Annotated in this window: 49 protein-coding genes (1 of these 49 only partly in view); 28 read left to right on the plus strand and 21 right to left on the minus strand. The window is 67.3% G+C overall.

Features of this window, described 5'->3' with window-relative positions; translation table 11 throughout:
* Positions 1-129: 129 nt before the first annotated feature.
* Both AC11WY_RS09025 and AC11WY_RS09030 read right to left on the minus strand, forming a co-directional pair.
* Positions 130-531: a hypothetical protein gene (locus AC11WY_RS09025; protein WP_482924624.1), complete on the minus strand. Its 402-nt coding sequence runs from the start codon at positions 529-531 to the stop codon at positions 130-132.
* A gap of 97 nt (positions 532-628) precedes the next feature.
* On the minus strand, positions 629-1,552 hold the full coding sequence (locus AC11WY_RS09030; RefSeq protein ID WP_482924727.1) for a dihydrodipicolinate synthase family protein: 924 nt from the start codon (positions 1,550-1,552) through the stop codon (positions 629-631).
* Positions 1,553-1,776: 224 nt separating this feature from the next.
* Between AC11WY_RS09030 and AC11WY_RS09035 the strand changes: the two genes are divergently transcribed.
* Entirely contained in the window at positions 1,777-2,820 is a 1,044-nt protein-coding gene (locus AC11WY_RS09035) for a DUF475 domain-containing protein (protein ID WP_482924626.1), read from the plus strand.
* Between the two features lie 21 nt (positions 2,821-2,841).
* Here AC11WY_RS09035 and gabT read toward each other — a convergent pair whose 3' ends face one another.
* The 3 genes from gabT to aroQ form a co-directional block, all read right to left on the minus strand.
* Positions 2,842-4,119: a 4-aminobutyrate--2-oxoglutarate transaminase gene (gene gabT / locus AC11WY_RS09040; protein WP_482924628.1), complete on the minus strand. Its 1,278-nt coding sequence runs from the start codon at positions 4,117-4,119 to the stop codon at positions 2,842-2,844.
* Between the two features lie 144 nt (positions 4,120-4,263).
* Positions 4,264-5,034 carry an aldolase/citrate lyase family protein gene (locus tag AC11WY_RS09045; RefSeq protein ID WP_482924629.1) on the minus strand — a complete coding sequence of 257 codons (771 nt, stop codon included), beginning with the start codon at positions 5,032-5,034 and terminating at the stop codon, positions 4,264-4,266.
* Positions 5,035-5,078: 44 nt separating this feature from the next.
* On the minus strand, positions 5,079-5,522 hold the full coding sequence (aroQ, locus tag AC11WY_RS09050) for a type II 3-dehydroquinate dehydratase (protein WP_482924631.1): 444 nt from the start codon (positions 5,520-5,522) through the stop codon (positions 5,079-5,081).
* Positions 5,523-5,895: 373 nt separating this feature from the next.
* On the opposite strand from aroQ, the gene AC11WY_RS09055 reads away from it, so the two are divergent.
* The 7 genes from AC11WY_RS09055 to AC11WY_RS09085 all read left to right on the plus strand — a co-directional run bounded on the left by AC11WY_RS09055 (position 5,896) and on the right by AC11WY_RS09085 (position 18,745).
* Positions 5,896-8,289, plus strand: a complete 2,394-nt coding sequence (locus AC11WY_RS09055; protein WP_482924633.1) for a glycogen/starch/alpha-glucan phosphorylase — start codon at positions 5,896-5,898, stop codon at positions 8,287-8,289.
* A 14-nt stretch (positions 8,290-8,303) separates the two neighbouring features.
* Complete coding sequence (gene glgB, locus AC11WY_RS09060) at positions 8,304-10,505, plus strand: 1,4-alpha-glucan branching protein GlgB (RefSeq protein ID WP_482924634.1); 2,202 nt, start codon at positions 8,304-8,306, stop codon at positions 10,503-10,505.
* Between the two features lie 22 nt (positions 10,506-10,527).
* Positions 10,528-11,802, plus strand: coding sequence for a glucose-1-phosphate adenylyltransferase (glgC, locus tag AC11WY_RS09065; protein WP_482924636.1), 1,275 nt, complete (start codon positions 10,528-10,530; stop codon positions 11,800-11,802).
* A 59-nt stretch (positions 11,803-11,861) separates the two neighbouring features.
* Positions 11,862-13,325, plus strand: coding sequence for a glycogen synthase GlgA (gene glgA, locus AC11WY_RS09070; protein ID WP_482924637.1), 1,464 nt, complete (start codon positions 11,862-11,864; stop codon positions 13,323-13,325).
* Positions 13,322-15,445, plus strand: coding sequence for a glycogen debranching protein GlgX (gene glgX, locus AC11WY_RS09075; protein WP_482924639.1), 2,124 nt, complete (start codon positions 13,322-13,324; stop codon positions 15,443-15,445). Before glgA ends, glgX begins: the two co-directional genes overlap by 4 nt.
* Positions 15,446-15,463: 18 nt before the next feature.
* Entirely contained in the window at positions 15,464-17,092 is a 1,629-nt protein-coding gene (locus AC11WY_RS09080; protein WP_482924640.1) for an alpha-D-glucose phosphate-specific phosphoglucomutase, read from the plus strand.
* A 96-nt stretch (positions 17,093-17,188) separates the two neighbouring features.
* Entirely contained in the window at positions 17,189-18,745 is a 1,557-nt protein-coding gene (locus AC11WY_RS09085; protein WP_482924642.1) for a trimethylamine methyltransferase family protein, read from the plus strand.
* Positions 18,746-18,894: 149 nt separating this feature from the next.
* Here the strand turns inward: AC11WY_RS09085 and AC11WY_RS09090 are convergent, their stop codons facing one another.
* From AC11WY_RS09090 to AC11WY_RS09100, 3 genes are read right to left on the minus strand one after another with little or no spacing between them, the layout of a single operon-like run.
* Positions 18,895-21,099 carry a PAS-domain containing protein gene (locus AC11WY_RS09090; protein ID WP_482924644.1) on the minus strand — a complete coding sequence of 735 codons (2,205 nt, stop codon included), beginning with the start codon at positions 21,097-21,099 and terminating at the stop codon, positions 18,895-18,897.
* A complete protein-coding gene (locus AC11WY_RS09095) occupies positions 21,096-22,256 on the minus strand; it encodes an FIST N-terminal domain-containing protein (RefSeq protein WP_482924645.1) in 1,161 nt (386 codons plus the stop codon). The genes AC11WY_RS09090 and AC11WY_RS09095 overlap by 4 nt, the downstream gene beginning before the upstream one ends.
* A gap of 40 nt (positions 22,257-22,296) precedes the next feature.
* Positions 22,297-22,992: a response regulator transcription factor gene (locus tag AC11WY_RS09100; protein WP_482924729.1), complete on the minus strand. Its 696-nt coding sequence runs from the start codon at positions 22,990-22,992 to the stop codon at positions 22,297-22,299.
* Positions 22,993-23,147: 155 nt separating this feature from the next.
* Between AC11WY_RS09100 and AC11WY_RS09105 the strand changes: the two genes are divergently transcribed.
* The 5 genes from AC11WY_RS09105 to AC11WY_RS09125 all read left to right on the plus strand — a co-directional run bounded on the left by AC11WY_RS09105 (position 23,148) and on the right by AC11WY_RS09125 (position 27,857).
* The gene (locus AC11WY_RS09105; protein WP_482924647.1) at positions 23,148-23,669 is read left to right on the plus strand and encodes an SRPBCC family protein; all 522 of its coding nucleotides are present in this window, start codon (positions 23,148-23,150) and stop codon (positions 23,667-23,669) included.
* 27 nt (positions 23,670-23,696) lie between these two features.
* Complete coding sequence (locus AC11WY_RS09110; protein WP_482924649.1) at positions 23,697-24,182, plus strand: (2Fe-2S)-binding protein; 486 nt, start codon at positions 23,697-23,699, stop codon at positions 24,180-24,182.
* 57 nt (positions 24,183-24,239) lie between these two features.
* Positions 24,240-26,612, plus strand: a complete 2,373-nt coding sequence (locus AC11WY_RS09115) for a xanthine dehydrogenase family protein molybdopterin-binding subunit (RefSeq protein WP_482924650.1) — start codon at positions 24,240-24,242, stop codon at positions 26,610-26,612.
* Positions 26,613-26,624: 12 nt separating this feature from the next.
* On the plus strand, positions 26,625-27,410 hold the full coding sequence (locus tag AC11WY_RS09120) for an FAD binding domain-containing protein (RefSeq protein ID WP_482924652.1): 786 nt from the start codon (positions 26,625-26,627) through the stop codon (positions 27,408-27,410).
* A gap of 189 nt (positions 27,411-27,599) precedes the next feature.
* On the plus strand, positions 27,600-27,857 hold the full coding sequence (locus AC11WY_RS09125) for a 3-ketoacyl-ACP reductase (protein WP_482924653.1): 258 nt from the start codon (positions 27,600-27,602) through the stop codon (positions 27,855-27,857).
* Positions 27,858-27,884: 27 nt separating this feature from the next.
* Here AC11WY_RS09125 and AC11WY_RS09130 read toward each other — a convergent pair whose 3' ends face one another.
* The 4 genes from AC11WY_RS09130 to AC11WY_RS09145 form a co-directional block, all read right to left on the minus strand.
* A complete protein-coding gene (locus tag AC11WY_RS09130; protein ID WP_482924655.1) occupies positions 27,885-28,325 on the minus strand; it encodes a DUF2147 domain-containing protein in 441 nt (146 codons plus the stop codon).
* 143 nt (positions 28,326-28,468) lie between these two features.
* On the minus strand, positions 28,469-29,437 hold the full coding sequence (locus tag AC11WY_RS09135; protein WP_482924656.1) for a glucokinase: 969 nt from the start codon (positions 29,435-29,437) through the stop codon (positions 28,469-28,471).
* Positions 29,438-29,477: 40 nt separating this feature from the next.
* The gene (locus AC11WY_RS09140; protein WP_482924658.1) at positions 29,478-30,800 is read right to left on the minus strand and encodes a GH1 family beta-glucosidase; all 1,323 of its coding nucleotides are present in this window, start codon (positions 30,798-30,800) and stop codon (positions 29,478-29,480) included.
* Between the two features lie 2 nt (positions 30,801-30,802).
* Positions 30,803-31,834: a LacI family DNA-binding transcriptional regulator gene (locus AC11WY_RS09145; RefSeq protein ID WP_482924659.1), complete on the minus strand. Its 1,032-nt coding sequence runs from the start codon at positions 31,832-31,834 to the stop codon at positions 30,803-30,805.
* Between the two features lie 258 nt (positions 31,835-32,092).
* Here AC11WY_RS09145 and AC11WY_RS09150 point away from each other — a divergent pair, with 258 nt between their 5' ends.
* From AC11WY_RS09150 to AC11WY_RS09175, 6 genes are all read left to right on the plus strand, one after another.
* Positions 32,093-33,454: an ABC transporter substrate-binding protein gene (locus AC11WY_RS09150; protein ID WP_482924661.1), complete on the plus strand. Its 1,362-nt coding sequence runs from the start codon at positions 32,093-32,095 to the stop codon at positions 33,452-33,454.
* Between the two features lie 124 nt (positions 33,455-33,578).
* A complete protein-coding gene (locus AC11WY_RS09155) occupies positions 33,579-34,589 on the plus strand; it encodes a carbohydrate ABC transporter permease (RefSeq protein ID WP_482924663.1) in 1,011 nt (336 codons plus the stop codon).
* Between the two features lies 1 nt (position 34,590).
* Positions 34,591-35,808 (plus strand): carbohydrate ABC transporter permease, encoded by a 1,218-nt coding sequence (locus tag AC11WY_RS09160; RefSeq protein WP_482924664.1) that lies wholly within the window; start codon positions 34,591-34,593, stop codon positions 35,806-35,808.
* A 4-nt stretch (positions 35,809-35,812) separates the two neighbouring features.
* Entirely contained in the window at positions 35,813-37,441 is a 1,629-nt protein-coding gene (locus AC11WY_RS09165) for an alpha-amylase family glycosyl hydrolase (protein ID WP_482924666.1), read from the plus strand.
* A 15-nt stretch (positions 37,442-37,456) separates the two neighbouring features.
* The gene (locus AC11WY_RS09170; protein ID WP_482924668.1) at positions 37,457-38,545 is read left to right on the plus strand and encodes an ABC transporter ATP-binding protein; all 1,089 of its coding nucleotides are present in this window, start codon (positions 37,457-37,459) and stop codon (positions 38,543-38,545) included.
* A gap of 151 nt (positions 38,546-38,696) precedes the next feature.
* Complete coding sequence (locus AC11WY_RS09175; protein ID WP_482924669.1) at positions 38,697-38,840, plus strand: hypothetical protein; 144 nt, start codon at positions 38,697-38,699, stop codon at positions 38,838-38,840.
* Between the two features lie 105 nt (positions 38,841-38,945).
* On the opposite strand, the gene speB is transcribed toward AC11WY_RS09175, so the two are convergent.
* Positions 38,946-39,905 (minus strand): agmatinase, encoded by a 960-nt coding sequence (speB, locus tag AC11WY_RS09180; protein WP_482924671.1) that lies wholly within the window; start codon positions 39,903-39,905, stop codon positions 38,946-38,948.
* Positions 39,875-40,849 carry a LysR family transcriptional regulator gene (locus AC11WY_RS09185; protein WP_482924672.1) on the minus strand — a complete coding sequence of 325 codons (975 nt, stop codon included), beginning with the start codon at positions 40,847-40,849 and terminating at the stop codon, positions 39,875-39,877. The genes speB and AC11WY_RS09185 overlap by 31 nt, the downstream gene beginning before the upstream one ends.
* A gap of 82 nt (positions 40,850-40,931) precedes the next feature.
* Between AC11WY_RS09185 and AC11WY_RS09190 the strand changes: the two genes are divergently transcribed.
* The 5 genes from AC11WY_RS09190 (at position 40,932) to AC11WY_RS09210 (ending at position 47,973) form a co-directional block, all read left to right on the plus strand.
* Complete coding sequence (locus tag AC11WY_RS09190) at positions 40,932-41,720, plus strand: phytanoyl-CoA dioxygenase family protein (RefSeq protein WP_482924674.1); 789 nt, start codon at positions 40,932-40,934, stop codon at positions 41,718-41,720.
* 75 nt (positions 41,721-41,795) lie between these two features.
* Positions 41,796-42,773, plus strand: coding sequence for a TDT family transporter (locus AC11WY_RS09195; protein ID WP_482924675.1), 978 nt, complete (start codon positions 41,796-41,798; stop codon positions 42,771-42,773).
* Between the two features lie 78 nt (positions 42,774-42,851).
* Positions 42,852-44,300: an IMP dehydrogenase gene (gene guaB / locus AC11WY_RS09200; RefSeq protein ID WP_482924677.1), complete on the plus strand. Its 1,449-nt coding sequence runs from the start codon at positions 42,852-42,854 to the stop codon at positions 44,298-44,300.
* A 51-nt stretch (positions 44,301-44,351) separates the two neighbouring features.
* A complete protein-coding gene (locus AC11WY_RS09205) occupies positions 44,352-45,530 on the plus strand; it encodes an RsmB/NOP family class I SAM-dependent RNA methyltransferase (protein WP_482924679.1) in 1,179 nt (392 codons plus the stop codon).
* Positions 45,531-45,591: 61 nt separating this feature from the next.
* Positions 45,592-47,973, plus strand: coding sequence for a hybrid sensor histidine kinase/response regulator (locus AC11WY_RS09210; protein ID WP_482924680.1), 2,382 nt, complete (start codon positions 45,592-45,594; stop codon positions 47,971-47,973).
* A gap of 212 nt (positions 47,974-48,185) precedes the next feature.
* Here AC11WY_RS09210 and AC11WY_RS09215 read toward each other — a convergent pair whose 3' ends face one another.
* The 4 genes from AC11WY_RS09215 to AC11WY_RS09230 form a co-directional block, all read right to left on the minus strand.
* Positions 48,186-49,370: a vWA domain-containing protein gene (locus AC11WY_RS09215; RefSeq protein ID WP_482924682.1), complete on the minus strand. Its 1,185-nt coding sequence runs from the start codon at positions 49,368-49,370 to the stop codon at positions 48,186-48,188.
* Between the two features lie 5 nt (positions 49,371-49,375).
* Positions 49,376-49,540: an apolipoprotein acyltransferase gene (locus AC11WY_RS09220; protein ID WP_482924683.1), complete on the minus strand. Its 165-nt coding sequence runs from the start codon at positions 49,538-49,540 to the stop codon at positions 49,376-49,378.
* Between the two features lie 794 nt (positions 49,541-50,334).
* Positions 50,335-50,778 (minus strand): GNAT family N-acetyltransferase, encoded by a 444-nt coding sequence (locus tag AC11WY_RS09225; RefSeq protein ID WP_482924685.1) that lies wholly within the window; start codon positions 50,776-50,778, stop codon positions 50,335-50,337.
* A 24-nt stretch (positions 50,779-50,802) separates the two neighbouring features.
* Entirely contained in the window at positions 50,803-51,642 is an 840-nt protein-coding gene (locus AC11WY_RS09230) for an AAA family ATPase (RefSeq protein ID WP_482924686.1), read from the minus strand.
* 179 nt (positions 51,643-51,821) lie between these two features.
* Between AC11WY_RS09230 and dksA the strand changes: the two genes are divergently transcribed.
* Both dksA and AC11WY_RS09240 read left to right on the plus strand, forming a co-directional pair.
* Complete coding sequence (gene dksA, locus AC11WY_RS09235) at positions 51,822-52,244, plus strand: RNA polymerase-binding protein DksA (protein WP_482924688.1); 423 nt, start codon at positions 51,822-51,824, stop codon at positions 52,242-52,244.
* A gap of 87 nt (positions 52,245-52,331) precedes the next feature.
* Positions 52,332-53,498: an FAD-dependent monooxygenase gene (locus AC11WY_RS09240; protein WP_482924690.1), complete on the plus strand. Its 1,167-nt coding sequence runs from the start codon at positions 52,332-52,334 to the stop codon at positions 53,496-53,498.
* Between the two features lie 12 nt (positions 53,499-53,510).
* On the opposite strand, the gene AC11WY_RS09245 is transcribed toward AC11WY_RS09240, so the two are convergent.
* Complete coding sequence (locus AC11WY_RS09245) at positions 53,511-53,969, minus strand: Lrp/AsnC family transcriptional regulator (RefSeq protein WP_482924691.1); 459 nt, start codon at positions 53,967-53,969, stop codon at positions 53,511-53,513.
* A gap of 117 nt (positions 53,970-54,086) precedes the next feature.
* On the opposite strand from AC11WY_RS09245, the gene AC11WY_RS09250 reads away from it, so the two are divergent.
* Positions 54,087-54,293, plus strand: coding sequence for a DUF6356 family protein (locus AC11WY_RS09250; RefSeq protein ID WP_482924693.1), 207 nt, complete (start codon positions 54,087-54,089; stop codon positions 54,291-54,293).
* On the plus strand, positions 54,294-55,088 hold the full coding sequence (locus AC11WY_RS09255; protein WP_482924694.1) for a class II glutamine amidotransferase: 795 nt from the start codon (positions 54,294-54,296) through the stop codon (positions 55,086-55,088). It begins immediately after the preceding gene.
* Positions 55,089-55,230: 142 nt separating this feature from the next.
* Here the strand turns inward: AC11WY_RS09255 and typA are convergent, their stop codons facing one another.
* Complete coding sequence (gene typA, locus AC11WY_RS09260; protein ID WP_482924696.1) at positions 55,231-57,051, minus strand: translational GTPase TypA; 1,821 nt, start codon at positions 57,049-57,051, stop codon at positions 55,231-55,233.
* Between the two features lie 136 nt (positions 57,052-57,187).
* A protein-coding gene (locus AC11WY_RS09265) for an NADP-dependent isocitrate dehydrogenase (protein WP_482924697.1) crosses the window boundary here: on the minus strand, positions 57,188-57,306 show its 3' portion. Its footprint extends 1,096 nt past the window's final position; 119 of the gene's 1,215 nt are visible here — the last part of the coding sequence; its start codon lies beyond the right edge, outside the window; the stop codon is at positions 57,188-57,190.

The following is a 57,306-nucleotide window of genomic DNA, read 5'->3' on the forward strand; positions in this document are numbered from 1 at the left end:
CAAGAGGCGCCCGAACAGCGTCTCCTCCGTGAGATCAACAGAAACCCCCTCCAATCCGAACACCGTCAGCTGAAATCAACGAACGAATGACCGGCAGGCCGTCAGCACCAGATGTGGTGGGTGCCGGACTCAGGGGGATAAGCCTTTAAATTGATTTTTGAAATTGAAGTTCGGAACAGTGGGCAATCTCCCGCTCTCAATTTGTCCATCCAATCCTCCGTTTTTTTCCAAAAAGAGGGAATGCATGATTATGATATATTTGGAGAGGAGCCATATATTGGATGTGGAGACATCAGCGGGGCTTCCGACGGAAAGATTACCATTCCGTGTCCTGATTCCATCGGCGAAATAACCGGAACTGGCATGGTCAGAATGGATTATACCGTGGAGTACGAAACCGTTTTTAGCAGAAAAAGAAAATCCTTTGACGCGTCCTCCATCATGTGGATTTATCAACTCCCAGCCAATCCAGGGGAACTCATCCGCATGAGCGTTATAAGCACAAAGCACCGAGGCGACTTGGATAGACATGACGATTAGCCACCTACGCATCACGCACCCCCTTCCGGGGTTGGTGCGTTTGATACATAACTCCGGATATTTTCACCAATGTGACGGTGGGCAGGGGTCAGAGCCCGAGGCTGCCGAGGCGTGCCTGCTGCCGCCGGATCAGGGTTTCCACTTCGGCCTGCGCCTGTGCAGGCAGGGGGGCACCGGGCGCGCGCAGGGTGGCGTGGGCGATGGCGCCGCGGCGGGCGAGGGTGAACTTGCGCACGGCGAGGCCACGGCCGGGCTGCGCCTCGTAGCGGATGAGCGGCAGGTAGGCGTCGAAGATGTCGCGCGCGCGTTCGGCGTCGCCCGCGCGGTGGGCGGCGACGACGCCCGCCATCATCTCGGGGTAAGCGAAGCCGGTCATCGCACCGTCGGCGCCGCGCGCCAGTTCCTCGGGCAGGAACTGGCCGCCGTTGCCGCAGAGGATCGAGAGGCGGCGCGCCCCCTGCGCCTCGGCGGCGCGCAGCGCGGTGATCTTGTCGAGACCGGGCCAGTCCTCGTGTTTCAGCATCACGCAGGTCGGGCAGTCGGCGGCGATGCGCAGGATCACCCCGGCCGGGATGCTGACCCCGGTGACCAGCGGGAAATCCTGCAGGACGAAGGGGATCGGGCCAAGCGCGCGGGCGACGGCGGTGAAATGGGCGGCGATCTCGTCGTCGTGTTTCAGCCCGGCGGCGGGCTGCACCATGACCCCTGCGGCGCCCGCCGCCATCACCGCCTGCGCCAGTTCGGCCATCGGGGCGAGACCGGAGGCCGGAACGCCGACCACCACCGGCACCCGCCCGGCCGAGGCGGCGAGCACCCGGCGCACTACCGTCAGGCTTTCGGCCGCGGTCAGCTTCGGCGCCTCGCCCATCACGCCCAGCAGCGTGAGGCCGGTCGCGCCGCGGTCGAGGTAGAAGGCGGTCATCCGGTCGATGCTGTCCAGATCGAGCGCGCCATCGGGCAGGAAGGGGGTCACCGCGATGGTGAAGACCCCGGCGGCGGTTTGATCGAGCATGGCGCAGTCCTTCTGGCGGTGGTGGCTGGCGGTGGCGGCGCGATCCTGACCGAGCGGGGCGGCGCGGGCAAGGCCCGGCGCGCGTTGTGGGATCCGCGCCACAGGCGGCGCCGACCTGGGCCGACGAACCGCGGCACCGTCTTGCGGCAGCCCACGGGCGTTCCTATGTCGACCCGCAGGGGCATGGTCACCATCCGGGGCCGCAGACCCCGCCGAAGGGGTTCGTGCGCACAACGCTGAGATATTTCCGTTCGGCGCTGGCCGTGACGGTGGCGGGTCTGGTCGCCGCCTTCTGGCTTGGCTGGGCGGAGTCGGGCGATCTTGGCGACGCGCTGAACTACCTGCTGATCGGGGCCGCCTTGGCCGCGCTGGAGATCTCGCTGTCGTTCGACAATGCGATCGTGAACGCTGCGACGCTGAACACGATGACGCCGGTCTGGCGGCACCGGTTCCTGACCTGGGGGATGCTGATCGCGGTGTTCGGCATGCGGCTGGTGTTCCCGCTGGCGATCGTGGCGGTGGCGGCGCATCTGGGGCCGCTCGATGCGCTGCGGCTGGCGCTGTTCCAGCCTGCGGCCTATGCCCATATCCTCGATCAGGCCCATCTGGCCATCGCGGCCTTCGGCGGCACCTTCCTGATGATGGTGGCGCTGCATTACTTCATCGACGAGCGCAAGGAAGTGGACTGGATCATTCGGCTGGAATGCCGGATGCGCGCCTGCGCCTCGCTGGAGGGGCTGGAGACGGCGTTCGTGCTGATCGTGATCCTGGGTTTCGCGCTGATGCTGCCCGAGGACCGGGTCGACGGCTACATGATTGCCGCGATCGCCGGGATGCTGACCTTTGCGGCCGTGCGCGCACTGGGCCGCGCGCTGGACGGGCCGCGGGGGGCCGCGCGCATGGTGGCGGCGGGCGGGCTGGGCGCCTTCCTCTACCTTGAGGTGCTGGACGCGAGCTTTTCCTTCGACGGGGTGGTGGGCGCCTTCGCGATGACCAGCGACCTTTTCCTGATCGCCATCGGTCTGGGCATCGGTGCGATGTATGTGCGCTCGATGACGCTGATGTTCGTCGAGCGCGGAACGCTGGCGCAGTTCCGCTATCTGGAACATGGCGCGTTCTATTCGGTGCTGTTCCTCTCGGTCGTGATGTTCCTGGAAACCCAGATCGAGGTGTCCGAGATCGCGACCGGCGGCGTCGGTGTCGCGGTGATCCTGGCCGCGCTGCGCTCGTCGGTGCGCCACAATCGCCAGGGTGAGGAGCAGGCCTGATCCGGCCTGCTCCACTTGGGTTCAGACCGCCTTCAGCGCCAGTTCCAGCTTGTCGAGGCCCTCGTGCAGTTGCGCCTCGGGGATCGTCAGCGGGGCCAGCAGGCGAATGGTGTTGGCGTAATAGCCGCAGGACAGCAGGATCAGCCCGGCCTCCAATGCTGCCGCCGTCACCGCCTTGGTGGCGTCCGGGTCGGGTTCATTGCCGCCGCGTTCCTTCACCAGCTCGAACGCGACCATCGCGCCGAGGCCGCGCACGTCACCGATGGGGCGAAGCGAGTTCGACTGCTTGAAGCCGTTGATCCGCTTCACCATGATCTCGCCCATCCAGTTGGCGCGGTCGCAGAGCTTTTCCTCCTCGATCACGTCCAGCACCGCCAGCGCCGCCGCGCACGAGATCGGGCTGCCGGCATAGGTGCCGCCAAGCCCGCCGGGTTCGACCGAATCCATGATGTGGCTTTTGCCGATGACGCCCGAGATCGGGAAGCCGCCGCCCAGCGCCTTGGCCACCGGGATCAGATCAGGTTCGATGCCGAAATGCTCGGTGGCGAAGACCTTGCCGGTGCGGGCAAAGCCGGTCTGCACCTCGTCCGAGACCAGACAGATGCCGTGCTGGTCGCAGAGTTCGCGCAGGCGGCGCATGAAGGTGATCGGGGTCTGGTAGAACCCGCCTTCGCCCTGCACGGGCTCGATCACGATGGCCGCGATGTCGGTCGGCGCGATGTCGGCCTTCATGATGTGGTAAAGCGAGTGCAGCGCCTCTTCCTCGGTGGTGCCGTGGATCGGGATCGGGAAGGGGCAGTGGAAGATGCCGACGGCGGGCGGTGTGCCCGGTGTGCGGTAGGGCACCGCCTTGCCGGTCATCGCGACGGTCAGTTGGGTGCGGCCGTGGAAGGCGCCGGTGAAGGTGATCACACCCTGCCGCTTGGTGTAGGCGCGGGCGATCTTCACCGCGTTTTCCGTGGCTTCGGCGCCGGTGGTGAAGAAGATCGTCTTGGCGTCGGCAATCGGCGCCAGCGCGTTCAGGCGTTCAGCCAGTTCGACGTAATTGCCGTAGCCGGTCACCTGCCAGGCGACGTGGGCGAATTTCTCAAGCTGGGCGGCGGCGGCGGCGATCACCTTGGGGTGGCGGTGGCCGGTGTTCGTCACCGCGATGCCCGAGCCGAAGTCGATGTAGCGGTTGCCCTCGATATCCCAGATCTCGGCGTTCTCGGCGCGGTCAAGGAAGATCGGCGCGCCGGTGACGACACCGCGCGGGATGGCCTTCTGACGACGGGCAAGAAGTTCGGCATTGGTGGACATCTGAATTTCCTTCATGGGCCGATCTCGCCACGAAAGCGGCTGCGGCCAGGCGCAGGGCGCCGCCGCGATCGGGGTGTGCGATGCGCGCGACACTAACCGGGCGCCCCGCCGGGCGCAACATCGCCGCCGGGGCCGGGTGTCGCGTCAGATCAGCGCCTTGAATTCGGCGGCGATCCGCCGCGCATGGCGCACCAGGATCGCCGCGTCGATATCAACCGCGGTGAACACGCTGCCATTCGCCATGCAGCGGCGCACGAAGGCGGGATCGAGCGACAGGATGCCCGCGGGCTTGCCCGCCTTGCGGATGCGGCGGATCGCGCCCTCGATCGCGACCACCACGTCGTGGTGCCCGCTGTCGCCGGGGTGACCCATCGTCGCGGCAAGGTCGGCCGGGCCGATGAAGATGCCGTCAACCCCGTCAACCGCGGCAATCTCCTCGATATTGGCCAGCGTCGCCGCGGTTTCGCATTGCACGATCAGGCAGATTTCCCGGTTGGCGGTCTGGGTGTAGTCGGCGATCTGGCCATAGCGCGTGGCCCGCGACAGGCCCGACACGCCGCGCATGCCCTGCGGCGGGTAGCGCACCGCCGCCACCGCCGCGCGCGCCTCCTCCGCCGTCTGGACGTAAGGCACGATCAGCGACTGCGCGCCCGCATCGAGGATGCGCTTGATCAGCACCGGGTCGTTCGACGCCGGGCGCACGACGGCATGCGAGGGGTAGGGCGCCGCCGCCTGCAACTGCGCGAAGACCGAGATCGGATCGCCGATCGAATGTTCGGTGTCGAACAGCAGCCAGTCATAGCCGCAGGTCGCCAGCGCCTCGGCGGTGAAGCCCGAGGGCAGCGTGACCCACAGGCCGATCTGCTGACGCCCCTCGGCGATGGCTTTCTTGAAGGTGTTCGGCGGCAAGTGCATCTGGGTCTCCCTGGAATGATCGGGTTGGCTCGGGTCAGGCGGCGTCAGGTCGCCACCACCAGCCGCGCGGCGCGGCGCAGCGCGAGGCTGTAGCCCTGGGTGCCGAAGCCCGCGATGACGCCCTCGGCGCGCAGGCTGACGTAGGAGTGGTGGCGGAACGCCTCGCGCTTGTGCACATTGGAGATGTGCACCTCCAGCACCGGCCCCTCGAAGGCGTTCAGCGCATCGAGGATGGCGACCGAGGTATGGGTGAAGGCGCCGGGGTTGATGATGATCGCCGCCGCCGCCTCGCGCGCCTCGTGCACCCAGTCGATGATCTCGTATTCGCGGTTCGACTGGTGAAAGCGGATCGCCACGCCCAACTCGCCCGCCAACGCGCGCACATCGGCCTCGACATCGGCGAGCGTCTCGTGGCCGTAAATCTCGGGCTGCCGCTTGCCGAGCAGGTTCAGGTTCGGGCCGTTCAGAACGAAGACGGTGGGTTTCATGGGGTCTCCTCCGCGGACTGGGCCCGCGCCGGACGCGCCGACCGGGCCTTTCCCCCATGTGTGACCGTCGCGGCGGGTTTTTTCTAGGCCGGATTTGCATCCTTCGCGAACTCGGGCCGGGGCGGAAGGCGGCTCGCCCGGGGGCTGACCGGATGTGCAGTCTGCCTGCAAAACGGGCGGATGGCGAATCCCTGCGCCAGCATTTGCCCGCCCACCGGGCAGATGCGGCGATTCAAAGCGGTTTGGGCTTGATGCCGTCGAGGTTTGCGGGATTATGCCGACGTGCGGTCATCTGCCCCTCAGCGCCCGCGGGCCGAGGTTCTGCCGCGCATGACCGGCCCGGATTGCGGGTCCAGATGGGAAAGACACGCGCTTGAACGACCTTACGCCCTCGCCGCGCAACCTGCAAAACGCGATCCTGCATCATCTGACCTACACGATCGGCAAGGATGCCCCGCACGCCAGCCTGCACGACTGGCGCATGGCGCTGTCCTTCGCGATCCGCGACCAGATCGTGGAGCCGTGGTTCGCCTCGACCCGACGGACCTGGGCCGAGGACCGCAAGCGGGTCTACTACCTGTCGATGGAATTCCTGATCGGCCGGATTCTGGAGGATGCGACGATCAACCTTGGCCTGCGCGATGTCGTCGAAGAGGTGATGACCGGCTTCGGCGTCGATTTCCGTGCGCTGGTCGAGGATGAACCCGACGCGGCGCTAGGCAATGGCGGGCTTGGCCGTCTGGCGGCCTGCTTCATGGAATCGATGGCGACAGTCGGCTGCCCGGCCTACGGCTACGGCATCCGCTACGAACACGGGCTGTTCCGCCAGCGGTTCCAGGATGGCCAGCAGGTCGAAACGCCCGAGGACTGGCTGATCCAGGCCAACCCCTGGGAATTCGACCGCCCCGAAAGCGCCTATACCATCGGTTTCAAGGGCACCGTCGAGACGGTGGACGGGCGCGAGGTCTGGACACCGGGCGAAACCGTCTTTGCCTCGGCGCATGATACGCCGGTGATCGGCTGGCAGGGCAAATGGGCCAACACCCTGCGGCTGTGGTCGGCGATGCCGACGACGCAGTTCGACCTTGAACGCTTCAACCACGGCGACTATGCCGCCGCCGCCGAACCCGAGGCGCTGGCCCGCACGATCAGCCGGGTGCTTTACCCCGACGACACCACCTATGCCGGCAAGGAACTGCGGCTGAAGCAGGAATATTTCATGACCTCGGCCGCCTTGCAGGACATCCTGCGGCGCTATCTGGCCGAGCATGACGACCTGACCCGCCTGCCGGAAAAGGTGGCGATCCAGATGAACGACACCCACCCGGCGATCGCCGGGCCGGAACTGATCCGCCTGCTGATGGACGATCACGGCATCGCCTTCGAGGCGGCGCTGGGGATCGCGCAACAGGTGCTGGGCTACACCAACCACACCCTGCTGCCCGAGGCGCTGGAACGCTGGTCGACCTACCTCTTTGGCAACGTGCTGCCGCGCCACATGCAGATCGTCGAGCGCATCGACGCCTGGCACCAGGACAACTTCCACAGCCGCCCGCACTACGTCGGCATCGTGAAGTTCCAGGAAGTCCACATGGGCGAACTGGCCTTCATCATGTCGCACAAGGTGAATGGCGTTTCGGCGCTGCATTCCGAACTGGTCAAGACCTCGCTGTTTCCGGAACTGGCCGCGCTGCATCCGGGCCGCATCATCAATGAAACCAACGGCGTCACGCCGCGGCGCTGGCTGAACATGTGCAACCGCCCGCTGGCCCGGCTGATCACCGACACGATCGGCGAGGCCTGGGTCGGCGATCTGGACCGGCTGCGCGATCTGGAACCGCACATCGCCGACGCGGGCTTCCGCGATGCCTTCGCTGCGGCCAAGCGCGCCAACAAGGTGGCGATCTCCGGCTGGATCGCGCGGGAAACCGGGGTGACGGTCAGCCCCGACGCGCTCTTTGACGTGCAGATCAAGCGCATCCACGAATACAAGCGCCAGTTGCTGAACATCCTGCAAACCATCGCGCACTGGCACGCGATCCGGCAGAACCCGACCGCCGACTGGGTGCCGCGCGTCAAGGTGTTCGGCGGCAAGTCGGCGCCGGGCTACTGGGTCGCGAAGGAAATCATCCACCTGATCAACGATGTCGCCCGCGTGGTGAACGCCGACCCGCTGGTGGGCGACGCGCTGAAGGTGATCTACCCGGCCAACTACAACGTCTCGATGGCGGAAAAGCTGGTGCCGGCCGCCGACCTGTCGGAACAGATTTCGACGGCGGGCAAGGAAGCCTCGGGCACCGGCAACATGAAGTTCATGCTGAACGGCGCGCCGACCATCGGCACGCTGGACGGCGCCAACGTGGAAATCCTGCAGGAGGTCGGCGCCGAGAACTTCTTCCTGTTCGGCCTCACCGCCGAGCAGGTGGTGGATCGCCGCAAGGATGTGGAGCATTCGGCCCACGCGATCCGCGAAAACCAGTCATTGCAGGACGTGTTGCAGATGATCGCCGAGGGCCGGTTCTCGGCCGAGCAGCCCGACCGTTACCACGGCATCGTCGACCGGCTCTGGCATCACGACTATTTCCTCGTCGCCGACGACTATGCCGCCTACGAGGTGGCGCAGGCCGAGGTGGATGCCGCCTATCGCGATCCGGCGCGCTGGGTGCGCATGGCGGCCATGAACACCGCGCGCGGCGGCTTTTTCTCCTCTGACCGGACAATTCGTGGCTATATGAAAGACATATGGTCGACGGAATCGGCCCTTTGAGGGAGAGACAGCCGATGGCACGGAAGCCGAAGCCTGAAGGGGCGCCCCTTCTTGCGCCCGAAGCCGCGAAGGCGATCCTGGCCGGGGCCCATGGCGATCCGTTTTCCGTCCTCGGCCCGCATGACCGGGACGGCCGGGTCGTGCTGACCGCCTTCGTGCCCGGCGCCGACACGCTGACCGCGCTGACCACCGAGGGCGAGGTGCCGCTGATCGCGCTCGACACCGGCTCGGGGCTGTTCGGCGGCGTGCTGCCGGCCTGGGTGCCCTACCGCCTGCGCGCCCGCAATCCCGAGGCGACCTGGGAATTCGATGACCCCTACCGCTACGGCCCGGTGCTGGGCGAGATGGACGAATACCTGCTGGGCGAAGGCACCTATCGCCGCATCTGGCACGCGCTGGGCGCCCATCCGATGACGCACGAGGGCGCCGAGGGCGTGCATTTCGCGGTCTGGGCGCCGAATGCGGAACGGGTTTCCGTGGTGGGCGACTTCAACCTGTGGGATGGCCGCCGCCACCCGATGCGGCTGCGCGGGCAGACCGGCGTCTGGGAAATCTTCATGCCCGGTCTGGGCGAGGGCACCGTCTACAAATACGAAATCCGCGGCCGCGGCGGCAAGCGCGAGCCCTTGAAGGCCGACCCGGTCGGCTTTGGCTCCGAGCATCCGCCCGCCACCGGGTCCGTCGTGCGCTCGATCGAGCACCCGCACTGGTCCGACGAGCGCTGGATGAAGGGCCGCGCCAAACACCACGCCATCGACGCGCCGATCTCGATCTACGAGGTCCATCTGGGCAGCTGGCGCAAGGCCGATGGCGGAATGCGGCCGCTCTCGTACCTCGAACTGGCCGATCAACTGGTGGATTACGCCGCCGACATGGGCTTCACCCATCTCGAATTCATGCCGGTCAGCGAATATCCGTTCGACGGCTCTTGGGGCTACCAGCCCACCGGCATGTTCGCCCCCACCATCCGCCACGGCCTGCCCGACGAGTTCCGCGCGCTGGTCGACGCCGCGCACCGCAAGGGGTTGGGCATCCTGCTGGACTGGGTGCCGGGCCACTTCCCGTCGGATCCGCACGGGCTGGCGCATTTCGACGGCACCGCCCTTTACGAACACGCCGACCCGCGCGAGGGGTTCCATCAGGACTGGAACACCCTGATCTACAACTACGGCCGCGCCGAGGTGGCGAACTACCTGATCTCCAACGCGCTTTACTGGCTGGAGGAATATCACGCCGACGGGCTGCGGGTGGATGCCGTGGCCTCGATGCTCTACCGCGACTACAGCCGCAAGGCGGGCGAGTGGCTGCCCAACAAGGACGGTGGGCGCGAGAATTACGAGGCGATCGCCGTGCTGCAACGCACCAACGTCACCGCCTATGGCGAATGCCCCGGCATCATGACGGTGGCCGAGGAATCGACCGCCTTCCCCGGCGTGTCGCGCCCGGTGAACCATGGCGGCCTGGGCTTTGGCTACAAGTGGAACATGGGCTGGATGAACGACAGCCTGTCCTACATCCAGAAAGACCCGCTCTACCGCCGCTTCCACCACCACCAGATGACGTTCAGCCTGCACTATGCCTGGTCCGAGAATTTCATCCTGCCGATCAGCCATGACGAGGTCGTGCACGGCAAGGGCAGCATGATCACCAAGATGCCGGGGCAGGGCGACGAGAAATTCGCCAACCTGCGCGCCTATTACAGCTTCATGTGGACGCATCCGGGCAAGAAGCTGATCTTCATGGGCTGCGAGTTTGCCCAAGGGGTGGAATGGAGCCATTCCCGCAGCCTCGACTGGCACCTGCTGGACCGCCCGCAGCATCGCGGCATCCAGAACCTCGTGCGCGACCTCAACCGGCTGTACCGCGACACGCCCGCGCTGCACGTCAACGACTGCCGCCCCGAGGGCTTCGCGTGGCTCGAGTCGAACGACGCCGAGAATTCCGTCTTCGCCTTCATCCGCCGGGGCGGGCCGACGGATGCGCAGGTCGTGGTGGCGATCAACTTCACGCCGGTGGAGCGGCGCGGCTACCGCCTCGGCTTTCCAGCGGCGGGGCATTGGCACGAGGCCTTCAACTCGGATTCCGCGCATTACGGCGGCGACAACCGCGGCAACCTGGGCGGCATCGAGACGGAACCGAAGGGCTGGCACGGCCAGCCGCAATCGGCCGCTGTCACGCTGCCGCCATTGTCGGCAATCATTTTCAGGCAGGAATAACCTGCGCCATCGGGAGGAACGCATGAAACCGGGACCGAACACGCGGCTGTCAAGCCAGGCGATGGCCTTCGTCCTTGCCGGCGGGCGGGGAAGCCGCCTGAAGGAACTGACGGACCGACGCGCAAAACCCGCCGTCTATTTCGGCGGCAAGACGCGCATCATCGACTTCGCGCTGTCGAACGCGCTGAACTCGGGCATTCGCAAGATGGCGATCGCGACGCAATACAAGGCGCACAGCCTGATCCGCCACATGCAGCGCGGTTGGGGCTTCTTCCGCGCCGAACGCAACGAATACCTCGACATCCTGCCCGCCAGCCAGCGGGTCAGCGAAAGCAAGTGGTACATGGGCACCGCCGACGCGGTGACGCAGAACATCGACATCGTCGACAGCTACGACGTGAAATACGTCATCGTTCTGGCCGGTGACCACGTCTACAAGATGGACTACGAGATCATGCTGCGCCAGCATGTGGACACCGGCGCCGACGTGACCATCGGCTGCCTGACGGTGCCGCGGATGGAAGCCACCGCCTTCGGCGTGATGGACATCGACACGACCGGCCGCGTCACCGCGTTTCTGGAAAAGCCGAAAGACCCGCCCTCGATCCCCGGCGACCCGGAACATGCGCTGGCCTCGATGGGCATCTATGTCTTCAACTGGGATTTCCTGCGCGACCTCCTGATCCGCGACAGCGAGGACACGAATTCCAGCCACGATTTCGGCAACGACCTGATCCCCTACATCGTCAAGAACGGGCGTGCGATGGCGCACCGCTTTTCCGAAAGCTGCGTGATGTCGGGGCTGGAAAGCGAGCCCTACTGGCGCGACGTCGGCACCATCGACGCCTTCTGGCAGGCCAATATCGACCTCACCGATTTCGTGCCGAAGCTTGACCTTTACGACAACGCCTGGCCGATCTGGACCTATGCCGAGATCGTGCCGCCCGCCAAGTTCGTGCATGACGAGGACGACCGCCGAGGCTCGGCGGTGTCGTCGCTGGTGTCGGGCGATTGCATCGTGTCGGGGTCGGAGGTGCGCAACTCGCTGCTGTTCACCGGCTGCCGGACGCATTCCTTCGCGTCGCTCGAATACGTCGTGGCGCTGCCTTACGTCCGGGTCGGGCGCAAGGCGCGGCTGAAGAACTGCGTGATCGACCGCGGCGTGGTGATCCCGGCCGGGCTGGTAGTGGGCGAAGACCCTGAAGAGGACGCCCGCTGGTTCCGCCGCACCGACAGCGGGATCGTGCTGATCACCGAGCCGATGCTGGAGGCGCGGGCCGCCAAGCTGGGGCTTTAGCGGAGAACGTGGGGGGCTGTCTGCCCCCCACACCCCCCGAGGATATTTGAGAACGGAAGATGAAAGGGCAGCAGATGCCGGAGCGGTCAATCGCCGGACGGGTGCTGTCGGTGGCATCGGAATGCGTGCCGCTGGTGAAGACCGGCGGGCTGGCCGATGTGGTCGGCGCGCTGCCCAAGGCGCTGGCGGGGCAGGGCTGGCAGATGCGGGTGCTGATGCCGGCCTATCGCGGATTGGCCGAACGGCTGGAGGGGGCCGAGGAGGTCTGGACCGGGGGCGATCTGTTCGGCGGCCCGGCGATCGTGCTGGCCGGGCGGGTCGACGGGCTGGACATGCTGCTGGTGTCGGCGCCGCATCTTTATGACCGCGCGGGCGGACCCTATTCGGTGGACGGGCGCGACCATGCCGACAACCCCGAACGTTTCGCCGCGCTCTGCTGGGTCGCGGCGGACATCGCGCGGCACGGGCTGGGCGACGGCTGGCAGCCGGACGTGGTGCACGCGCATGACTGGCAGGGCGGGCTGGCGCCGGCCTATCTGCGCTATGCGGGCACCCCGGTGAAAAGCGTCATCACCGTGCACAACATCGCGTTTCAGGGCATGGCCCCGGCGTGGAAACTGGCCGGGCTGCGCCTGCCCGCGTCGGAATTTCATGCCGATGCGCTGGAATACTACGGCCAGATCAGCATGCTGAAGGCCGGGCTGGTGACCGCCGACGCGATTACCACGGTCAGCCCGACCTATGCCGAGGAACTGATGCGCCCGGCCTTCGGGATGGGGCTGGAGGGCGTCATCGCGGCGCGGGCGGCGCGGGTGCATGGTATCCTGAACGGGGTCGATACCGCGGTCTGGGATCCGGCGGGCGATCTGGAGGCGGAGCCCTATGACAGCCGTCGGCTGAACCGCAAGGCGCTGAACCGGGCGCGGCTGATCGCGGAATTCGGGTTGGGCGAGGTGCCGGGGCCGCTGGCGATCGTCGTCAGCCGCCTGACCGGCCAGAAGGGGATCGACCTGATCCCCGCCGTGTTGCCGGATTTCATCGCGGGGGGGGGCGGGCTTGCGGTGCTGGGTTCCGGCGATCCGGGGCTGGAACAGGCGATGCACGCCGCCGCCGCGCGCTATCCGGGCCGGGTCGCGGTGCAGATCGGCTATGACGAGGCGCTGAGTCACCGCATGTTCGCGGGCGCCGATGCGGTGCTGGTGCCGTCGCGGTTCGAGCCTTGCGGGCTGACGCAGATGTACGGGCTGCGCTACGGCACGCTGCCGGTGGTGGCGGAAACCGGGGGCCTCGCCGACACCGTGATCAACGCCAGCCCGATGGCGCTGGCCGCGGGGGCGGCGACCGGGATCGCGTTCCATCCGACCGATGCGCTGGCCTTCGGGCAGGCGCTGCGGCGGCTGACCCAGCTTTATGCGCAACCCGCCGTCTGGGCGGCGATGCAGCGTGCCGCGATGCGTCAGCCGGTGGGGTGGGAGGTGTCATCCGCCGCCTACGCCGCGCTTTACGCGGACCTGCTGGGATGAACTCCGCGCCCAAAGTGCCCCCGGCCCGGCTGCGCGCCCATGCGGTGCGCCCCGGCAAGCCCTGGCCGATGGGCGCCACCTTCGATGGCGAGGGGGTGAATTTCGCCGTCTTTTCCGCCAATGCCGAGCGGCTGGAACTGTGCCTGTTTTCCGACGACGGCCGCAAGGAACTGGCCCGGCTGCCGTTCAAGGACCGCGACGGCGACATCTGGCACATGCATGTCGGCGGCCTGACGCCGGGCACGAAATACGGGCTGCGCGCGCACGGGCCCTATCAGCCCGAGGCGGGGCACCGCTTCAACCCCAACAAGCTCTTGATCGACCCCTACGCCAAGCAGTTGGACGGGCGATTGAAATGGTCGGACGCGGTGATGGGCTACCGGGTCGGCAGCCCGCGCGCCGACCTGTCGTTCGACACCCGCGACAGTGCCTTCGCGGTGCCGAAATCGGTGGTGGTGGACCCGTCCTTCCCCTGGGCGCAGGCGGCGCCGCTGGCCCACCCGATCGGCCGGTCGGTGATCTACGAGGCGCATGTGAAGGGCCTTACGGCGGCGCATCCAGGCGTCGATCCCGGTCTGCGCGGCACCTATCTGGGCGTTGCCAGCGAGCCGATGATCGAGCATCTGGTGAAGCTGGGCGTGACCGCCATCGAACTGTTGCCGGTGCAGGCCCATGTCGACGACCGCTTTCTGGTCAGCGCGGGGCTGCGCAACTACTGGGGTTACCAGACCATCGGCTTCTTCGCGCCCGAGCCGCGCTACATGACGCACAACGCGGTGTGGGAACTGCAGACGATGGTGCGCCGCCTGCATGTGGCCGGGATCGAGGTGATCCTCGACGTCGTCTACAACCACTCGGGCGAGGGCGACGAACTGGGGCCGACGCTGGCCTTTCGCGGCCTTGACAACCGCAGCTATTACCGGCTGCGCGAGGGGGGCAGGTTCTACGTCAACGACACCGGCACCGGCAACACGCTCGATCTGACGCATCCGATGGTACTGCGGATGGTGATGGATTCGTTGCGCTACTGGGTCGAGGTGTTCCACGTCGACGGCTTCCGCTTTGATCTGGCCACCACGCTGGCGCGCGAGGCGGGCGGGTTCGACCGCCGCTCGGGCTTTCTCGACGCGATCCGGCAGGATCCGGTGCTGAGCCGGGTCAAGCTGATCGCCGAGCCCTGGGACATCGGGCCGGGCGGCTATCAGTTGGGACGCTGGCCGCATCCGTTTCTGGAATGGAACGACAGGTTCCGCGACGGTGTGCGCCGGTTCTGGCGCGGCGACGCGGGCATGACGGCGGAACTGGCCAAGCGCCTGCTCGGTTCGGCCGACGAGTTCGAAGGCCACAACCGGGCCGCCACCTCCTCGGTCAACTTCCTGACCGCGCATGACGGCTTCACGCTGGAGGATGCCGTGTCCTATGCCGTCAAGCACAACGAGGCGAACGGTGAAGGCAACCGCGACGGCCATAACGAGAACTTCAGCGACAACATGGGGGTCGAGGGGCCGACGCTTGACGCAAAGATCCGCGCCGCCCGCGCCGACCGCAAGCGCGCGCTGCTGGCGACGCTGATGCTCAGTCAGGGCACGCCGATGCTGCTGGCGGGCGACGAGATCGGCAACACGCAGGGCGGCAACAACAACGCCTATGCGCAGGACAACGCGATCGGCTGGGTGGACTGGTCCGACCCCGATGCCGGGCTGCTGGCCTTCGTGACGAAGGTGATCGCGCTGCGCCAGGCGCATCCGGCGCTGCGTCAGCGCGCCTTCCTGCATTCGCGCCCGCGTGCCGCCGACGGCTTGCGCGATCTGGTCTGGCGCAAGCCCGACGGGCAGGAACCCTCGGCGACCGACTGGCACGACCCCGGCTTCCGCACCCTCTGCGCCGAGGTGCGCATGGCCGCGGGCACCGCCGCCGCCGAGGTGCCGGGCGAAACGCTTTACTGCATCTTCAACAGCGGCCCGGCGGTGGAAACGGTGCTGCCGGTGCAGCCGCACCCCGGCGCGTGGCGTGTGCTGCTTGACAGTTCGCGCCCGGCACTGGAACCCTGCATCCTGGATGAACCGCGCATCGCCACCGCCGCCGGCGCGGTGCTGATGCTGGTGCATCACCGTGACTGACCTGGAAGGAATGCCTGAATGAGTGCTGCCACCCATGCGACCCACCCGATCGAGGGGCAGAAGCCCGGCACCTCGGGCCTGCGCAAGAAGACGCCGGTCTTCATGCGGCCGCATTATCTGGAAAACTTCGTGCAGGCGATCTTCGACGTGGTAGGCGTGAAGGGAAAAACCTTCGTGCTGGGCGGCGACGGGCGCTATTTCAATGACCGCGCCGCGCAGGTGATCCTGAAGATGGCGGCGGCGAACGGCGCGGCCAGGGTGATCGTGGGGCAGGGTGCGATCCTCTCGACCCCCGCCGCCAGCCACCTGATCCGGCTGAACCAGACCGACGGCGGCATCATCATGTCGGCCAGCCACAACCCCGGCGGCCCGACCGAGGATTTCGGCGTCAAGTTCAACATGCCCAATGGCGGCCCGGCGCCCGAGTCCGTGACCGAGGCGATCTTCGAGCGCACCAAGGTGCTGAGCGAATACCGCCTCGTCTCCGCGCCCGATGTCGATCTGGACCGGATCGGCCGCGTCACGCTGGGCGGCATGACGGTCGATGTGGTGGACCCCGTCGCCGACTATGCCGCGCTGATGGAAACGCTGTTCGACTTCGGCGCGATCCGCGCGCTGGTCACGGCGGGCTTCCGGATGCGCTTCGATGCGATGTGCGCCGTCACCGGGCCCTATGCGAAAGAGATCCTCGAACGCCGTCTGGGCCTGGCCGAGGGCACGGTGGTGAACGCGGTGCCGCTGCCCGATTTCGGCGGCCACCACCCCGACCCGAACCCGACCTGGGCCCATGCCCTGATGGAGGAGATGTTCGCCCCCGGCGCCCCCGATTTCGGCGCCGCCTCGGATGGCGACGGCGACCGCAACATGATCGTCGGGCGCGGCATCTACGTCTCGCCGTCCGACAGCCTCGCGGTGCTGGCCGCCAATGCCCACCTCGCCCCCGCCTACAAGGGCGGGCTGAAGGGGGTGGCGCGCTCGATGCCGACCTCGGCGGCGGTGGACCGGGTCGCCAAGGCGATGGGGATCGAGGCGTTCGAGACGCCGACCGGCTGGAAGTTCTTCGGCAACCTGCTCGACGCCGGGCGCTGCACGATCTGCGGCGAGGAAAGCTTTGGCACCGGGTCCGACCATGTGCGGGAAAAGGACGGCCTCTGGGCGGTTCTGTTGTGGCTGAACATCCTCGCCGTGCGGCGGCACGGGGTGGCGGCGATCCTGCGCGACCACTGGCAGACCTACGGGCGCAACTACTATTCGCGCCACGATTTCGAGGCGCTGGATATCCACGCCGCCGAACGCATGATGAGCGCGCTGAAAGCGGCGATCCCGACGCTGCCCGGCACCCGGGTCGAGGGGATGGACATCGCCGCCGCCGACGATTTCGCCTATCACGACCCGGTCGACGGCTCGGTCAGCCGCGCGCAGGGCGTGCGCATCCGGTTCGAGAACGGCGCCCGCATCGTGCTGCGGCTGTCGGGCACCGGCACCGAGGGCGCGACGCTGCGGCTTTACCTCGAACGCTACGAGGCCGACCCGGCGCAGCAGGGTCTCGACCCGCAAGAGGCGCTGGCCCCGGTGATCCGGGCCGCCCATGCGCTGGCGGGGATCAAGGAACAGATCGGGCGCGACCGGCCGAACGTCATCACCTGAGGTTCTGACGCCAACGGACCTGCGCGTGACGCATCCGCATCATGCGGTGGCGGGCGCGCGCGCGTATCCTGACCCCAACAGGGTGAGGAGACAGCGATGGAAACGGCAGAGACCACGACCCGCGCGCCGCGCGTGGCCCGCAGCGGCAGGCAAGCCCGGCAGGAGGAGCGCAGCCACAAGGGCGCGGGCATCAGCCGCCCCTACATCGTCCGCAACATCCCGACCTACGACATCCTGTCGGAAGAAAACCTGATCCGCATCGAGCACGCCGCCGACCGCATCCTGGCCGAAACGGGCATCGAGTTCCGCGACGATCCGGTGGCACTGGACCACTGGCGCCGGGCGGGCGCGCAGGTCGCGGGCCAACTGGTGAAGTTTCCCCCCGGCCTCTTGCGCGAGGTGCTTAAGACCGCCCCCGCCAGCTTCACCCAGCACGCCCGGAACCCCGCGAACTCGGTCGAGATCGGCGGCAAGTCGGTGATCTTCGCGCCCGCCTACGGCTCGCCTTTCGTGATGGACCTCGACCGCGGCCGCCGCTTCGGCACGCTGGAAGACTTCACGAACTTCATCAAGCTGGCGCAATCGTCGCCCTGGTTCCACCACTCCGGCGGCACGATCTGCGAGCCGACCGACGTGCCGGTGAACAAGCGTCACCTCGACATGGTGTATTCGCACCTGAAGTATTCCGATCGCGCGTTCATGGGGTCGGTGACGGCCGAAAGCCGCGCCGAGGACTCGATCGAAATGGCCCGCATCGTGTTCGGGCGCGACTTCGTCGATCGCAACTGCGTCATCCTCGGCAACGTCAACGTCAACTCGCCGCTGGTCTGGGACGCGACGATGACCACCAGCTTGCGCGCCTATGCCCGCGCCAATCAGGCGGCGGTGATCGTGCCCTTCATCCTGGGCGGCGCGATGGGGCCGGTGACGACGGCGGGCGCCATCGCGCAATCGCTGGCGGAAACGATGGCGGGCTGCGCGCTGACGCAACTCGAACGCCCCGGCGCCCCGGTGATCTTCGGCAACTTCCTGTCGTCGATGTCGCTGCGGTCAGGCTCGCCGACTTTCGGCACGCCGGAACCGGCGATCGGCTCGATGGTGATCGGGCAACTGGCGCGGCGGCTGAACCTGCCGCTGCGCTGTTCGGGCAACTTCACCACCTCGAAACTGCCCGACGCGCAGGCGATGATGGAGGGCACGATGTCGATGCTGGCCGCCGTCCATTGCGGCGCGAACTTCATCCTGCATTCGGCGGGGTTCCTCGACGGGCTCCTGAGCATGTCCTACGAGAAGTTCATGCTGGATGCCGACCTTTGCGGTGCGCTGCACACCTATCTTGACGGCGTGAAGATCGACGACAACCAGCTTGCGGTCGAGGCCTTCGCCGAGGTCGGGCCGGGCAACCATTTCTTCGGCTGTTCGCACACGATGGCGAACTACCAGACCGCCTTCTTCGACTCCGCACTGTCGGACAACGAGCCTTACGAGAAATGGGAGGCGGCGGGATCCACCGACGCCGCGACGCGGGCGAACAAGGCGTGGAAGCTGGCGCTGGCAGAGTACGAGGCGCCGCCGCTGGATGCGGGCGTCGACGAAGCCTTGCGCGAGTTCATGGCACGCACGAAGGCCGGAATGCCGGACGCCTGGTACTAAGGTAGAGGGGGCGCTGCCCCCCGCCTGACGGGAATAGCGCAACGAAGGGCAGTGCCGTTGATTCCGGGCAAGGGGCGCGCGGTGCGATATCGGCGCGTCTTCGGCAGGACGTTTTCCCCACCTTGCCAACACCTTGCGCGCGGTTCGGCTCAGTGCGGCGACAGCGCGGCGAGATAAGCCTCCAGCGCTGCGGCGTCGATCGGCTTGTGCATCAGGGCCACCCCCTCGGCGGCGCAGAGCGGCCCGAGCCCGGGCGCGCGGTCGGCGGTCAGGATGCGGGCGGGCACCGGGCCATGGCGGGCGCGCAGCCGGGTGATCGTGGTCAGCCCGTCGAGCCCGTCGCCCAGGTGCTGATCGACCAGCGCCACGTCGGGGGCGATGCCGATCTCGTCCACCAGCGCCAGCGCCTCTTCGCCGGTGCGGGCGTCGATCACGTTCAGGCCCCATTTCTCCAGCAACTGGCCGAGGGCCAGCCGCAGCGCGTCGTCATTCTCGACCAGGAGCACGATGCGGTCCTGTGGTGGCGCGGGCGAGGACGCGCCAAGGCCCGCCGGGTGCGGCAGGGCGGGCGCAGGAGCGGCGCGGCGCAGGCCGACCGCGAAACAGGTGCCCCGGCCGGGGGCGGAGCGCAGGGTGAGCGGATGGCCTAGAAGCGCGCAAGCCCGATCGACGATGGCAAGGCCGAGGCCCATCCCCTCGGACGCCGAGGCGGGCGCGTTGAGGCGGTGGAATTCCTTGAAGATGTTCTGCTGTTCCCCCACCGGGATGCCGGGGCCGGTATCGTGCACCTCGATCCTGAGGTCGCCGCCCGCGTGCCGCACACCGACCAGCACGCGGCCGGTATCGGTATAGCGCAGCGCATTGCCGATCAGGTTTTGCAGGATGCGGCGCAGGTAGGTCGGATCGCTGTCCACCTCGGCCCGGGCGGGGAGGATGCGCAGGTCCAGCCCCTTTTTCGCCGCCACCGGCGCGAATTCGTCACGCAGTTGCGCCAGCAGCCGGTCGAGCCGCACGGGCCGCACCTCGACCTCGGCGCGACCCACTTCCAGCCGCGAGATGTCGAGCAGCGCATCGAGGATCTGGCCGACGCTGACCAGCGCGTTCTCGGCCTTTTCCAGCGTCTGCCGCGTCGGTTCCGGCACCGCCTCGTCGATCAGCGAGGCGAGGAAAAGCCGGGCTGCCGACAGCGGCTGCAGCAGGTCATGGCTAGCGGCGGCAACGAAGCGGGCGCGCGCGGCATTGGCGCGCTCGGCCTGCGCCAGCGCCTGGCGCAACTCGCCTGTGCGGGCGGCCACGCGGGCCTCCAGCGTTTCGTTGGCATGGGCCATCGCGGCGATCGCGGTGCGTTCGGCGCTGACATCGGTGAACGAGATCACGAAGCCGCGGTCCGGCATTTCCTGCGCGAAGACATCAAGGACGGTGGCCTGCCCGCGCTGCACCTCGAACGACAGCGGCGCGCGCGGGGTCGTCTGTTCCACCCACAGATGCAGGGCGGTTTCGGTGAAGGGGGTGGCGAAGCCCTGACCGCTGCGGAAGGCTTCGAACAGGGTGTCGTAGCCGGTGCCCAGCCGCAGCCGCGCCAGCGGCAGCGCCAGCAGCGCGGCAAGGCGCTGGTTCCAGCCCACCAGCCGGTTTTCGGCGTCGAAGATCGCCACCCCCTGGTTCAGGTGGTCGAGCGTGGCGCGGATCATCCGGGCCTGATCGTCCAGCAGCTTGCCGCGCTCTTCGCGCTCCATCCGGATGATCCCGGTCACGTCGGTCTGCAGGATGACGGTGCCGCCATCCATCGTGCGATGCTCGCTGACCTGGACCCAACGGTCCCAGATCATGCGGACGTTGAACATGACGTGGCGGTCCTGATGGCGGCGCTTGCGGCGCTCGGCCCAGGTGGTGGGGCTGTCGCCCTCGGGCAGTTCGAGAAAGCGCGAGGCGCTGACCCGGTCGATGTAGTCGCTGAAGCTCAGCCCCGGTTTCAGCGCGTCGTGCAGGTCCGGCATGTGGATGCCGAAGCGCGCGTTGCACATCACCAGCACCTCACCCGCATCGAAGAGGGCAAAGCCCTCCTGCACGGTCTCGATCGCATTGGCGAGGTTCTGCCGCGCCGCCTCGGCCGACCGGGTGGCGTTTTCCAGCCGGGCGTTGGACTCGTTGAGCAAGTCCAGCGCGCGTTCCAGATCGCGGGTGCGGTCGCGGACCTGTTCCTCCAGCAGGGCGGCGCGCTGGAACTGGGCGTAGGCGGCACCCGAGGCGTCGGTCGCCTGCTCGACCCGGCGCATCAGCACCTCAGCGATCTCGCGCAGCTTTTCGGCCTGGCGTTCCGGCGGGTCGGCGGGGTTGACGAGGGTGAAGGTCATCGGCTGCCGCCGGGCGGGTAGAGTGCCACGCCGGTCATCGTCTGGTTGACGTGCATCCCGTTCAACTGCTCGCCATAGGTGGAAAAGCCGATGACGCGGTGCTGGCGCAGCAGGGCCGAGATCGCGCCGGTCATCTGTTTCTCTTCCGCCTCCAACCGGCGCAGGATGCAATCGCAGGCCAGGATCGCCTCGGGCGAGCCCAACGCGGCGAGTTCGCGGTCGAGGTGGGCGACCATGTCCATCGGTTCGGCCAGCGTCAGCACCAGCCCCTCGTCGATCGCCGAGAAGAAGACCAGATCGCCATTCGGCGCGACCTGCTGAATGGCGCGCACATGGTGCTTGCCGCCGATGCGTACCACGACGGGGTGGGCGGCAAAGGTGAAGGTGGTCAGTTGCGCCGGATCCTTGCCCAGGATGCGGGCGTATTCCTGCGCGGCGGGTTCGGCGTTGATGCGGCGCACGATGCGGTGGGCAGGGTCGGCCTTGGTCACCACCATGCGGGTTTCGGTCGGGCGCAGATGGTCGAGGTTGAAGACCCGCAGCGGGCAATCGGTGCGCAGGAAGGCCAGCACGGCGGCGTTGCGCCGCATCGCGCCGTCGTGCAGCACGAAGGTCCGCTCGAACCTGGTGCCGTCACCGGCCGAGCCGCCGAACAGCGGCACCGGACCAAGCCCCGCCGCCAGCGCCGACGTCAGCGCATCCTCGCGGGCCGACAGGCCATCGACCAGCAGGAAGGCGAACTCGTGCGGCCATTCGGGGCGCATCCGGGCAAGCCCGTGCCGCGCCCGGCCAAGGCGGGCGATCAGCTCCTGCGGGGCGAGGCGGTCGAGGTCGGGCACCGGCAGCAACTCGGCGGCGAAATGGCGGGCAGGCAGGCCGACGGCGACGATCTCGCCCTCGGTATAGCCCTGCGACGAGATTTCGCCCGCGGTGGTGCAGCCGATCACCGGCGCGCCGTGGAAGGCGCGGGTGGTCTGGGCGGCCAGCGCGGCAAGGTCGGCGGCGGGCGAGATGAACAGGATCACCAGCGCGAAGGGGCCGGGGCCCAGCGCGCGGGCCAGCCGACCGGCCACGTCGGTGCCGCTGGCCGTGACATGCGCGGTTGCCAGGATCGGATCATCGGCGGGGGTGGGGGGCAGCGCCCCGGCAGTCTTCATCGCGCGCCTCCCGGGTGCGGGGCCAAGGGTACGGCGCGGCTCAACCCGGTGGCAAGAGCCGGTCGAAGCTGGCCTCACGCGCGATCAGCACGGCCTGGGTGCGGCTTTGCACGCCCAGCTTGCGCATGATGGCGGTGACATGGGCCTTCACCGTGGTCTCGGCGATCGCCAGTTCATAGGCGATCTGCTTGTTCAGCTTGCCCTCGCAAATCAGTTGCAGGATGTTGGCCTGCTGCCGGGTCAGCAGCGTCAGCCGCTGGATCGCCTCTTCGCGCCCGGTGGCGGGGGCGGTGGGATCGGTGGGTGGGGTGTAGCCCTCGGGCACATAGCAGCGCCCGGCCCTGAGCGCGGCGAAAGCCGTTCGGAACGCCTCGCGCGGGCTGTGCTTGGGCACGAAGGCGGCGGCCCCGGCGCTGAGCGCGGCGCCGATGGAGCGGGCGTCGGCCATCGACGAGACCACGACCACCGGCACCCCCGGCGCTGCCGCGCGCAGACGGATCAGGCCGTCAAAGCCGGTCACGTCGGGCAGGTTGAGGTCGAGCACCACGACATCGGGGCGGGGCGACAGGCCCATCCGGGCCAGCGCCGTATCCAGCCGCCCGGCGGTTTCCACGCTGCCGATGCCCGCCACCGTCTTCAGCGTCATCGCCAGCGCCTCGCAGAACAGCGGGTGGTCATCGACCACCAGGGCTGTCGCAAAGCTCCGTTGCTGATCGGCAAGGTCGAAGGCGTCCATCATATCCCAGCCCGTTCGCATCCATCCTAGCAGGGCACCGACCGCGCCGCCACTTGCCCGAAGGTCGGGGGTGGTCGCGTGCCGGTTACGACTTTTGTCAGATAGCGCCGACGCATCTTAACCCGTAGAGTTTCGCCACAGGGAGTGAGGACCGCATGGAACTGAAAGATGAGCGCCTGATCAAGGCGGCCCCCGATGTGGTGTGGGCCGCCATCCTGAACCCCGAGGTCTTGAAGGACTGCGTGCCGGGCTGCGAGTCGATGACCGGCTCGGTCGCCGACGGATTCGAGGCCGTCGTGGTGCAGAAGGTCGGCCCGGTGAAGGCACGCTTTACTGGCGTGGTGCAGTTGTCGGACATCACCGAGGGCCGCGCCGTGACAATCACCGGCGAAGGCAAGGGCGGCCCGGCCGGCTTTGCCAAGGGTGGCGCCAAGGTCCGGCTCGACCCGGTCGAGGGCGGCACGCAGCTCAGCTATGAGGTGACGGCCTCGGTTGGCGGCAAGCTGGCGCAACTGGGCAGCCGGTTGATCGACGGCTTCGCCAAAAAGATGGCCGATGACTTCTTTACCCGATTCCAGGAAGCGATCGAGGGCCCGGCCGCGCCGGACCCGGAACCCGCGGGCGACGCGCCCGAGGGCGAAGTGAAAAAAGGCTGGCTGAAGCGGATCATCGGCTGACAGGCCAAGACAATCAGGGAGGATTTGATGCCGAAAGTGACAATGCGCGTGAACGGGCGGCAGGTGTCCGGCGAGGTGGAGGGCCGCACCCTGCTGGTGCAGTTCCTGCGCGAAGGGCTGGGGATGACCGGCACCCATGTGGGCTGCGACACCTCGCAATGCGGTGCCTGCGTGGTGCATGTGAACGGGGCTGCGGTGAAAAGCTGCACCACCTTCGCGATGGACCTTGACGGCGCCGAGGTGAAGACGATCGAGGGCATGGCCAATGCCGATGGCTCGCTGGGCACCATCCAGCAGGCGTTCCAGGATCATCACGGGCTGCAATGCGGCTTCTGCACGCCGGGCATGGTGATGTCGGCGGCGGCGCTGCTGGCGGAAAACCCCAAGCCGACCGAGGCCGAGGTGCGCCACTATCTTGAGGGCAACATCTGCCGCTGCACCGGCTACCACAACATCGTGCAGGCGGTGATGGCGGCCAGCGGGCAGGCGGCCACGGCCGTCGCTGCGGAATAACCGGACAACAGATTGCACAAGATGCGCCTTCGCGCGCATCGCAACAGGGAGGATGAGATGCCCAAAGACGGTGGCATTGGCGCCAGCACCAAGCGGCGCGAGGATGTGCGGTTTCTGACCGGCAAGGGCCGGTACACGCATGATATCGACCTGCGCGGGCAGGCTTATGTGGTGTTCCTGCGCTCGAACGTCGCGCATGGCCGGATCGACAAGATCGACACCCGTGACGCCGAGGCGATGCCGGGCGTGCTGGCGATCCTGACCGGCGAGGATTTCACCGGCATGGGCGGCAACCCGGCGGGCTGGCTGATCCAGAGCCGTGGCGGCGAGGCGATGAAGGAACCCAAGCGCCCGGTGCTGGCGCATGGCAAGGTGCGCCACGTCGGCGATGCCTATGCCGCCGTGGTGGCCGAAACCTACGCCCAGGCGCGCGACGCGGCCGAGGCGGTGGTGGCCGACATCACCGAACTGCCTGCGATCGTCGACATGGCCAAGGCCATCGCCGACCCGTCCAACCGCGTGCATGACGAGATCGCCAACAACGTCTGCTTCGACTGGGGCTGGATCGAGGATAACCGCGCCGCCGTCGATGCCGCGTTTGCCGCGGCGCCGCATGTCACCACGCTGGAACTGGTGAACAACCGCCTGATCCCGAACGCGATGGAACCGCGCGCCTCGATCGGCGACTACGATTCCGGCACCGGCGACTACAAGCTTTACACCACCTCGCAGAACCCGCACCTGACGCGGCTTCTGATCGCGGCCTTCGTGATGGGCATTCCGGAAAACAAGCTGACCGTGATCGCGCCCGACGTGGGTGGCGGCTTCGGCTCGAAAATCTATCACTACGGCGAGGAAGCGGTGGTGCTGGCCGCCGCCAAGAAGCTGAACCGCCCGGTGAAATGGGTGGCGGAACGGTCGGAAAGCTTCCTGTCCGATGCGCATGGCCGCGATCACGTCACCACGATCCAGTTGGCCACCGACATGGAGGGCAACTTCCTGGCCCTGCGGACCGAGACGTTGGCCAACGTCGGCGCCTACCTGTCGAACTTCTCGACGGCGACGCCGACCTTCCTGCACGGCACCCTGATGGCCGGGCCCTACCGCACACCGCTGGTCTATGTGAACGTCAAGGCGGTGTTCACCAACACCGCGCCGGTCGATGCCTATCGCGGCGCAGGCCGCCCCGAGGCGACCTTCTCGATCGAGCGGGTCGTTGACAAGGCGGCGCGCGAGCTGGGGATCGACCCGTTCGAGATCCGGCGCAAGAACTTCATCCGGCCCGACCAGTATCCCTACACCACGCCGGTCGGACTGGTCTATGACACCGGCAACTACGGCGCGACACTCGACAAGCTGATCGAGATGATCGACCTGAAGGGCTTCGAGGCCCGCAGGGCCGAAAGCGCGAAACGCGGCAAGCTGCGCGGGTTGGGGCTGTCGACCTGGATCGAGGCCTGCGGCATCGCGCCCTCGCACCTCGTCGGCGTGCTGGGCTCGCGCGTCGGGCTTTACGATGCGGCGACCGTGCGGGTGAACGCGACCGGCAACATCTCTGTCATGGTTGGCGCGCACAGCCACGGCCAGAGCCATGAGACGGTCTTTGCCCAGATCGTGTCCGACAAGTTGGGCATCCCGGCCGCCTCGGTCGACATCGTGCACGGCGACACCTCGAAGATCCCGTTCGGCATGGGCAGCTACGGCTCGCGCAGCCTTGCGGTCTGCGGCACGGCGATGGTGAAGGCGCTCGACAAGATCATCGCCAAGGGCAAGAAGATCGCGGCCCACATGCTCGAAGCCTCGGAAAGCGACATCGTGTTCGAGGACGGTTCCTTCACCGTGGCGGGCACCGACAAGGCCAAGACCTTCGGCGAGATCGCCTTCTCGGCCTATGTGCCGCACAACTACCCGCTGGAAACGCTGGAACCGGGGCTGGAGGAAACCGCGTTTTACGACCCGGCCAACTTCACCTATCCCGCCGGCGCCTATGCCTGCGAGGCCGAGGTCGATCCCGACACCGGCAAGGTCACCATCTGCTCGTTTGCGGCGGCCGACGATTTCGGCAACGTGATGAACCCGATGGTGGTCGAAGGTCAGGTGCACGGCGGCGTGGCGCAAGGCATCGGGCAGGCGCTGCTGGAACTCGCGGTCTACGACGAGAACGGGCAACTGCTGACCGGCAGCTACATGGACTATGCGATGCCGCGCGCCGACGATCTGCCGAACTACCAGACCGACCATTCCTGCAACACGCCCTGCACCCACAACCCCTTGGGCGCCAAGGGCTGCGGCGAGGCGGGGGCGATCGGCTCGCCGCCTGCCGTGGTGAACGCGGTGATCGACGCGCTGCAGCGCGGTGGCCACAAGGTGACGCATATCAACATGCCGCTCAGCCCGTCCCGGGTCTGGGCCGCGATCCAAGCGGCGTAAGGAGGAGAAGCCATGTACGCATTCGAATTCAAGCGGCCCGCGACGCTCGCGGAGGCCGTCGAGGCGATGGGGGCGGAAGAGGCGCAGGCGCTGGGCGGTGGCCAGACCCTGATCCCGACGCTGAAACAGCGGCTGGCCGCGCCCGCCGTGCTGGTCAGCCTGAACGGCATCGCCGAGATCAAGGGCATCTGCACCGATGACGCCGGGCGGGTCTGCATCGGCGGCGGCACCACCCACGCCGCGGTGGCGGCAGGGGCGGGGGCCTATCCGGCGCTGGCCGCGCTGGCGGGCGGCATCGGCGATCCGGCGGTGCGCAATCGCGGCACCATCGGCGGCAGCCTCGCCAACAACGACCCCTCGGCCTGCTATCCGGCCGCGGTGCTCGGTTCTGGCGCGACGATCGTCACCAATACGCGCCAGATCGCGGCGGATGACTACTTCCAGGGCATGTTCACCACCGCGCTGGAACCCGGCGAGATCATCACCGAGGTGCGCTTTCCGGTGCCGACGCGCGCGAACTACCAGAAGTTCGTGCAGCCCGCGTCACGCTTTGCGCTGGTGGGGGTGTTCGTGGCGCAGTTCAAGGACGGCGTGCGGGTGGCTGTCACCGGCGCCTCGTCGGGCGGGGTGTTCCGCTGGACGGCGGCGGAAAAGGCGCTGTCGGGCACCTTCTCGGCTTCGGCGGTGGCCGGGCTGAAAGCCTCGGCGGATGATCTGATCGCCGACATCCACGGCGGTGCCGCGTATCGCGCGCATCTGATCGGGGTGCTGACCGGGCGGGCCGTTGCCGCCTGCTGACGCATGAGAACGGGGCGGGCGCATCACCGCGATGCGCCCGCCCCGATCATTGCAAGGCCGGGGTGGCGAAACCCCACCGCGTCGGCTTGCGGGAAGCCGTGCTATGTGTCGGCAATGGCGCCATCATCCGCGCGGCGCCCGAGACCGGAGTGATGACGGCGGGGAGCGGACCCGGAAAGGGCGTTTGCAATGACCGAACCAGACCTTCACGCCAGACTGGCGGCGCTTGGCACGCAACTTTCGGCGGCCGAGGCGCGGCTGCAACGCACGGCGTCGGCGGATGCCGGTCACGTCGCCACCAACCGCGAATTGCGCGACCGCTATGCCGCCCTGTCCAAACAGGTCGACCAGGAGGACGCGACGGCCGCGAGCCACGGCCACCATGTCACCGATCTGGAGCATTCGGTCCGGATGTGGGTCGATCAACTGGTCGATGAAAAGCCGTGATCGGCGGCGGCGGCACTTTGGCCCTGTCTAGCGAATACGGGTCCAGACCGAGGTTTCGCCGAAGATCGGCAGCAGCAGGAAGGCGCGCACCTGCAGGGTTCCGTCCGCCGCGATCGACATGCTTGCCAGGTAGTTGATGCCGTCCTCCGGATTGTAGACCCGGCCGCCGCCCCAGCCGCCGGTTCCGTCCGGTTTCAGGTGGTCGAAGACTTCCAGCCCAAGCAGCGGTCGCGCCCGCAGGGCCGGGTCGGGGTTCATCAGATCGACAATCGGACGGTCGGCAGCGTCGTCCGGCCATCTGAACCACACGAGTTTGCCGCAGAGCGCCGCGCCGCACAGATAGATCTGGACCTCGAGCCGACCGCTCGGGTCGCGCCAGATCCCTGCGGGGGTCGAGTCGGCGGACCATGCCGTCCACCCCACCACCAGCGCCAGAGGCAAGGCAAGAATGACCTTCGGCAGACGCATCTGAATCCGGTGCCTTTCCCCAAAGCCGCGCGACTCTCTGACAGCTTTGGGAAATAAACGGCGGCGGAAGGATTCGGTAGATGTTTTCCGCGCGGCTGCACGATGATTGCCGACCCGGATCCCCCGGATGCGCCGCCAGCCGTTCAGCCCTGCGCGGCCAGGTAGGCGGCGCAACCGGTCAGGGCGGCGTAATCGTCCTCGATGATCCAGACCGGGAAATTCTGCATGAAGCCGGCAAAGCGGCCCTTGTCGCGGAACGCCTCGGTGAAGCCGAGCGGTCCGAGATGCGCGGTGAAGGCGCGCGCCACACCGCCAATCAGGAAGATGCCGCCGAACGGCAGGTGGGTCAGCGCGAGATTGCCGACCTCTGCGCCGAACAGCCGGACGTAAAGCCGCGCGGTCTCCAGTGCCAGCGGGTCGCTTCCGCCATCAAGTGCCGCCATGATCTCGGCCGCGGATTTCTCGCCGGGCGAGCCTGCCTCGGCCGAGACCCAGGCGTAAAGTCGTTCCAGCCCACGGCCCGAAAGCACATCCTCGACCCCCGGAAAGCCATGCGCAGTCTCGACGAACTGGGCCAGGCGAAGGTCGGCCGCGGTGCGGATCGGCATGTTGATATGGCCGCATTCCGAGGCGGCGACGATCCGTCCGCCCGGCGCCTCGTGCACCGGTGCGGCGTTGAAGCCGGTGCCGGCGCCGATCACCAGTTTGGAGGCATGCGGGGGCGCCACCGGCCCCTCGATCACCGGGCGCAGGGTTTCGGGTGCCAGCGCCCCCAGCGCGTGGCCCTGCGCCTGCAGGTCGTTCAGGATCGCCACCCGTTCCGCCCCGGTCGCGCGCGACAGCATGGCAGGGTCGATGGTCCAGTCGAGGTTGGTCATATGCGCCACGCCATCGCGCACCGGCCCCGCCGCCGCAACGCAGGCGCCCGCGCAATCGACGCCGCCCTCTTCGTCGATATAGCGGCGCAGCACGGTTTCCAGCCCCGGAAACTCGGCATTGCGGTAGCGCCGGATCGTTGCGGGCAGCAGGCGCCGCCCCTCGGCCAGCGCGACGCGGGTGTTGGTGCCCCCGATATCGGCGACGAGCGAGCGGGTGTTGGCGGGGAGGGGCATCAGGCTCTCCGATGGTGTTTGCGCGCGGGCGCGCGGGTCTCTAACGCGCCAAGGCGCGGGCGAGCGCGTGATAGGACGCTTTCGGGGTGCGCTGCAAGGTTTCGAAATCGACATGAATCAGGCCGAAGCGTTTCTCGTAGCCCAGCGACCACTCGTAATTGTCCATCAGCGACCAGCAGTAATAGCCCGCCACCGGCACGCCCTCGGCAATTGCGCGGCGGACCTGTGCCAGATGCGCGTCGATGTAGTCGATGCGGGCCTGATCGTTGACGGCGCCGTTCACGAGCACATCGGCGTTCGCCATGCCGTTTTCGGTGATGTAAAGCGGCAGGCCGTGGGTGTAGTCGGTGTGCACGCGGGTCAGGAAGTCGTGCAACCCCTCGGGGTAGATCTCCCACCCCATCTGGGTTTTCGGCAGCGGGCCGGGCACCTCGGCATAGGCGGGCCAGGGGCCGTCGCCGGGGCCGATCAGCTTGCGGGTGTAGTAGTTCAGGCCGACCCAGTCGACCTTGGCGCCGATGGTGGGAAAGTCGTCCTGCCAGCCCGCGGGCATGTGCGGCAACAGCCCCTCCAGCGCCTCGGCGGGGTAGTCGCCCTTGAACATGCCTGACAGGAACCAGCGGTTGTAGATCGCGTCATAGCGCGCGGCGGCGGCGGCGGCTTCGGGCGAGGCGTCGGCGGGGCTGACGTGCTCGAAGTTGCAGACCGCACCAAGGTTGGTCAGGCCGAGCCCGCGCATCGCCTCGATGGCGCGGCCGTGCGCCAGCAGGACGTGGTGCATCGCCCGCGCGGCGGCGCGGATGTCGCGCAGCCCCGGCGCGTGGATGCCCATGAAGTGCGACAGCCAGGCGATGCACCAGGGTTCATTGATCGTGGCGGTGGACCAGACGCGGTCGCCGATGCGGCCCATGATGATTTCGGTGAAGTCGGCGAACCAGCCCGCGATGTCGCGGTTGTGCCAGCCGCCAAGGTCGGCCAGCGCCGAAGGCAGTTCCCAATGATAAAGCGTTGCCGCAGGTTTCAACCCGCGTTCCAGCAGCCCATCGACCAGACGGTCGTAGAAGTCGAGCCCCTCGGCATTCACCGCCCCGCGCCCTTCCGGCAGCACCCGCGCCCAGGAGGTGGAGAAGCGATAGGTGTCGAAATTTCCGGCTTTCAGAAGGTCGAGGTCTTCGCCCATCCGGTGATAGTGGTCGCAGGCTACGGCGCCGTTTTCGGCGCGCACCACGTTGCCGGGGGTGGCGGCGAAGCTGTCCCAATGCGTCGGGCCCGCGCCGCCGAAGCTGTGCCCCTCGATCTGGTAGCTGGAGGTGGCGGCCCCGAACTGGAAACCGGCCGGAAAATCGGCGCGTGTGAAGGTCATGGTCATCCTTTGGTCGGGGCCGGGCCGGTGGACAGCCCGACCATCAGCTCGGCTTCGAACATGCGGGTCTGCGGGTCGTGGCCGGGGTTGGCGATGTTGTCGAGCAGCATCTCGGCCACCTGTCGGCCCGCCTCGCGCACCGAGGATCGGGTGGCGGTGAAGATCGGCACGTCATCGCCGTTGCGCAGATAGCTCAGGTCGTCGTCATGCGTGATCAGCGACACGTCGCGACCCAGCTTCAGCCCGCGATCTTCCAGCGCGCGCCGCACGCCGATGGCGATGATCATCGAGGACACCAGGAAGGCCGTCGGCGGATCGGGCAGCGCCAGCATGGCCAGCGCGGCGCGGTGGCCGTAGGTTTCGGTCATCTCGTCGGATCGCATCAGCGCCGGGTCGATCACCAGACCGCGCGCCGCCAGCGCCTGTTCATAGCCGGACCTGCGGCGGATCGCGAAATCCATGTACTCCAGCCCGTTGACCAGCGCGATCCGGCGATGGCCGAGGTCCAGCAGGAACTCGGCCGCGCGCCGGAACGCGCGGCGGTTGTTCACGTCGAGCCAAGAATAGGCCTCGGGCGCCCCCGTGGCGCGGCCGTGCACGACGAAGGGCAAGCCGATCTCGTGCAGCAGGGCAATGCGCGGGTCCGCGGCCTTCGGGGCGTGGACGATGATGCCGTCGACCGTGCCGCGGCTTTTCATCTCGCGGTAGGCGCGCGCCTCCTCGGCGTCGTTCACTACGGTCAGCAGCATGTCATAGCCCATGCGCGAATAGGTCTCGCCCGCGCCCGCGATGAAGTCGGCAAAGATCGGGTTCACAATCTCGTGCTTGGTGGACACGGTGATGACGTGCCCGATCGCCATCGCCCGCCCGGTCGCAAGTTGGATCGCGCGGGCATTGGGGCGGTAATTGTGGCGCTTGGCTGCCGCCACCACCCGCTCGCGCGTGACCTCGTTGACCTCGGGGTAGCCGTTCAGCGCCCGGCTGACCGTGGTGGGGGAAAGCCCGAGCTTGCTGGCCAGTTCCTTCAGATTCATCGGGCGGGGGGGTCCAAAGCGGTTTGAAGTTCAAGGGACTGTAACCATCGCGGGGGATGGCGTCAAAAGCATTCGCAACCGGCAAACCATGCTGCATATGCGAAAAGATGATGCAAAGCGCGAAGGCTTTCTCGTTCGGATTGACTCGCACGGGGGGATCGGCGACGTTGAGGAACCCAAAGCGGTTTGGAAATGATTCCAGGCGGCGTGGTAATGAGGGATGCGCGTTCCAAGCGCGCTAAACCGGGAGGAGAGTTCATGTTAGGGAAGCTTTTGTCGGCGGCCGCGGGTCTCGCGCTTGTCGCCGGGGCGGCTTCGGCCGCCGATCTGAAATTCGCGCCGGGCAGCGATCCGCAGAAGTTCCACTGGGACAGCTACGACGCCTTTGCCAAGTCCCACAAGCTCGACGGCCAGACGCTGACGATCTTCGGGCCGTGGCGCGGCGAGGATCAGACGCTGTTCGAAAGCGTGCTGGCCTATTTCACCGCGGCGACCGGGGTGAAGGTGAACTACTCGTCGTCGGAAAACTACGAGCAGCAGATCGTCATCGACACCCAGGCGGGCAGCCCGCCCAACATCGCGATCCTGCCGCAGCCCGGCCTGATCCAGGATCTGGCCTCCAAGGGCTTCGTGCAACCGCTTCCGGCCGACACCAAGCAGTGGATTCTCGACAACTACGCCGCCGGCCAAAGCTGGGTGACGCTGTCGACCTTCAAGGACAAGGACGGCACCGCCAAGGTGATGGCCTTCCCGTTCAAGATCGACGTGAAATCGCTGGTCTGGTATTCGCCGGGCAACTTCAAGGACGCGGGCTACACCATCCCGAAGACCTTTGAAGAGCTTGAGGCGCTGACCAAGAAGATCGTGGCCGACGGCGGCACGCCGTGGTGCATCGGTCTGGGGTCGGGCGGTGCGACCGGCTGGCCTGCGACAGACTGGGTGGAAAACCTGCTGCTGATCCAGCAACCGCCGGAAGTCTATGACGGCTGGGTCGACAACTCGGTGAAGTTCACCGATCCGCGCGTCGTCGAGGCGATCAAGACCTTCGGCGAGTTCGCCCTGAACGACAAATACGTCGATGGTGGCGTCAAGGCGGTGGCGACGACCGACTTCCGCGACAGCCCGAAGGGGCTCTTCACCTCGCCGCCGAAGTGCTACATGCACAAGCAGGCCTCGTTCATCCCCTCGTTCTTCCCGGATGGCACGAAGCTGGGCACCGATGCCGACTTCTTCTACTTCCCGCCCTATGCCAGCAAGCCCGAACTGGGCAAGCCGGTCGAGGGCGCGGGCACGCTGGTGTTCATCACCAAGGACAACCCGGCGGCCGACGCCTTCATGGACTTCCTGAAGACGCCGATCGCCAGTGAAGTCTGGATGGCGCAGACCTCGTTCCTGACGCCGCTGAAGACGGTGCACACCGAGGCCTATGCCAACGCGACGATGGCGAAGGAAGGCCAGATGCTGCTGGACGCGACCACCTTCCGCTTTGACGGGTCGGACCTGATGCCGGGCAAGATCGGCGCGGGCGCCTTCTGGACCGGGATGGTCGATTACGTCGGGGGCAAATCCGCTGAAGACACCGCCGCGGAAATCCAGAAAGCCTGGGACGGCCTGAAGTAAGCCACCGCACCTGCCGGGGGCGCGCCACTTGCGCCCCCGGTGACTGACGGCCGATGCGCGGGGGGCGCACCGGAGGCGGCGTGCTCGCGCCCCGCCATCACCGTGACGCAAGGGGAGATGCGGCATGCTTCAGCAGCTTATGACAGCGGGCCTGACGATCGTCGTCGGGATCACGGCGGCCTTCGGCTACTTCTACGGCTCCAACATCCTGCTGGACATGGTGTTTCCCGCCCGGGCGCCGGGCGACCGCGGCACCCGCAACATTCGCATCACCGCCGCGATCCGGCCCTGGCTCTTTGTCGGGCCTGCGGTGCTGGCGCTGACGCTTTACCTGGTTTACCCGGTTGTCGCCTCGATCTGGCTCAGCTTTCACGGCCGCGACGGGCAGGAGTTCGTCGGGTTCAAGAACTACCTCTGGTTCGTCGAAGACAGCCGCATCCGCGCGGCGTTCCTGAACAACCTGCTGTGGTTGCTGGTGGTGCCCGCCGCCTCGACCTTTCTCGGGCTGGTGACTGCGGCGCTGACCGACCGCATCTTCTGGGGCAACGTCGCGAAAAGCCTGATCTTCATGCCGATGGCGATTTCCTTCGTCGGCGCCACGGTGATCTGGAAATTCGTCTACGACTACCGTGCGGCGGACCAGACCCAGATCGGTCTGTTGAACGCCCTCGTCACCTGGTTCGGCGGCGCACCCGAGGCCTGGATCACGGTGCCGTTCTGGAACAACATCTTCCTGATGATCATCCTGATCTGGATTCAGACCGGCTTCGCGATGGTCATCCTGTCCGCCGCGCTGCGCGGCATCCCCGAGGAAACCATCGAGGCCGCGGTGCTGGACGGCGCCAACGGGTTGCAGATCTTCTTCCGCATCATGGTGCCGCAGATCTGGACGACCATCGCGGTGGTCTGGACCACGATCACCATCACCGTGCTGAAGGTGTTCGACATCGTCTATGCGATGACCAACGGGCAGTGGGATACCGACGTGCTGGCGAACGAGATGTATGTCTGGATGTTCGAAGGCGGCGGCGACTATGGCCGCGGCGCGACCATTGCCATCATCATCATGATCCTGGTGATCCCGATCATGGTCTGGAACATCCGCAACGCGCGGCGCGAAATGGAGGGTCACTGAGATGCTGGGCATAGGAGGCCGCAAATCCCCGCTGGTCTGGGTGGTTCACCTGTCGGTGCTGCTGCTGGTTGTGCTTTGGACCCTACCCACGGCGGGGCTGTTCATCACCTCGCTGCGCACCGCCGACCAGATCACCGTGTCCGGCTGGTGGACGGCGCTGTCGAGCGCCGAACAGAATTCGGTCACCCGTACGCCGGACGGCTCGGCGCAGACCCAGGTGGGCGACCGCTATGTGATCGCGGGCAATGTGCTGGACCACGGCGGCACCGTGGTGGCCTTTGGCCGCACCAGCCTGAAGCCCGCGCAGTTCAAGCCGGGCGAGGTGGCCGACCTTGGCGACGGCGTCACGCTGAGCGTGAAGGCCGACGGCAGCTATGAGCTTTCGGGCCCGGCCAAACTCGACGGCGGCCAGCGCATCTTCTACACCGCGCGGACGCCGCCCGCCTTCACGTTCAGCAACTACACCCATGTGCTCAGCGCGAACGGCATGTTGCGCGCCTTCATGAATTCGCTGACGGTGGCGGTGCCCTCGACCGTGATCCCGATCCTGATCGCGGCCTATGCCGCCTTCGCGCTGGCCTGGATGCCGTTTCAGGGCCGCTCGTTGCTGATCGCGATCATCGTCGGCCTGCTGGTCGTGCCGCTGCAAATGTCGCTGATCCCGATCCTGACGCTTTACAATGACATCGGCAAGGCGACGGCGGTGAATCTGCACGGGACCATCGGCACGATCATGCAGGTGTCCGGGCTTGGGCAGGTCTCCGATGACGGCACCCAGATCGGGTTGAACCCGAAAAGCTATCTGGGCGTCTGGCTCGCCCATACCGGGTTTGGCCTGCCGCTGGCGATCTTCCTGCTGCGCAACTACATGGTCGGCCTGCCGCGCGAGATCATCGAAAGCGCGCGCGTGGATGGCGCGACGGACTTCCAGATCTTCACCCGGATCGTGCTGCCGCTGTCGTTTCCGGCGCTGGCCAGTTTCGCGATCTTCCAGTTCCTCTGGACCTGGAACGACCTGCTGGTGGCGACCGTGTTCCTCAGCCACCAGCAGGATTCGCTGGTGATGACCGGCAAGCTGAAAGACCTGCTCGGCTCGCATGGCGGCGATTGGGAGATTCTGGCGGCCTCGGCCTTCGTGTCGATCTCGGTGCCGCTGCTGGTCTTCTTCGCGCTGCAGAAATACCTCGTGCGCGGTCTGCTGGCCGGCTCGGTGAAATGACGGAATGACGATGAACAAGACCACGACCAACGACTGGTGGCGCGGCGCGGTGATCTATCAGATCTATCCGCGCAGCTATCAGGACAGCAACGGCGACGGGGTGGGTGATCTTGCGGGCATCACCGACCGGCTGGCCCATATCGCGGCGCTGGGCGCCGATGCGATCTGGATCAGCCCGTTCTTCACCTCGCCGATGAAGGACTTCGGCTACGACGTCAGCGATTACTGCGATGTCGATCCGCTGTTCGGCAGCCTCGCCGACTTCGACGCGCTGATGACGCGGGCGGGGGAACTGGGGCTGAAGGTGATGATCGACCTCGTGCTCAGCCACACCTCGGACCAGCATCCCTGGTTCAAGGAGAGCCGGGCGGACCGCACCAACCCCAGGGCCGACTGGTACGTCTGGGCCGATCCCAAGCCGGATGGCACGCCGCCGAACAACTGGCTGTCGGTCTTCGGCGGGTCATCCTGGGCCTGGGATGCGCGGCGCGAACAGTATTTCCTGCACAACTTCCTGACCTCGCAGCCCGACCTGAACTTTCATTGCGGCGCGGTGCAGGAGGCGCTGCTGGATGTGGTGCGCTTCTGGCTGAAGCGCGGGGTCCACGGCTTCCGCCTCGATACGATCAACTTCTACATCGCCGACAAGTACTTGCGCGACAATCCTTCGCTGCCGAAAGAACTGCGCAACGATTCCATCGCGCCGAGCGTGAACCCCTATAACCACCAGCTCCACCTCTTTGACAAGAACCAGCCGGAAAACCTTGATTTCCTGCGCAGATTCCGCGCCGAGCTTGATCCCTACAACGCCGCCGCGGTGGGCGAGGTCGGGGATGCGCAGCGCGGCCTGGAGATCATGGCCGAATATACCTCGGGCGGCGACAAGGTGCAGATGTGCTACCCGTTCGAGATGCTGCAACCCAAACAGTTGACGGCGCAGGCGGTGGCAGAGACCTTCGCACGGTTGGAAAAGGCCGCGCCGGATTTCTGGCCGTGCTGGGCCTATTCCAACCACGACGTCGTGCGCCACGTCACGCGCTGGAACCTTTCCGACGCTGCAGCAAGGCTTTACACGACGCTGTTGATGTGCCTGCGCGGGTCGGTCTGCCTTTATGAGGGCGAGGAACTGGGCCTGCCCGAGGCCGAGATCGCCTTCGAAGACCTGCAAGACCCCTATGGCATCGAGTTCTGGCCCGAGTTCAAGGGTCGTGACGGCTGTCGCACGCCGATGGTCTGGTCGCACGGGCCGAACGGCGGGTTTTCGGCCGCCAAGCCCTGGCTGCCGGTGGCGGCCGAGCATCTGCCGATGGCGGTGTCGGAACAAGTGCGCGATCCGGGCTCGATGCTGCACCACTATCGCAGCGCGGTGGCGCTGCGCCACGCGCATCCGGCGCTGGTGGCGGGCACATCGGACGCGATGCAGGCCGATGGCGATGTGCTGCGTTTTGCGCGCCGCGCGGGCGGTGAGGTCATCTTCTGCGCCTTCAATCTGGGCGACAGGACCGTGCAGGTAACGCTGCCCGAGGGGACGTGGTCGGCGCTTGGCGTCGATCTCGGGGCGGTGGAAAAGATCAGCGGGAACACGGTCGCGTTGTCGCCCTGGCAGGCATGCCTGGCGCGGCGGCAGACCTGAGGGGAGGGACGGAACGTGGCCGATTTGATCATGACGGACATTGCCAAGGCCTATGGCGAGGTCAAGGTGCTGTCGAACATCAACCTCGACATCAAGCAGGGCGAGTTGATCGTGTTCGTCGGCCCCTCGGGCTGCGGAAAATCGACGCTGCTCAGGATGGTGGCGGGGCTGGAAAGCATCACCTCCGGCACGCTGTCGATCGACGGGCGGGTGGTGAACGAGGTGCCACCGGCGCAACGCGGCATCGCGATGGTGTTTCAGAGCTATGCGCTTTACCCGCACATGACGGTGCGCGACAACATGGCCTTTGCGCTGAAGATCGCGAAGAAATCGCACGCCGAGATCACCGCGGCGGTCGACAAGGCCGCGAAGGTGCTGCAACTGACGCCCTACCTCGACCGGCTGCCCAAGGCGCTGTCGGGTGGTCAGCGCCAGCGCGTCGCCATCGGCCGCGCCATCGTGCGCGACCCCAAGGTCTATCTGTTCGACGAACCGCTCTCGAACCTTGACGCGGCGCTGCGGGTGGCGACAAGGATCGAGATCGCGCAGTTGAAGGAGCAGATGCCGGAATCGACGATGATCTACGTCACCCACGACCAGGTCGAGGCGATGACGCTGGCCAGCCGCATTGTCGTGCTGGCGGGCGGCGGGATCAGCCAGGTCGGCACCCCGCTGGACCTTTACGAGCGCCCCGAGAACGAGTTCGTGGCGCAATTCATCGGCTCGCCCGCGATGAACCTGCTGCCGGGCGAGATTGTCGAGACCGGGCCGGAGACGGTGGTGAAACTGTCGGTCGGCGGCCTCGTGCATTGCGCCATCCCGACGCGGGCGACCGACAAGGGTCTGAAGGTGAACGTTGGCGCGCGGCCCGAGGACATGGTGCCGACCGAGGCCGAGGAGCATCTGTTCGAGGGCACCGTCGGCATTTCCGAGGCACTAGGCGAGGTGACGCTGCTCTACTTCGACCGGAAGGGAGAGGCGGCGCAGGTGATCGCCAAGCTGCCGGGCATCCACGCCAACCTGCGGCACAAGACGGTGCGGTTGGCCGCCGACCCGAAGAAGATTCACCTGTTCTCGAACGGCCGCTCGCTGCTTTACCGCTGAGCGCGCGGGGCGTTGACAGCGGCGCGGAGCGGGCGCAATCCTTGGGCGAAGTCCGCGCGCGGGGGCGCCTTTTGCCCCCCGCACCCCGGCGCGCGCTTTGCCCTGCCGGTCATGGGACCGCACCGGGGCATGAGCCGGAAAGGTGAGAACGATGGCCAAAGGTCAGATCCGCACGAACAAGGAAGCCAAGAAGCCGAAGAAGGAAAAGCCGAAGGTGCTGGCCACCGCCGGCATGGCCGCCGTGGTGACCAACACCGCGTCGCGGTTGAATGACGCGCAGAAGGGCAAGAAGTAGCCTTCAGGCGGCGGCGGGTGCCGGGAGCCTGCCCCGGCGAAGGCCGGGGGCGCTGCCCCCGGACCCCCGGGATATTTTCAGACCGAAAGGATAGGAGGCGCCGGGCTAGCGTCCATGCTGTCTGGCATGGAAGATGAAGCCGAGGAGGTTCAGCAGCACCTGCGCCGCGAGGATGGCGGTGGAGCCGCTGTGGTCGTAGTCGGGTGCGACCTCGACCAGATCGACGCCGACGATCTCATGTGTGTTCGCGGCGCCTTGCAGGATTTCCAGCACCTCGTAGTAGAGAAAGCCGCCGTGGCTGGGGGTGCCGGTGCCCGGCGCGATCGAGGGGCAGAAGCCGTCGATGTCGATCGTCACATAAAGCCGCGCGCCCTTGGGGATGCGGGCCAGCACACCCTCGACCCCGAGCGCGCGGACCTGACGCACCGAGAGGATATCGTCGCCCATCGCGCGGGCGGCCTCGTAGCCGTCGCGCGCGGTGGAGGAGACGTTGCGGATGCCGAGCGCGGTGATGCCGGTGACATGGGCCTGTTCGGCGGCGCGGCGCATCGGGTTGCCGTGGCCGTGGCGCACGCCGTGGCGGACATCGACGAAATCCAGATGCGCGTCGATCTGCAGGATGTGGATCGGGCCGCGCCCGGCGAAAGCGTGGATGCAGGGGATGTTCACCGAGTGGTCGCCGCCGATCACCACCGGCAGGGCGCCCGCGTCGAGGATGGCGCGCACGCCGGTTTCGATGTTGGCGTGGCTTTGTTCGGTGTCGGTGTGGATGATGTCGGCGTCGCCGATGTCGACGATGGTGACCTCGGGGCCGAGGTAGGTCACATCATCCTCGTGGTCATAGGCGCCGGCATGGCCGAAGGAGAAGAGGGTGGAGGCTTCGCGCACCGCGCGCGGGCCAAAGCGGGCGCCGGCGCGGAACTGGGTGCCGAAGTCGAACGGCGCGCCGAGGATCGCGGCGTCGGCCTTGATCTGCGACCAGTCCTCGACATAGCGGCGCTTGCCGAAGGTGGCGATGCCGACGAAGGGCAGGTTCAGTCGTCCGGTCTCGTAGCCGTGGGCCATGCTTGGGTCTCCTTCTCGCTGGGCGCCATCGTTTCGACCGAGGAGGATTCGGGCAAGAGGTCACGCATCCCGGCGATCAGATCGGCGAGCCGCACGGCGGCGGGCGACAGCGGGTTGCCGGTCAGGGTCGCCAGCACCACCGGTTCGCCCGGCCCGGCATCGGCCAGTGCCCGGGTGACCAGCGCGCGCCCGTCGGCGCTGCGGTCGGTGGCGGGGCGGGTGTAGCTGAGGCCGATGCCGAGGCCGTTGGCGGCGAGGCTGCGCATCAGGTCGAGCGTCGGCGCGCGATGGCCGATCTGCGGGGCAAGGCCACGGTCGGCGAAAAGGCGGCGCATGTGGCCAAGGCTGAGGCCCTGATCGGTCAGGATCAGCGGCTGGTTCGCGAGGTCGTCCAGCGTCAGGCGCGCGCGCCCGGCCAGCGGGTGATCGGCGGCGAGCACCGCATGGGGCGCCACCCGGGCCAGCAGGTGCCGCGCGATCCCGGCATCAAGGCCGAGGTCGTAGGTCACGGCCAGGTCGATGCGGCCGCCGCGCAGGGCGGCGATCAGCGGCTCGAAGCCGAGCACCTGCGGCGCCAGGCGCAGATCGGGCGCAGCGGCGGCGAGACGGCGCAGGAGCGGGGCGAGGACCACGGGCGCCAGATCCTCGAAGCAGGCGAAGGGCACCGGGGCGGATTGGGTCGCCTCGCCTGCGACAAGGCGGCCGAGGGCGGCAAGCTGCGCCGCCGCCGCGTCGAGGAAATCGCGTCCGAACGAGGTCGGCGCGATCGGCCCGCCGCTGCGGCGCAGGAAGAGCGGCCGGCCCAGATGCGCCTCCAACTGGCCGAGCGCGACCGACAGCGCGGGCTGCGAGACATGCAGCGCCTCGGCGGCCGCCGTGACGCCGCCGTGCTGGGCGATGGCGACGGCGTATTCAAGCTGGCGGAGAGTGATGGATAGGGGCACGCTATGGCGCACGTTGAGAAGTATTATTGGAATTTATGCCCCATCGCGGCCAAGGTCCATCCCGGCGCAACAGGAGGCCAGCATGGCGACGCAGGTGACGGACGAGATGATCGAGGCCTATCAGCGCGACGGGGTCGTGCTGGTGAAAGGGCTCTGGGCCGATCGGGTTGAGGTGATCCGCGCGGGGATCGAGCGCAACATGGCCGAACCCGGTCCCTACGGGGCCGAGAACCTGAAGCCGGGCGAGGGCGGGCGGTTCTTTGACGACTACTGCAACTGGACCCGCATCCCCGAGTTCGAAGAGGTGATCCGCCAGTCGGATGTGGCGGATGTGGCGGCGGCGCTGATGGGGTCTGCGCGGGTGCAGATGTTCCATGACCATGTGCTGGTGAAGGAGCCCGGCACCTCGAAGCCGACGCCCTGGCATCAGGACGGGCCTTATTACTTCGTTGGCGGGCGGCAGACGATCAGCTTCTGGTCGCCGATGGACCCGGTGCGCGAGGCCAGCCTGCGCTGCGTGGCGGGCTCCCATAAGTGGGAGCGCGAGGTGCTGCCGACGCGCTGGCTGTCGGAGACGAATTTCTACCCCGACCCCGAGAAGTACATGGCCGTGCCCGACCCCGACGCCGAGGGGATGGAGATCCGCGAGTGGGCGATGGAACCGGGTGACGCGGTGGCCTTCAACTACGGCACGCTGCATGGCGCGCGCGGCAACACCACGGGCAACCGGCGGCGGGCGTTTTCGCTGCGGCTGCTGGGCGACGACGTGGTCTATGTGGAACGGCCGGGCCGCACCTCGCCGCCCTATCCGGGCCACGGGATGCAGGCGGGCCAGCGGCTGCGCGAGGACTGGTTTCCCTATCTGCGCTGAGGGAAACCTTTGCGCCGCATTGCGCGGGGCGCGCGGAAAGGCCAGGGTCACCCCGCCGTGACAGGAGAGTGACCGATGAAGCCGTTCCGCCCGCAGCCGCGCCCCGCCTTCTGGAGCGCGACACCCCCCGCGATCTTTCCGCCACTGCTGGGGCTCCTGGGGCTTGGCCTCGCCTGGCGGCAGGGGCTGGGGGTGCTTGGCCAACCGGGCGATCTGGCCGAGGCGCTGCTGGGCGCTGTGACGCTGCTGGCGCTGTTCTGCTTTGTCGCCTACGGGGTCAAGGTGGCGCGCCGCCGCGGTGTGCTGGTGGAGGAGATGCGCACGCTGCCCGGACGAACCGGGCTTGCCGCAATGACGGGATCAGTGATGCTGCTCGCTTCGGTGGCGCTGCCTTACGGGTCGGATCTGGCGGCGGCGGTGCTCTGGCTGGGGCTCGGGCTGCACGCGGGGCTTGCACTCTTGCTGATCCGCCACCTTGTCACCGCGCCAGCGGCGCAGCGCCGGGTGACCCCGGCCTGGCACCTGAGCTTCGCGGGGTTCGTCATCGGCGCGCTGGCGGCGGTGCCGCTGGGGCTGATCCTGCTGGCGCAGGTCATCCTGGTCGCCACCCTGCTGGCCGCGCTGGCGATCTGGGCCGTCAGCGCGCTGCAGTTCGCGCGCGAGACGGTGCCCGCGCCGCTGCGCCCGTTGCTGTCGATCCACCTTGGTCCGGCGTGCCTCTTTACCATAGTCGCGGCCGGGCTGGGCTGGCCGTTGCTGGCTGCCGGGTTCGGGGCAGTCGCGGTGGCGCTGGCGCTGACCCTGCTGGCCGGGGCGCGCTGGATCACCGCGGCGGGCTTCTCGCCGCTTTGGGGCGCTTTCACCTTTCCGCTGGCGGCGCTGGCCAGTGCGGGCTTCGCGCTTGGCACGGTGGGGACGGGCGATGCGGGCCGCCTGCTGGGCGTGGCGGCGCTGATCCTGGCCAGTGGCGCGGTGCCCGCCATCGCCTACCGGGTGCTGCAACTCTGGGCCAAGGGCCAGCTTGGCCCGCGCACCGCCGCCGCCGTGGCCTGAGCGGCAATTCGCCCCTTTCCAAACCCCGCCACCCGTGAAATAGGGAACCGCCAAACGAAAGCTCCCAAGGAGACCCCCATGGAGATTCGCGAGGCTCTCACTTTCGATGACGTGCTTCTGGTTCCGGCTGCCTCTTCGGTGCTGCCGTCCGAGGCCGATACGGCGACCTTCGTGACGAAGGCGATCCGCATGAACATCCCCCTGCTCAGCTCGGCGATGGACACGGTGACCGAGGCGCGCATGGCGATTGCGATGGCGCAGGCGGGCGGGATCGGCGTGATCCACCGCAACCTCGGGCTGGAGGAACAGGCCGATCAGGTGCGCCGGGTAAAGCGGTTCGAGTCGGGCATCGTCTACAAGCCGATCACCCTGACCCCCGACCAGACGCTGGCCGACGCCAAGGCGTTGCAGGACCGCTACAACGTGACCGGCTTTCCGGTGGTGGATGAACGCGGCCGCGTGGTCGGCATCGTCACCAACCGCGACATGCGCTTTGCCAGCGACGACCGCACGCCGGTGCGGGTGATGATGACCTCTGACAACCTCGCCGTGTTGCAGGAGCCTGCCGATCTTGAGACCGCGAAAAGCCTGATGAAGGCGCGGCGGATCGAAAAGCTGCTGGTGACCGACGGGCAGGGCCGTCTGACCGGCCTCTTGACACTGAAGGACACCGAAAAGGCGGTGCTGAACCCGCACGCCTGCAAGGACGAACTGGGGCGGCTGCGCGTCGCCGCGGCATCGACCGTCGGCAATGCCGGCTTCGAGCGCAGTCAGGCGCTGATCGAGGCGGGGGTGGACATGGTGGTGATCGACACCGCGCATGGCCATTCCGAAGGCGTCGCGATGGCGGTGGAGCGGATCAAGAACTTCTCGAACTCGGTGCAGGTGGTGGCGGGCAACGTCGCCACCGCCGAGGCGACGCGGGCGCTGATCGGGGCGGGCGCCGATGCGGTGAAGGTCGGCATCGGTCCGGGTTCGATCTGCACCACGCGCATTGTCGCGGGCGTCGGCGTGCCGCAACTGACCGCGATCATGGATGCGGCGGGTGCGGCGGGCGACATCCCGGTGATCGCCGACGGTGGCATCAAGTATTCCGGTGATTTCGCCAAGGCGATCGCCGCGGGGGCGTCCTGCGCGATGGTCGGCTCGGCGATCGCTGGCACCGACGAAAGCCCCGGAGAAATCATTCTGTATCAAGGGCGTAGCTTCAAGAGTTACCGCGGAATGGGCAGCCTCGGCGCGATGGCGCGCGGCTCGGCCGACCGCTATTTCCAGAAGGACGCGGCGTCCGACAAGCTGGTGCCGGAAGGCATCGAGGGTCAGGTGCCCTACAAGGGTTCGGCCGCGGCGGTGATCCACCAACTGGTCGGCGGTCTGCGCGCCGCGATGGGCTACACCGGCAATGGCACGATCGCGCAGATGCGTGAGAATTGCCAGTTCGTGCGCATCACCGGCGCCGGGCTGAAGGAAAGCCATGTGCATGACGTCCAGATCACGCGCGAAAGCCCGAACTATCGCGTCGGCTGAGAAGGACGCAAGATCAATGGCTTCGACGGTAATGTTGAAGCAGGTGGCGCAATGACGCCGGGCGCCCGCATCGCGGCGGCGATCGGTATTCTTGACCGCATCGTCGCCGGAACTCCGGCTGAACAGGCGCTGACCGGATGGGCGCGCGGCAACCGCTTCGCCGGGTCCGGCGACCGTGCCGCGATCCGCGATCACGTCTTCGATACGCTGCGCTGTCGGCGTTCCTTCGCGGCCCTCGGCGGGGCGGATACCGGGCGCGGGCTGATGCTCGGCGCCCTGCGCGCGTCGGGGGCCGATCCGGCCGCGCTGTTCACCGGCGAGGGCTATGCGCCGGCGCCGCTGACCGAGGCCGAAAAGTCATATCTTGGCATCGCGCTGACGCTCGATCCTCTGGTTGCGCTCGATTGCCCGGACTGGCTCGCCCCGGCCCTTCGTGACAGCCTGGGCGATGACTTCGCCGCGGCGATGGAGGCGCTGCGGCATCGTGCGCCGGTGTTCCTGCGTGTCAATCTCGCCCGCGTCGGGGTGGCTGATGCGGTCGCGGCGCTGGCGGTCGAGGGCATCCGGGCGAGGCCGCATCCGCTTGCGAAGACTGCGCTGGAAGTCACGGAAAACGCACGGAAAATACAGACAAGTGCGGCCTATGCCCAGGGCCTTGTGGAATTGCAGGATGCGGCCTCGCAGGCGGTCGTGGATCTGCTGCCGCTGGCCCCCGGCCAGCGCGTGCTCGACTATTGCGCGGGCGGCGGCGGCAAGACGCTGGCGATGGCGGCCCGCGCGCCGATCCTTGCCTTTGCGCATGACATCGACCCCGGCCGGATGCGCGACCTTCCGGCGCGGGCCGCGCGGGCCGGAACCACGGTGAAGCCGTTGACGACGGTCGAGTTGGACAGGACCGCCCTTTTCGATCTCGTGCTGGTCGATGCGCCCTGCTCGGGCAGCGGCAGTTGGCGCCGCGCGCCGGAGGCGAAGTGGCGGCTGACGCCCGGGCGGCTGGCGGACCTGATCCGGCTTCAGGCGGAAATTCTGATGGCGGCGTCAAAGCTTGTGGCGCCCGGCGGAATGCTGGCCTACGCGACATGTTCGCTGCTGGAGATAGAAAACCGGATGCAGATCTCGGGCTTCCTCGTCGCCGCGCCGGGCTGGCAGGTGGTGGCAGAGCGGCGGCTGACACCGCTCGACGGCGGTGACGGGTTCTTCATTGCAATCTTGAGGCGAATTAGAACTTGAAGTGATCACGCGGAAGGGGAAAGCTTCGGTCTTAATCACGGCTTAAGATTTTCGGGGGCCTATGACAGGGCAACCGAATCTGAAACGGAGCCTCATCGTGTCGAACCCGGCGCTGACCCGCCTGCCGCTGACCGATACCGCCGCGGGCCTTTGGGCCCGGCTCGGCTGGTTGCTGGCTCTTGCCGTCGGTTGCCTGGTGGCGGCCGCCCTGATGACCGAACCGTTCTCGCGGCTCATGCTGGCCTCGGGCGGGGGCGTGTTTCTCATTCTTGCGATCTTCATCGCCCTCGGGCGCGTGGTGCTGCGGCGGCGTCTGGCCACGCTGCGTCGACAGGTCGAGGCGCTGGTGGCCCATGACGCCGCGCCGACTTTCTGCACGGATTCCGTGGGCCAGATCGACTTCCAGAACGCCTCGGCCGGCGATCGCTTCGGCCCGCAGGGTGGCGAGACGCTGGTTCGCGCGATGGGAAACCTCTTCGCCAACCCCTCGGCGGTGATGTTCCGCCTGCAGTCCAAGGCGGCCGCGATCGGCGCCGCGCGCGAAGATGTGGTGACCCGGCGCGGCCATGCCCGCCTGTCGGTGCACCGGATCGGCGGGCGGCGGTTCCTGTGGCGGCTTGAGGAGATGCTTGAACGCAGCGCGCCCTCACGCGGGGCCGAGTCGCTGAGTCTTCCGATGATGGTCGCCTCCAAGGGCGGAACGATCCTGTTCATGAACGACGTGATGCGACGTCTCGTGGGGGGGCGTCCGAAGACGCTCGACCGGGTCTTTCGCCACCTGCCGCTACGGTCGGGGGAAGAGACCATCGTCACCGGCGCCGATGGTCCGCTCCGGGCGCTCGTCGCCGAGGTCGAGGGCGCGGGCGAGCGGCGGGAGATCTACCTGTTGACGGCCGCCGCAGCGGGCGAACGGTCGCTTGGCCCCACTGAGGCGGCGTTCGAGGAACTGCCTGTTGCGCTCGTCAGGCTTGACGCCGAGGGGACAGTGGAGCGTGCCAACCGGATCGCGCGCGATCTGCTGGCCGTCGCTCGGGAGGAAACCCCCCCGTTCACCGAATTGGTGGAGGGACTCGGCCGCCCGGTTGGCGATTGGCTCAAGGACGTGCTCGACGGTCGCGGTCCGTCGCGCGCCGAGGTGCTGCGGGCAACACGGCTCGAGGCCGATCGCTTTCTGCAGATATCGTTGCGCCGCACCGTCGACAACGGAACGCCCGGTGTTCTGGCCGTATTGAGCGATGCGACCGAACTCAAGACGCTCGAGGCCCAAGTGGCGCAGAGTCAGAAGATGCAGGCAATCGGCCAGCTTGCAGGCGGTGTCGCGCATGACTTCAACAACCTGCTGACCGCGATCTCGGGACACTGCGACCTGCTGCTGCTGCGGCATGAGCGCGATGACCCGGACTATGCCGATCTCGTCCAGGTGCACCAGAACGCCAACCGCGCCGCCAGCCTCGTGCGGCAACTGCTCGCCTTTTCGCGCAAGCAAACGCTCAAGCCCGAGGTCATCGACCTGCGCGAGACCCTCGGCGACCTCATGCATCTGCTGAACCGTCTCGTCGGCGAAAGGGTCACGCTGGTTCGCGGCTACGATGAGGCGCTTGATCCGATCCGGGCCGACAAGCGACAACTGGAACAGGTTCTGATGAACCTGATCGTGAACGCACGCGACGCCATGCCGGATGGCGGCCGTGTCTGGATCGAGACCGAAAACCGCACGCTGGCCGAAGACCTGCTGCGCGACCGGGCGGTGGTGCCGCGGGGCAGCTATGTCATCATCCGCGTCCGCGACGAGGGCACGGGCATTTCGCCGGAACGGCTGACCAAGATATTCGAACCGTTCTACACCACAAAGCGCCCTGGGGAAGGCACGGGGCTTGGCCTCTCGACCGCCTACGGGATCGTCAAGCAGACAGGTGGGTTCATCTTCGTCGACAGCATTCTTGGCACGGGCACGACCTTTTCGCTCTATTTCCCGGTCTTCGAGGGGCACATTGTCGATCAGACCGACGGCGCAACGACAAAGTCCGGGGTGCCTGATGGCCTGCCGAAGGGCGTCAACCTTCCAGAGCTACGTGTGGGTGAGGGTGTTGTGCTTCTGGTCGAGGACGAGGCTCCTGTGCGTGCCTTTGCCGCGCGCGCTCTTCGGCTGCGCGGCTATACCGTGCTCGAGGCTCAAAACGCGGAGGATGCGCTCGACATGCTGGCCGATCCCGACCTGAGGGTGGACGTCTTCGTGACTGACGTCATCATGCCCGGGATGGACGGACCAAGCTGGGTGCGCGAGGCGCTCAAGGAACGCCCCGAGGTGCGTGTGGTCTTCGTTTCCGGCTATGCCGAGGATTCGTTTTCCGAGACCCAGGCGCGCATCCCGAACTCTGTCTTCCTGCCGAAACCGTTTTCGCTGGGCGAGTTGACGGCGACGGTTCAGGGGCAGATCCATTGACCGATCCCCACCTTGCGCGGACGCAACACCGGCTGAAGACCGCCTGCGGACCGGGTGATGACGCGCTGCGGCGCTCTCCCGTCCCGCACTGTCCTTTGGTGCGGCCGCGACGACCGGGCCTGAGGCCAAATCTTCCTGGCAATCTCTTTGCTTCATCCAGCTGTCGCTTCGGCGGGGCGGGATCTCGCCGCGGGTCCGCCACGCCATGGGTGTCAGCCCGCGAGCAGGCGCATCCCACGCGTCAGGCCCTCAAGCGAGAGCGGCACCATCGCACCGCCGATGGCCTCTCGCACCAGCCCGATCGAGGGTGTCATTCCCCAATGGGCTTCCGGGACCGGGTTGATCCAAAGCGTTTCGGGCCATTGCTGACGGGCGCGTTCGAGCCAAAGCCGCCCCGGCTCGGGGTTCCAATGTTCGGCGCCGCCGCCGGGATGGGTGATTTCATAGGGCGACATGCTCGCATCGCCGACGAAGATGCATTTGTAGCCGCGCCCATAGGTCCGCAGAAGCTCGGCCGTGGGGATCCGCGCCTCCCATCGGCGGCGGCTGTCGCGCCAGACGCCGTCGTAAAGGCAGTTGTGGAAACAGAACTGTTCGAGGTGCTTGAATTCCGTGCGGGCGGCGCTGAACAATTCCTCCACCGCGCGGACATGGGCATCCATGCTGCCGCCCACGTCGAGGAAAAGCAGCACCCGGACCGCATTGCGGCGCTCGGGCCGGGTGCGCAGGTCGAGCCAGCCATGCTCGGCGGTGGCGCGGACCGTGCCGTCAAGGTCGAGTTCTTCCGCCGCCCCTTCGCGCGCCCAGCGGCGCAGCCGTCGCAGCGCCACCTTGATGGTTCGGGTGCCAAGTTCGATGCGGTCGTCGTAGTCGCGGAACTCGCGCCGGTCCCAGACCTTGACGGCCCGGCCCTGACGAGCCTCGGTCTGGCCGATCCGCACACCCTCGGGGGCGTCGCCCCAGGCGCCGAACGGCGATGTTCCGGCCGTTCCGATCCATTTGAAGCCCCCCTCGTGGCGGCCCTGCTGCTCGGCCAACCGTTGGCGGAGCGTCTCCATCAGGGCCTCAAACCCGCCCAGCGTCGCGATCTCGGCCCGCTCCTGTGCCGTCAGGAAACGCTCGGCCATCTTCGCGAGCCAATCGGCGGGCAGGTTGAGCGCCTCGAGCACCGCCCCGGCGGGCACCGCGTCAAGACCGCGGAAGCATTCCGCAAAGGCGCGGTCGAAGCGGTCGATGTGGCGTTCATCCTTCACCATCGTCAGCCGGGCGAGGTGGTAGAAGCCCTCGGCGTCGTAGGTCACGAGGCCCGCGCGCATCCCTTCCAGAAACCCGAGATACTCGCGCAGGGACACCGGAACCCCCGACCTGCGCAGCGTCTCGAAGAACGGGAGGAACATCGCGGCTAGAGCATCCGTTCCAGGAAGATGGTCAGGAACATGCCGAGAATGCCGAACAGGATCAGGTAAACGCCCGCGTATTGTGCAATATCGAGGCCGCTTCCCTTGCGGCGGTAGGCGCGAAGCGCGCCGAACCCGGCCCCGATCAGCATTGCGGCGTATACGATCATTCTGCGTCAGTCCTTTCCGGCGCCGGGGCGGTCGCGTGCTCGCGTTCCGCTTGCGTCCTCGCGTTCGAGCCGAAGCCATAGCCTGCCCGGCGCGGAGTGTCGAGCCGGGCCGCCGATCCTGCGGCACGACGTCCCGGAGGCGTTCCGGCGGCACTTGCGGCGGCGGGAGGTCGGACGCCGGGCATTAGAGCGTTGCCCCGATCGCGCGGTGTCCCGATCGCGCGGTGTCCCGATCGCGTGGTGTCCCGATCGCGTGGTGTCCGGATCGGGGGCGGTGCGAGTCGGAAGACCGGTGGCGAAGGGGCACGCCTTGGCCTTTCGCGGCCACGCTTTGAGACGCCTTGGCGGCGACATGGTCCGGGGGCGTTGACGGCGCGGGCCAAAGCGCTCGGTGAATCAGGGCGCAGGCTCCGGGTACCGGGGCGCCTTGACGGGACCGCCCGCAAGCCGTGGAACGCCTTGGCTGCGGTGCGTTCTGAGGGGGGCGGGGCGGTGCCACGAACACACGACCCGCGATGGGGCGCGCCGTGGCGGGACGACATGCCTCCTGCGGACAACGTATCGGGGCGCCGCCAAGCCCCGGAACGCCTTGGCGGCGAGACGGGCTTGCGGTTCAGCCGCGTGATCGCGCGGGGGCCGCGCTGGGGCGTTGGCGCGGCGAAAGGCCGCTGGCAATTGGGCCCCTCGCACCGATGCCCCGAGGCCGCAATCGGCTTTGCCCGCATCGCGCCCGTCCGGGAAGGCCCGGGGGTCGCCCGTGCCGCGCCGCCCGGACTCCCGAACCCCGCCCCGGATCAACGGCGGTTGTACTTGATGAACGGCGTCACCACGCCGATGCGGTCGTAAAGCTGGCGGGCGGTGGTGTTGAAGGTCTGCGTCAACCAGTAGACCGGCGGCGCCCCGGCCGCATCTGCCGCCGAATAGACCGCCTCGATCAGCGCGCGCCCGATGCCCTGGCCGCGCACCTCGGGGTCGGCGTAGAGGTCTTGCAGGTAGCAGACGTTTTCCACCCGCCAGCCGTGGCGGTGGAAGAGGTAGTGCACGAGGCCGACCGCCTTGCCATCGAGCTCGGCGATCAGGCCGTGAAATTCGTGGTCATCGCCCGAGAGCATCCGCGCGAACGAGCTTTGATAGACCTCTTCGCTGACCGTGCTTTCGTAGAAGGCTAGGTAGGCGGTCCAGAGGCGGCGCCATTCGGCTTCGTCGCTGGCGGTCAGCGGACGGATGGTCAGGGTCATGGTCGGTCCTTTTCTCAAATGGGGTCAGCGTTGGCCGCGCGCCATGAAGGCGAGGCGTTCGAAAAGGTGCACATCCTGCTCGTTCTTCAGCAAGGCGCCGTGCAGCTTCGGCAGCAGGCTCTTGCCGTCACGCTTCAGGTCGTCGGGCGCAAGGTCTTCGGCCAGCAGAAGCTTCAGCCAGTCCAGCACTTCCGAGGTCGAGGGTTTCTTCTTCAGCCCTGGCGTCTCGCGCACTTCATAGAACTGGGTCAGCGCGGCGGTCAGCAGCGCCTCCTTGATGCCGGGGTGGTGGACGGCCACGATGGCGCGCAGCGTGTTGGCATCGGGGAAGCGGATGTAGTGGAAGAAGCAACGGCGCAGGAAGGCGTCGGGCAGTTCCTTTTCGTTGTTCGAGGTGATGATGACGATCGGGCGATGCCGCGCCTGCACCGTCTCGCCGGTTTCGTAGACGTGAAACTCCATCCGGTCGAGTTCCTGCAACAGGTCGTTGGGGAACTCGATATCGGCCTTGTCGATCTCGTCGATCAAAAGCACGACCTTGCCCGGCGCCTCGAAGGCCTGCCACAGCTTGCCCTTGCGGATGTAGTTCCTGACGTCATGCACCCGCGCGTCGCCCAGTTGGCTGTCGCGCAAGCGGCTGACGGCATCGTATTCGTAAAGCCCCTGCTGCGCCTTGGTGGTGGACTTCACGTGCCACTCCAGCAGCGGCAGGCCAAGGCTGGCGGCGACCTGGCGGGCAAGCTCGGTCTTGCCGGTTCCGGGTTCGCCCTTCACCAGCAGCGGGCGTTCCAGCGTCACCGCGGCGTTGACGGCAAGGGTCAGGTCGTCGGTCGCGACATAGGCGGCGGTCGATGTGAATTTCATAACGCTTTTCAGGGGTTCCGCGGTTCGATTGAGACAAGCCTAGCAGAGGTCGAATTTGCCGCAACCCGGCCGGTCTCCTAGTGACAAGCCCAATCCGTTGCGGTATGGCAGCGCCCAAGAGGTGCCGGATGCCAGCCGACCAGATTTCAATTCATTCCGGACTGCAAGAGGGAGCAGAGATGAAGGCCGAGGTCTTTCTTCCCGAAGACTACCGCCCCGCCGAGGGCGAGCCGTTCATGAATGCGCGGCAACTGGAATACTTTCGCCGCAAGCTGATTGTCTGGAAAAACGACCTGATGAACGGCAGCCGCGAGACCATCGAGGGTTTGCAGGATTCGGCGCGCAACGTGCCCGATCTGGCCGACCGGGCCAGCGAGGAAACCGACCGCGCGCTCGAACTGCGCACCCGTGACCGCCAGCGCAAGCTGGTGTCGAAGATCGATGCGGCGCTGCGGCGAATCGAGAACGGCGAATACGGCTACTGCGAAATGACGGGCGAGCCGATCAGCCTGAAGCGGCTGGATGCGCGCCCGATCGCCACGATGACGCTGGAAGCGCAGGAAAAGCATGAGCGGCGCGAACGGGTTCACCGCGAAGACTGAGACGGGCGTTCCGGGGCCCGCGGGCCGGACTTTCTGCGCCGGGGCCGAAAGGCTCCGGCGTTTTGCGTGATGCGGGGGGGCAGGGCGATGCTGATCGGGCAAGAGGTGACGGTGCTGGGCGGCGGCGTTGCCGGTCTGGCGGTGGCGATCGCGCTGGCCCGGCGGGGTGCGCAGGTCACGGTGCTGGAACAGGCGGCCGAAATCCGCGAGGTCGGCGCCGGGTTGCAGATCAGCCCGAACGGGGTCGCTGTTCTGTGCGCGCTCGGCCTGGGCGACGAGCTGGCGCGGATCGGGACGCGGGCGCAGGCGGCCGAACTGCGTGACGGGATCGGCGGCGGCACGGTGCTGCGGCTCGATCTGGCCCGGCACCGGCCGCAGCAGCCGTTCTACTTCCTGCACCGCGCGGACCTGATCGCGATGCTGGCCGCGGCGGCGCGGGCCGCGGGGGTGCGGATCCTGCTGTTGCAGCAGATCGGCGAGGTCACGCTGGGGGATCACCCGCCGCGCCTGACCACGGCGCAGGGCGCGTTGAGCGAGGCGCCGCTGCTGATCGGGGCCGACGGGCTGCACTCGAAGGTGCGCGCGGCGCTGAACGGGCAGGTCGCGCCCTTCTTCACCCATCAGGTCGCCTGGCGCGCGCTGATCCCCGGCCGGGCTGCGGAGGCGCCGGTGGCCGAGGTCTTCATGGGGCCGGGGCGCCACATCGTCAGCTATCCGCTGCGCGGCGGCACCCTGCGCAACATCGTGGCGGTGGAAGAGCGGCACCGCTGGGCCGAGGAAAGCTGGTCGGCGACCGACGATCCGCTGGCGCTGCGCCTGGCCTTCGAAGGGTTCGCGCCCCGCGTGCAGGGCTGGCTGGAGCAGGTCGAAGAGGTGAACCTCTGGGGCCTGTTCCGCCATCCGGTGGCCGCGCGCTGGTATGGGCACGGGGCGGTAATCCTGGGCGATGCCGCGCATCCGACGCTGCCGTTCCTCGCGCAGGGCGCGAACATGGCGCTGGAGGATGCCTGGGTGCTGGCGGCCGAACTCGCCCGCCACGACAGCGCCGGGGCCGCCTTTGCCGCCTATCAACTGGCGCGCGAGGCGCGGGTGACGCGCATCGTCGCGGCGGCCACCGCGAATGCGCGCAACTACCACCTGCGCGGGCCGGTGCGGTCGCTGGCGCATCTGGGGCTGCGGCTGGGTGGTGCGCTGGCGCCGGGTCTTGCGCTGAGGAAGTTCGACTGGCTCTACGATCTGGATGTGACGGCCTGAGCGAGGCAGGCCCTACAGCGGCAGTTCGGTCGTTTCCTTGATCTCTTCCATCACGAAACTGGCCGAGACATCGGCCAGTTCCACCCGTGCGACCAGCGCCTGATAAAGCCGGTCATAGCCCTTTACGTCGGCGACGCGGGCGCGGATCAGATAGTCCAGATCGCCCGTCATCCGGTAGGCGCCGAGAATCTGCGGCATGTCGCGGGTGGCGCGGGCGAATTTCTCCAGCCAGTCGGGGGCGTGGCGGTCGGTGCGGATCAGCATGAAGACGGTCAGGCCCAGCCCGACCGCCTCGGGGTCCAGCAGCGCGACGCGGGCGCGGATCACCCCCGCCGCCTCCAGCATCTTGACGCGCCGCCACACCGCGTTACGCGACAGCCCGACACGGGCGCCAAGCTCTTCCAGCGGCAGGTCGGCCTGACGTTGCAGGGCGGCGAGGATCTTGCGATCCAGCGTGTCAAATATCTCCATATCGGTGAATATAGCGGGAATATTTCCACATGGAAAGCTGATCCGGCGTGAAAATTGTGAGCCAATCCCACGCTTGATGCGCTACACTCCCGGTCAGGGAAACATGACGAGGCAGCGATGATCGGCCGGCTTTTTCTGGACCACCCGCGGTCCGTGAACGAAACCTATCTGCAGCACGCGGCCTTTGCCGGGCGCTTTTCGCTGGCGCTGTTCGGCGCGGCCTTCGCGGCGCTGGTTCACGCAGTGCTGCCCTTCGCGTTCGAGCGCACCGCCAGCCGCAAGGTGGCCGCGCTTTACGCGCGCACCCACAACCGGGGCCAGTGAATGTGCCGCTGGGCCGCCTACACCGGCGCGCCGATCTTTCTTGAGGAAATCGTCAGCCGCCCCGGCCATTCGCTGATCCACCAGAGCCATTGCGCGACCGAGTGCAAGAGCACGATCAACGCCGATGGTTTCGGGGTGGCTTGGTATGGCGAGCGGGACGAACCGGGGCTTTACCGCGACGTCTATCCGGCCTGGTCGGACCCGAACCTGCGCAGCCTGACCGCGCAGGTGAAATCGCGGCTGTTCCTCGCGCATGTGCGAGCCTCGACCGGCACCGCCACCAGCCGGAACAACTGCCACCCCTTCGCCGTCGGCCGCTGGAGCTTCATGCACAACGGCCAGATCGGCGGCTATGACAGCTTTCGCCGCGACGCCGACATGATGATCCCCGAGGCGCTTTACCCGCATCGGCGTGGCGCGACCGACAGCGAGGCGCTGTTCCTGGTGGCGCTGGGCGAGGGGCTGGATGACGATCCGCTGGGCGCGCTGGAACGTGCTGTCGCCCGGTTCGAGACGCTGTCGCGGCAGAAGGGCAGCGCGCCGCATGTGCGGCTGACGGCGGCGCTGTCGGACGGGCAGCGGCTTTACGCGGTGCGCTATGCCACCGACGACGCGGCCCCCACGCTTTACCACCGCTGGAGTGAAAGCCGCGGCGGCATGGCGGTGGTGTCGGAACCGCTGGAAACCGGCGAGGGCGGGTGGGTGCCCGTTCCGGCCGGGTCGTTCTGCGTCTTCGAGGATGACGGTGCAAGAGTAGCCACCTTCAGGCCGGGGCGCATCGCCGCCGCAGCCTGAAGCCACTCGGCGGGCCGCGTCGATTTTCGACGCGGCCCGAACTTTCGCGGCCTAAAGCGAATTGCGTTCAACTTGAATCAGAATTCGCCCCAAGACTTGGGCGAATTCTGATGTCCTTGCGTCAGACAGAACGCAATTCGCTCTAGTTGCCGCTGCGGCTTTGCCGCTTGCGCTCGTTCGGGTCGAGGTAGCGTTTGCGCATCCGGATCGCCTTGGGCGTGACTTCGACCAGTTCATCGTCGTCGATGTAGGAGATCGCTTCTTCCAGGCTCATCCGCACCGGGGTGGTCAGCCGCACCGCCTCATCCGTGCCCGAGGCGCGCATGTTGGTCAGCTTCTTGCCCTTCAGCGGGTTGACGTCGAGGTCATTGTCCCGGCTGTGTTCGCCGATGATCATGCCTTCGTAGACCTGTTCCTGCGCGCCGATGAACAGCTTGCCGCGGTCTTCGAGGTTCCACAGCGCGAAGGCGACCGAAGTGCCGGACTCCATCGAGACCAGCACACCGACGCGGCGGCCCTGAATGGCGCCCTTGTGCGGCGCCCAGGCGTGGAAGATGCGGTTCAGGACGCCGGTGCCGCGCGTGTCGGTGAGGAATTCGCCGTGATAACCGATCAGCCCGCGCGAGGGCACATGGGCCACGATGCGGGTCTTGCCGACGCCCGCGGGCTTCATCTCGACTAGGTCGCCCTTGCGCTGACCGGTGATCTTGTCGATCACGGCGCCGGTGTATTCGTCGTCGACGTCGATGATGACCTCTTCGATCGGCTCCAGCTTGACGCCGTCTTCGTCCTTGAAGATCACGCGGGGGCGGCTGATCGACAGCTCGAACCCTTCGCGGCGCATGTTCTCGATCAGCACGCCCATCTGCAATTCGCCGCGGCCCGCCACCTCGAACGCGTCGCCGCCGGGGGTGTCGGAGACCTTGATCGCCACGTTGATCTCGGATTCCTTCATCAGCCGTTCGCGGATGACGCGGGATTGCACCTTGGCGCCGTCACGGCCCGCCAGCGGCGAGTCGTTGATGCCGAAGGTGACCGAAATGGTCGGCGGGTCGATCGGCTGCGCGGGCAGCGCGGTATCGACGTCGAGTGCGCAGAGCGTGTCGGCCACGGTCGACTTCGACATGCCCGCGATCGTCACGATGTCGCCCGCTTCGGCCACGTCGATGGCCGATTGCGAGAGACCGCGGAAGGCGAGAACCTTCGACACGCGGAACTGTTCCAGCCGCTCGCCGTCGCGGGACAGCGCCTTGATGGTTTCGCCCGCGCGCAGCCTGCCCGCCTCGACCCGGCCAGTGAGGATGCGGCCGATGAACGGGTCGGCCGACAGCGTGGTGGCCAGCATCCGGAACGGCTCGTGGCGGTGCGCGATCTGGGCGGGGGCGGGGACGTGCTTGATGATCAGCTCGTAAAGCGCCGACAGATCCTTGCGCGGGCCGTCCAGCTCGGTATCCGCCCAACCGGCCCGGCCGGAGGCGTAAAGATGCGGGAAATCAAGCTGATGGTCGTCGGCGCCGAGGTTGGCGAAAAGGTCGAACACCTCGTTCAGCGCGCGGTCGGGCTCGGCGTCCGGCTTGTCGACCTTGTTCAGGATGACGATCGGACGCAGCCCCAGCGCCAGCGCCTTGGAGGTGACGAACTTGGTCTGCGGCATCGGGCCTTCGGCGGCGTCCACCAGCAGCACCACGCCATCGACCATGCTCAGGATACGTTCGACCTCGCCGCCGAAGTCGGCGTGGCCGGGGGTGTCGACGATGTTGATGCGCAAGCCGCCCCATTCCAGCGAGGTGCATTTGGCGAGGATGGTGATGCCCCGTTCCCGCTCGATGTCATTGCTGTCCATCGCGCGTTCGGCGACGGCCTGGTTTTCGCGGAACGCGCCCGATTGCTTCAGAAGCTCGTCCACCAGCGTGGTCTTGCCGTGGTCGACGTGCGCGATGATCGCGATATTGCGAAGGTCCATGATCTCTGCCTATGTGCTGCGCCGCCGCGATAACCGAGGCGGCGCGAAAACGCCAGTGCTGAAACGGCGAAGGCCGGAGGGCTGTCTGCCCCCCGGACCCCCTGCGAGTATTTCTGCCAAGAAGAAACGGGAAGATTTAGCCCGCCAGAGCCTTGTTCAGGTACGCGTCGACCTTTTCCAGATAACCCATCGTGGTCAGCCATTTCTGGTCGGGGCCGACCAGCAGGGCGAGGTCTTTCGTCATCCAGCCATCCT

The sequence above is a fragment of the Solirhodobacter sp. genome, from assembly GCF_964715405.1.

Bases quoted from the DNA above. Each gene is read 5' to 3' on its own strand.
- glgB (WP_482924634.1), top strand. From the start codon at position 8,304: ATGGCACGGAAGCCGAAGCCTGAAGGGGCGCCCCTTCTTGCGCCCGAA.
- AC11WY_RS09130 (WP_482924655.1), bottom strand. From the start codon at position 28,325: ATGCGTCTGCCGAAGGTCATTCTTGCCTTGCCTCTGGCGCTGGTGGTG.
- AC11WY_RS09160 (WP_482924664.1), top strand. From the start codon at position 34,591: ATGCTGGGCATAGGAGGCCGCAAATCCCCGCTGGTCTGGGTGGTTCAC.
- AC11WY_RS09110 (WP_482924649.1), top strand. From the start codon at position 23,697: ATGCCGAAAGTGACAATGCGCGTGAACGGGCGGCAGGTGTCCGGCGAG.
- AC11WY_RS09145 (WP_482924659.1), bottom strand. From the start codon at position 31,834: ATGAATCTGAAGGAACTGGCCAGCAAGCTCGGGCTTTCCCCCACCACG.
- guaB (WP_482924677.1), top strand. From the start codon at position 42,852: ATGGAGATTCGCGAGGCTCTCACTTTCGATGACGTGCTTCTGGTTCCG.
- AC11WY_RS09220 (WP_482924683.1), bottom strand. From the start codon at position 49,540: ATGATCGTATACGCCGCAATGCTGATCGGGGCCGGGTTCGGCGCGCTT.
- glgC (WP_482924636.1), top strand. From the start codon at position 10,528: ATGAAACCGGGACCGAACACGCGGCTGTCAAGCCAGGCGATGGCCTTC.
- AC11WY_RS09100 (WP_482924729.1), bottom strand. From the start codon at position 22,992: ATGGACGCCTTCGACCTTGCCGATCAGCAACGGAGCTTTGCGACAGCC.
- glgX (WP_482924639.1), top strand. From the start codon at position 13,322: ATGAACTCCGCGCCCAAAGTGCCCCCGGCCCGGCTGCGCGCCCATGCG.
- AC11WY_RS09230 (WP_482924686.1), bottom strand. From the start codon at position 51,642: ATGAAATTCACATCGACCGCCGCCTATGTCGCGACCGACGACCTGACC.
- AC11WY_RS09175 (WP_482924669.1), top strand. From the start codon at position 38,697: ATGGCCAAAGGTCAGATCCGCACGAACAAGGAAGCCAAGAAGCCGAAG.
- AC11WY_RS09190 (WP_482924674.1), top strand. From the start codon at position 40,932: ATGGCGACGCAGGTGACGGACGAGATGATCGAGGCCTATCAGCGCGAC.
- AC11WY_RS09250 (WP_482924693.1), top strand. From the start codon at position 54,087: ATGATCGGCCGGCTTTTTCTGGACCACCCGCGGTCCGTGAACGAAACC.
- AC11WY_RS09080 (WP_482924640.1), top strand. From the start codon at position 15,464: ATGAGTGCTGCCACCCATGCGACCCACCCGATCGAGGGGCAGAAGCCC.
- AC11WY_RS09245 (WP_482924691.1), bottom strand. From the start codon at position 53,969: ATGGAGATATTTGACACGCTGGATCGCAAGATCCTCGCCGCCCTGCAA.
- AC11WY_RS09120 (WP_482924652.1), top strand. From the start codon at position 26,625: ATGTACGCATTCGAATTCAAGCGGCCCGCGACGCTCGCGGAGGCCGTC.
- AC11WY_RS09150 (WP_482924661.1), top strand. From the start codon at position 32,093: ATGTTAGGGAAGCTTTTGTCGGCGGCCGCGGGTCTCGCGCTTGTCGCC.
- dksA (WP_482924688.1), top strand. From the start codon at position 51,822: ATGAAGGCCGAGGTCTTTCTTCCCGAAGACTACCGCCCCGCCGAGGGC.
- AC11WY_RS09240 (WP_482924690.1), top strand. From the start codon at position 52,332: ATGCTGATCGGGCAAGAGGTGACGGTGCTGGGCGGCGGCGTTGCCGGT.
- AC11WY_RS09085 (WP_482924642.1), top strand. From the start codon at position 17,189: ATGGAAACGGCAGAGACCACGACCCGCGCGCCGCGCGTGGCCCGCAGC.
- AC11WY_RS09210 (WP_482924680.1), top strand. From the start codon at position 45,592: ATGACAGGGCAACCGAATCTGAAACGGAGCCTCATCGTGTCGAACCCG.
- AC11WY_RS09215 (WP_482924682.1), bottom strand. From the start codon at position 49,370: ATGTTCCTCCCGTTCTTCGAGACGCTGCGCAGGTCGGGGGTTCCGGTG.
- AC11WY_RS09115 (WP_482924650.1), top strand. From the start codon at position 24,240: ATGCCCAAAGACGGTGGCATTGGCGCCAGCACCAAGCGGCGCGAGGAT.
- AC11WY_RS09095 (WP_482924645.1), bottom strand. From the start codon at position 22,256: ATGAAGACTGCCGGGGCGCTGCCCCCCACCCCCGCCGATGATCCGATC.
- AC11WY_RS09030 (WP_482924727.1), bottom strand. From the start codon at position 1,552: ATGCTCGATCAAACCGCCGCCGGGGTCTTCACCATCGCGGTGACCCCC.
- typA (WP_482924696.1), bottom strand. From the start codon at position 57,051: ATGGACCTTCGCAATATCGCGATCATCGCGCACGTCGACCACGGCAAG.
- AC11WY_RS09105 (WP_482924647.1), top strand. From the start codon at position 23,148: ATGGAACTGAAAGATGAGCGCCTGATCAAGGCGGCCCCCGATGTGGTG.
- AC11WY_RS09155 (WP_482924663.1), top strand. From the start codon at position 33,579: ATGCTTCAGCAGCTTATGACAGCGGGCCTGACGATCGTCGTCGGGATC.
- AC11WY_RS09225 (WP_482924685.1), bottom strand. From the start codon at position 50,778: ATGACCCTGACCATCCGTCCGCTGACCGCCAGCGACGAAGCCGAATGG.
- AC11WY_RS09205 (WP_482924679.1), top strand. From the start codon at position 44,352: ATGACGCCGGGCGCCCGCATCGCGGCGGCGATCGGTATTCTTGACCGC.
- AC11WY_RS09135 (WP_482924656.1), bottom strand. From the start codon at position 29,437: ATGCCCCTCCCCGCCAACACCCGCTCGCTCGTCGCCGATATCGGGGGC.
- AC11WY_RS09090 (WP_482924644.1), bottom strand. From the start codon at position 21,099: ATGACCTTCACCCTCGTCAACCCCGCCGACCCGCCGGAACGCCAGGCC.
- AC11WY_RS09045 (WP_482924629.1), bottom strand. From the start codon at position 5,034: ATGCACTTGCCGCCGAACACCTTCAAGAAAGCCATCGCCGAGGGGCGT.
- AC11WY_RS09125 (WP_482924653.1), top strand. From the start codon at position 27,600: ATGACCGAACCAGACCTTCACGCCAGACTGGCGGCGCTTGGCACGCAA.
- AC11WY_RS09255 (WP_482924694.1), top strand. From the start codon at position 54,294: ATGTGCCGCTGGGCCGCCTACACCGGCGCGCCGATCTTTCTTGAGGAA.
- AC11WY_RS09165 (WP_482924666.1), top strand. From the start codon at position 35,813: ATGACGATGAACAAGACCACGACCAACGACTGGTGGCGCGGCGCGGTG.
- AC11WY_RS09195 (WP_482924675.1), top strand. From the start codon at position 41,796: ATGAAGCCGTTCCGCCCGCAGCCGCGCCCCGCCTTCTGGAGCGCGACA.
- aroQ (WP_482924631.1), bottom strand. From the start codon at position 5,522: ATGAAACCCACCGTCTTCGTTCTGAACGGCCCGAACCTGAACCTGCTC.
- AC11WY_RS09140 (WP_482924658.1), bottom strand. From the start codon at position 30,800: ATGACCTTCACACGCGCCGATTTTCCGGCCGGTTTCCAGTTCGGGGCC.
- glgA (WP_482924637.1), top strand. From the start codon at position 11,862: ATGAAAGGGCAGCAGATGCCGGAGCGGTCAATCGCCGGACGGGTGCTG.
- AC11WY_RS09025 (WP_482924624.1), bottom strand. From the start codon at position 531: ATGTCTATCCAAGTCGCCTCGGTGCTTTGTGCTTATAACGCTCATGCG.
- speB (WP_482924671.1), bottom strand. From the start codon at position 39,905: ATGGCCCACGGCTACGAGACCGGACGACTGAACCTGCCCTTCGTCGGC.
- gabT (WP_482924628.1), bottom strand. From the start codon at position 4,119: ATGTCCACCAATGCCGAACTTCTTGCCCGTCGTCAGAAGGCCATCCCG.